At 63.2% G+C, this 55,274-nt stretch carries 52 protein-coding genes and 1 pseudogene (2 of these 53 only partly in view); 21 read left to right on the top strand and 32 right to left on the bottom strand.

Annotated features, from left to right (window positions below):
- Together ACZ9GA_RS21555 and ACZ9GA_RS21550 are read left to right on the top strand one after the other, a co-directional pair.
- Positions 1 to 46 carry the 3' end of an aspartate-semialdehyde dehydrogenase gene (locus ACZ9GA_RS21555; protein WP_457360835.1) on the top strand. 299 nt of this gene lie to the left of the window's left edge, so the window shows 46 of its 345 coding nt (coding positions 300-345); the start codon falls outside the window, past its left edge; its stop codon occupies positions 44 to 46.
- A 60-nt stretch (positions 47 to 106) separates the two neighbouring features.
- On the top strand, positions 107 to 268 hold the full coding sequence (locus ACZ9GA_RS21550; protein ID WP_416422904.1) for a hypothetical protein: 162 nt from the start codon (positions 107 to 109) through the stop codon (positions 266 to 268).
- A gap of 237 nt (positions 269 to 505) precedes the next feature.
- On the opposite strand, the gene ACZ9GA_RS21545 is transcribed toward ACZ9GA_RS21550, so the two are convergent.
- Both ACZ9GA_RS21545 and ACZ9GA_RS21540 read right to left on the bottom strand, forming a co-directional pair.
- Positions 506 to 976, bottom strand: a complete 471-nt coding sequence (locus ACZ9GA_RS21545; protein ID WP_457360836.1) for a MaoC family dehydratase — start codon at positions 974 to 976, stop codon at positions 506 to 508.
- A gap of 35 nt (positions 977 to 1,011) precedes the next feature.
- A complete protein-coding gene (locus ACZ9GA_RS21540; protein ID WP_457360837.1) occupies positions 1,012 to 1,956 on the bottom strand; it encodes an alpha/beta hydrolase in 945 nt (314 codons plus the stop codon).
- Positions 1,957 to 2,158: 202 nt separating this feature from the next.
- On the opposite strand from ACZ9GA_RS21540, the gene fadD2 reads away from it, so the two are divergent.
- Together fadD2 and fadD1 are read left to right on the top strand one after the other, a co-directional pair.
- On the top strand, positions 2,159 to 3,847 hold the full coding sequence (gene fadD2 / locus ACZ9GA_RS21535; RefSeq protein WP_457360838.1) for a long-chain-fatty-acid--CoA ligase FadD2: 1,689 nt from the start codon (positions 2,159 to 2,161) through the stop codon (positions 3,845 to 3,847).
- 345 nt (positions 3,848 to 4,192) lie between these two features.
- Entirely contained in the window at positions 4,193 to 5,890 is a 1,698-nt protein-coding gene (fadD1, locus tag ACZ9GA_RS21530) for a long-chain-fatty-acid--CoA ligase FadD1 (protein WP_457360839.1), read from the top strand.
- A gap of 107 nt (positions 5,891 to 5,997) precedes the next feature.
- Here the strand turns inward: fadD1 and ACZ9GA_RS21525 are convergent, their stop codons facing one another.
- Positions 5,998 to 7,281 (bottom strand): NAD(P)/FAD-dependent oxidoreductase, encoded by a 1,284-nt coding sequence (locus tag ACZ9GA_RS21525; RefSeq protein ID WP_457360840.1) that lies wholly within the window; start codon positions 7,279 to 7,281, stop codon positions 5,998 to 6,000.
- 135 nt (positions 7,282 to 7,416) lie between these two features.
- Positions 7,417 to 8,781 (bottom strand): glutamine synthetase family protein, encoded by a 1,365-nt coding sequence (locus ACZ9GA_RS21520; RefSeq protein WP_457360841.1) that lies wholly within the window; start codon positions 8,779 to 8,781, stop codon positions 7,417 to 7,419.
- Positions 8,782 to 9,263: 482 nt separating this feature from the next.
- Between ACZ9GA_RS21520 and hrpA the strand changes: the two genes are divergently transcribed.
- A complete protein-coding gene (gene hrpA / locus ACZ9GA_RS21515) occupies positions 9,264 to 13,175 on the top strand; it encodes an ATP-dependent RNA helicase HrpA (RefSeq protein ID WP_457360842.1) in 3,912 nt (1,303 codons plus the stop codon).
- 394 nt (positions 13,176 to 13,569) lie between these two features.
- A complete protein-coding gene (locus ACZ9GA_RS21510) occupies positions 13,570 to 14,691 on the top strand; it encodes a beta-ketoacyl-ACP synthase III (RefSeq protein ID WP_457360843.1) in 1,122 nt (373 codons plus the stop codon).
- Between the two features lie 140 nt (positions 14,692 to 14,831).
- On the opposite strand, the gene ACZ9GA_RS21505 is transcribed toward ACZ9GA_RS21510, so the two are convergent.
- Positions 14,832 to 15,059: a hypothetical protein gene (locus tag ACZ9GA_RS21505; protein WP_457360844.1), complete on the bottom strand. Its 228-nt coding sequence runs from the start codon at positions 15,057 to 15,059 to the stop codon at positions 14,832 to 14,834.
- Between ACZ9GA_RS21505 and ACZ9GA_RS21500 the strand changes: the two genes are divergently transcribed.
- The 3 genes from ACZ9GA_RS21500 (at position 15,059) to ACZ9GA_RS21490 (ending at position 19,128) form a co-directional block, all read left to right on the top strand.
- Positions 15,059 to 16,417 carry an OprD family porin gene (locus ACZ9GA_RS21500; protein WP_457360845.1) on the top strand — a complete coding sequence of 453 codons (1,359 nt, stop codon included), beginning with the start codon at positions 15,059 to 15,061 and terminating at the stop codon, positions 16,415 to 16,417. The genes ACZ9GA_RS21505 and ACZ9GA_RS21500 overlap by 1 nt on opposite strands.
- Positions 16,418 to 16,644: 227 nt before the next feature.
- Positions 16,645 to 17,934 (top strand): hypothetical protein, encoded by a 1,290-nt coding sequence (locus ACZ9GA_RS21495; protein WP_457360846.1) that lies wholly within the window; start codon positions 16,645 to 16,647, stop codon positions 17,932 to 17,934.
- Positions 17,935 to 17,994: 60 nt separating this feature from the next.
- On the top strand, positions 17,995 to 19,128 hold the full coding sequence (locus ACZ9GA_RS21490; RefSeq protein ID WP_457360847.1) for a GNAT family N-acetyltransferase: 1,134 nt from the start codon (positions 17,995 to 17,997) through the stop codon (positions 19,126 to 19,128).
- Between the two features lie 98 nt (positions 19,129 to 19,226).
- On the opposite strand, the gene ACZ9GA_RS21485 is transcribed toward ACZ9GA_RS21490, so the two are convergent.
- Genes ACZ9GA_RS21485 through ACZ9GA_RS21470 form a run of 4 tightly spaced genes read right to left on the bottom strand, consistent with a single transcriptional unit; the run spans position 19,227 to position 23,410 of the window.
- Positions 19,227 to 21,059: an ABC transporter ATP-binding protein gene (locus ACZ9GA_RS21485; RefSeq protein WP_457360848.1), complete on the bottom strand. Its 1,833-nt coding sequence runs from the start codon at positions 21,057 to 21,059 to the stop codon at positions 19,227 to 19,229.
- A 40-nt stretch (positions 21,060 to 21,099) separates the two neighbouring features.
- Positions 21,100 to 21,663, bottom strand: a complete 564-nt coding sequence (locus ACZ9GA_RS21480) for a peptidylprolyl isomerase (protein ID WP_457360849.1) — start codon at positions 21,661 to 21,663, stop codon at positions 21,100 to 21,102.
- Positions 21,657 to 22,472, bottom strand: a complete 816-nt coding sequence (locus ACZ9GA_RS21475; RefSeq protein WP_457360850.1) for an alpha/beta fold hydrolase — start codon at positions 22,470 to 22,472, stop codon at positions 21,657 to 21,659. The genes ACZ9GA_RS21480 and ACZ9GA_RS21475 overlap by 7 nt, the downstream gene beginning before the upstream one ends.
- A gap of 14 nt (positions 22,473 to 22,486) precedes the next feature.
- A complete protein-coding gene (locus tag ACZ9GA_RS21470; RefSeq protein ID WP_457360851.1) occupies positions 22,487 to 23,410 on the bottom strand; it encodes a LysR family transcriptional regulator in 924 nt (307 codons plus the stop codon).
- Positions 23,411 to 23,460: 50 nt separating this feature from the next.
- Between ACZ9GA_RS21470 and ACZ9GA_RS21465 the strand changes: the two genes are divergently transcribed.
- The 4 genes from ACZ9GA_RS21465 to ACZ9GA_RS21450 all read left to right on the top strand — a co-directional run bounded on the left by ACZ9GA_RS21465 (position 23,461) and on the right by ACZ9GA_RS21450 (position 26,124).
- Positions 23,461 to 23,775 carry a hypothetical protein gene (locus ACZ9GA_RS21465; protein WP_027977261.1) on the top strand — a complete coding sequence of 105 codons (315 nt, stop codon included), beginning with the start codon at positions 23,461 to 23,463 and terminating at the stop codon, positions 23,773 to 23,775.
- A 142-nt stretch (positions 23,776 to 23,917) separates the two neighbouring features.
- Entirely contained in the window at positions 23,918 to 24,517 is a 600-nt protein-coding gene (locus ACZ9GA_RS21460; RefSeq protein WP_457360852.1) for an FMN-dependent NADH-azoreductase, read from the top strand.
- 264 nt (positions 24,518 to 24,781) lie between these two features.
- The gene (locus ACZ9GA_RS21455) at positions 24,782 to 25,639 is read left to right on the top strand and encodes a carboxylate/amino acid/amine transporter (RefSeq protein ID WP_457360853.1); all 858 of its coding nucleotides are present in this window, start codon (positions 24,782 to 24,784) and stop codon (positions 25,637 to 25,639) included.
- Between the two features lie 68 nt (positions 25,640 to 25,707).
- Positions 25,708 to 26,124, top strand: coding sequence for an Lrp/AsnC family transcriptional regulator (locus ACZ9GA_RS21450; protein ID WP_457360854.1), 417 nt, complete (start codon positions 25,708 to 25,710; stop codon positions 26,122 to 26,124).
- Positions 26,125 to 26,127: 3 nt separating this feature from the next.
- Here ACZ9GA_RS21450 and ACZ9GA_RS21445 read toward each other — a convergent pair whose 3' ends face one another.
- From ACZ9GA_RS21445 to ACZ9GA_RS21420, 6 genes are all read right to left on the bottom strand, one after another.
- Positions 26,128 to 26,799, bottom strand: a complete 672-nt coding sequence (locus tag ACZ9GA_RS21445; RefSeq protein WP_457360855.1) for a phenylalanine--tRNA ligase beta subunit-related protein — start codon at positions 26,797 to 26,799, stop codon at positions 26,128 to 26,130.
- A 7-nt stretch (positions 26,800 to 26,806) separates the two neighbouring features.
- Positions 26,807 to 28,030 carry an ATP-grasp domain-containing protein gene (locus ACZ9GA_RS21440; RefSeq protein ID WP_457360856.1) on the bottom strand — a complete coding sequence of 408 codons (1,224 nt, stop codon included), beginning with the start codon at positions 28,028 to 28,030 and terminating at the stop codon, positions 26,807 to 26,809.
- 9 nt (positions 28,031 to 28,039) lie between these two features.
- Positions 28,040 to 29,224, bottom strand: a complete 1,185-nt coding sequence (locus tag ACZ9GA_RS21435) for an MFS transporter (protein WP_457360857.1) — start codon at positions 29,222 to 29,224, stop codon at positions 28,040 to 28,042.
- A complete protein-coding gene (locus ACZ9GA_RS21430) occupies positions 29,217 to 29,543 on the bottom strand; it encodes a Rieske 2Fe-2S domain-containing protein (RefSeq protein ID WP_457360858.1) in 327 nt (108 codons plus the stop codon). Before ACZ9GA_RS21430 ends, ACZ9GA_RS21435 begins: the two co-directional genes overlap by 8 nt.
- A gap of 11 nt (positions 29,544 to 29,554) precedes the next feature.
- Complete coding sequence (locus ACZ9GA_RS21425; protein WP_457360859.1) at positions 29,555 to 30,934, bottom strand: iron-containing redox enzyme family protein; 1,380 nt, start codon at positions 30,932 to 30,934, stop codon at positions 29,555 to 29,557.
- Between the two features lie 474 nt (positions 30,935 to 31,408).
- Positions 31,409 to 32,662 (bottom strand): mechanosensitive ion channel family protein, encoded by a 1,254-nt coding sequence (locus ACZ9GA_RS21420; RefSeq protein ID WP_457360860.1) that lies wholly within the window; start codon positions 32,660 to 32,662, stop codon positions 31,409 to 31,411.
- A gap of 163 nt (positions 32,663 to 32,825) precedes the next feature.
- On the opposite strand from ACZ9GA_RS21420, the gene ACZ9GA_RS21415 reads away from it, so the two are divergent.
- Positions 32,826 to 34,163, top strand: coding sequence for a DEAD/DEAH box helicase (locus ACZ9GA_RS21415; protein ID WP_457360861.1), 1,338 nt, complete (start codon positions 32,826 to 32,828; stop codon positions 34,161 to 34,163).
- A gap of 106 nt (positions 34,164 to 34,269) precedes the next feature.
- Here the strand turns inward: ACZ9GA_RS21415 and ACZ9GA_RS21410 are convergent, their stop codons facing one another.
- Positions 34,270 to 34,545, bottom strand: a complete 276-nt coding sequence (locus tag ACZ9GA_RS21410; protein ID WP_457360862.1) for a hypothetical protein — start codon at positions 34,543 to 34,545, stop codon at positions 34,270 to 34,272.
- 129 nt (positions 34,546 to 34,674) lie between these two features.
- Here ACZ9GA_RS21410 and ACZ9GA_RS21405 point away from each other — a divergent pair, with 129 nt between their 5' ends.
- A complete protein-coding gene (locus tag ACZ9GA_RS21405; protein WP_457360863.1) occupies positions 34,675 to 35,079 on the top strand; it encodes a transcriptional regulator in 405 nt (134 codons plus the stop codon).
- Between the two features lie 153 nt (positions 35,080 to 35,232).
- Complete coding sequence (locus ACZ9GA_RS21400) at positions 35,233 to 35,355, top strand: PA1414 family protein (RefSeq protein WP_455921346.1); 123 nt, start codon at positions 35,233 to 35,235, stop codon at positions 35,353 to 35,355.
- An 89-nt stretch (positions 35,356 to 35,444) separates the two neighbouring features.
- Here ACZ9GA_RS21400 and ACZ9GA_RS21395 read toward each other — a convergent pair whose 3' ends face one another.
- The 6 genes from ACZ9GA_RS21395 to speB all read right to left on the bottom strand — a co-directional run bounded on the left by ACZ9GA_RS21395 (position 35,445) and on the right by speB (position 40,463).
- Positions 35,445 to 35,690 (bottom strand): acyl carrier protein, encoded by a 246-nt coding sequence (locus ACZ9GA_RS21395; protein WP_457360864.1) that lies wholly within the window; start codon positions 35,688 to 35,690, stop codon positions 35,445 to 35,447.
- Between the two features lie 11 nt (positions 35,691 to 35,701).
- A complete protein-coding gene (locus ACZ9GA_RS21390; RefSeq protein WP_457360865.1) occupies positions 35,702 to 35,929 on the bottom strand; it encodes a hypothetical protein in 228 nt (75 codons plus the stop codon).
- A gap of 119 nt (positions 35,930 to 36,048) precedes the next feature.
- Positions 36,049 to 37,428 carry a sodium:solute symporter family protein gene (locus ACZ9GA_RS21385; protein WP_457360866.1) on the bottom strand — a complete coding sequence of 460 codons (1,380 nt, stop codon included), beginning with the start codon at positions 37,426 to 37,428 and terminating at the stop codon, positions 36,049 to 36,051.
- Positions 37,429 to 37,548: 120 nt separating this feature from the next.
- Positions 37,549 to 39,045 (bottom strand): purine-cytosine permease family protein, encoded by a 1,497-nt coding sequence (locus ACZ9GA_RS21380; protein WP_457360867.1) that lies wholly within the window; start codon positions 39,043 to 39,045, stop codon positions 37,549 to 37,551.
- Between the two features lie 49 nt (positions 39,046 to 39,094).
- Positions 39,095 to 39,502: a YybH family protein gene (locus ACZ9GA_RS21375; RefSeq protein WP_457360868.1), complete on the bottom strand. Its 408-nt coding sequence runs from the start codon at positions 39,500 to 39,502 to the stop codon at positions 39,095 to 39,097.
- Between the two features lie 10 nt (positions 39,503 to 39,512).
- Positions 39,513 to 40,463, bottom strand: coding sequence for an agmatinase (gene speB / locus ACZ9GA_RS21370; protein WP_457360869.1), 951 nt, complete (start codon positions 40,461 to 40,463; stop codon positions 39,513 to 39,515).
- A gap of 249 nt (positions 40,464 to 40,712) precedes the next feature.
- Between speB and ACZ9GA_RS21365 the strand changes: the two genes are divergently transcribed.
- The 4 genes and pseudogenes from ACZ9GA_RS21365 to ACZ9GA_RS21350 all read left to right on the top strand — a co-directional run bounded on the left by ACZ9GA_RS21365 (position 40,713) and on the right by ACZ9GA_RS21350 (position 44,088).
- Positions 40,713 to 41,606 (top strand): LysR family transcriptional regulator, encoded by an 894-nt coding sequence (locus ACZ9GA_RS21365; RefSeq protein ID WP_027977278.1) that lies wholly within the window; start codon positions 40,713 to 40,715, stop codon positions 41,604 to 41,606.
- A gap of 118 nt (positions 41,607 to 41,724) precedes the next feature.
- A pseudogene (locus tag ACZ9GA_RS21360) lies at positions 41,725 to 42,039 on the top strand (PAS domain-containing protein); the annotation flags it as partial.
- A gap of 411 nt (positions 42,040 to 42,450) precedes the next feature.
- Positions 42,451 to 43,323: a methyl-accepting chemotaxis protein gene (locus ACZ9GA_RS21355; protein ID WP_476227654.1), complete on the top strand. Its 873-nt coding sequence runs from the start codon at positions 42,451 to 42,453 to the stop codon at positions 43,321 to 43,323.
- A 177-nt stretch (positions 43,324 to 43,500) separates the two neighbouring features.
- Positions 43,501 to 44,088, top strand: coding sequence for a tRNA-uridine aminocarboxypropyltransferase (locus ACZ9GA_RS21350; protein ID WP_457360870.1), 588 nt, complete (start codon positions 43,501 to 43,503; stop codon positions 44,086 to 44,088).
- On the opposite strand, the gene ACZ9GA_RS21345 is transcribed toward ACZ9GA_RS21350, so the two are convergent.
- The 6 genes from ACZ9GA_RS21345 to ACZ9GA_RS21320 form a co-directional block, all read right to left on the bottom strand.
- Complete coding sequence (locus ACZ9GA_RS21345; RefSeq protein ID WP_457360871.1) at positions 44,073 to 44,726, bottom strand: HAD family hydrolase; 654 nt, start codon at positions 44,724 to 44,726, stop codon at positions 44,073 to 44,075. The two genes, ACZ9GA_RS21350 and ACZ9GA_RS21345, sit on opposite strands and share 16 nt — an antisense overlap.
- 875 nt (positions 44,727 to 45,601) lie before the next feature.
- A complete protein-coding gene (locus ACZ9GA_RS21340; RefSeq protein ID WP_027977281.1) occupies positions 45,602 to 46,591 on the bottom strand; it encodes an ABC transporter ATP-binding protein in 990 nt (329 codons plus the stop codon).
- 2 nt (positions 46,592 to 46,593) lie between these two features.
- Complete coding sequence (locus ACZ9GA_RS21335) at positions 46,594 to 47,391, bottom strand: ABC transporter permease (protein ID WP_027977282.1); 798 nt, start codon at positions 47,389 to 47,391, stop codon at positions 46,594 to 46,596.
- Positions 47,378 to 48,193 carry an ABC transporter permease gene (locus ACZ9GA_RS21330; protein ID WP_457363677.1) on the bottom strand — a complete coding sequence of 272 codons (816 nt, stop codon included), beginning with the start codon at positions 48,191 to 48,193 and terminating at the stop codon, positions 47,378 to 47,380. Before ACZ9GA_RS21330 ends, ACZ9GA_RS21335 begins: the two co-directional genes overlap by 14 nt.
- 23 nt (positions 48,194 to 48,216) lie before the next feature.
- Positions 48,217 to 49,023 carry an alkaline phosphatase family protein gene (locus tag ACZ9GA_RS21325; protein ID WP_457360872.1) on the bottom strand — a complete coding sequence of 269 codons (807 nt, stop codon included), beginning with the start codon at positions 49,021 to 49,023 and terminating at the stop codon, positions 48,217 to 48,219.
- 141 nt (positions 49,024 to 49,164) lie between these two features.
- Positions 49,165 to 50,229 carry an ABC transporter substrate-binding protein gene (locus tag ACZ9GA_RS21320; protein ID WP_457360873.1) on the bottom strand — a complete coding sequence of 355 codons (1,065 nt, stop codon included), beginning with the start codon at positions 50,227 to 50,229 and terminating at the stop codon, positions 49,165 to 49,167.
- A gap of 342 nt (positions 50,230 to 50,571) precedes the next feature.
- Here ACZ9GA_RS21320 and phnR point away from each other — a divergent pair, with 342 nt between their 5' ends.
- Positions 50,572 to 51,291, top strand: coding sequence for a phosphonate utilization transcriptional regulator PhnR (phnR, locus tag ACZ9GA_RS21315; protein WP_457360874.1), 720 nt, complete (start codon positions 50,572 to 50,574; stop codon positions 51,289 to 51,291).
- Here the strand turns inward: phnR and ACZ9GA_RS21310 are convergent.
- From ACZ9GA_RS21310 to ACZ9GA_RS21295, 4 genes are all read right to left on the bottom strand, one after another.
- Positions 51,257 to 51,748 carry an MEKHLA domain-containing protein gene (locus ACZ9GA_RS21310; protein WP_457360875.1) on the bottom strand — a complete coding sequence of 164 codons (492 nt, stop codon included), beginning with the start codon at positions 51,746 to 51,748 and terminating at the stop codon, positions 51,257 to 51,259. The genes phnR and ACZ9GA_RS21310 overlap by 35 nt on opposite strands.
- Positions 51,749 to 51,838: 90 nt before the next feature.
- Complete coding sequence (locus ACZ9GA_RS21305; protein WP_457363678.1) at positions 51,839 to 53,977, bottom strand: mechanosensitive ion channel family protein; 2,139 nt, start codon at positions 53,975 to 53,977, stop codon at positions 51,839 to 51,841.
- 107 nt (positions 53,978 to 54,084) lie between these two features.
- Positions 54,085 to 54,252 (bottom strand): hypothetical protein, encoded by a 168-nt coding sequence (locus ACZ9GA_RS21300; protein WP_457360876.1) that lies wholly within the window; start codon positions 54,250 to 54,252, stop codon positions 54,085 to 54,087.
- Positions 54,253 to 54,443: 191 nt separating this feature from the next.
- Positions 54,444 to 55,274, bottom strand: partial view of a M18 family aminopeptidase gene (locus ACZ9GA_RS21295; RefSeq protein ID WP_457360877.1) — the 3' portion only. The gene runs 459 nt beyond the window's last position; 831 of the gene's 1,290 nt are visible here — the last part of the coding sequence; its start codon lies beyond the right edge, outside the window — the gene reads right to left on this strand; its stop codon occupies positions 54,444 to 54,446.

The following is a 55,274-nucleotide window of genomic DNA, read 5'->3' as shown; positions in this document are numbered from 1 at the left end:
CGACAACGAGCCGCGCCAGGGCCTGTGGGTGGACATTGAGGTTTGATCCGCGACGCGTCTGCCGCCATTATGCAGGCTGCCCCTCGCCCCACCTGACGTAGTGACCATGAGCCAGGACGACAAGCTGATCGATTTTTCCGCCGAGCGCGCCAAGCGCGTGCACGACCTCAACGACAAGCGCCTGAACGACATGCGCCAGCAGTTCGAGCAGGCCATGCCGCTGGGTGCGGCGAAGAAAAAACCGAAGAAGAAGCCCAAGAAGCGTTGAAACCTTGACCTGCGTCAGTTTGCGCAGGGCGGGCCTTCGATAATCTTTGCTCCATCGAACGCAAGCACGGCTTGCGCTTCAACAGAGCACGCAAGGCATTTAGGGCGACTTCGGTCGCCCATTTTTTTTGCCCGCCATTCCTGTAGCCGCTGCCGCCAGGCTGCGCCGGCCCCTGCGTACACTGGGGATGTCCAGCGAGGCATGGGGCCAGCGCAGCCTACGGCAGCGGCTACATCGTCACCCGATGGTGATAGCCGGCGGCGCCACCAGGTTCACAGTCTGCTCTTTGCGTGGCGCCAGGATCTCGGCCTCGCCGTCCACCACCATCTCGTCACGCTGGTTGAACACCTGGGTGGCAATACGCACGCGGAATTTAGGCAGCTTCTCCAGGATTTCCAGACGCACGGTCAGGGTATCGCCAATTTTCACCGGCTTCTGGAAGCTCATTTTCTGCCCCAGGTAGATGGTGCCCGGCCCAGGCAGCTCGCAGGCCACCGCGGCGCTGATCAGCGCGCCGCTGAACATGCCGTGGGCGATACGCTCCTTGAACATGGTGGCGGCGGCGAACTCGGGGTCCAGGTGCACCGGGTTGTGGTCGCCCGACATGGCGGCGAACAGTTGGATGTCACGCTCTTCCACGGTCTTGCTGAAGGTGGCCTTCTGACCGACTTCGAGGGCTTCGTACGGGGTGTTGGTAACCTGGGTCATGGGTGACTGTTCCTTGTGGTCGTCAATGTAAGCGGTTATTCGCTGCGCGCCGGGCGCTGGATGGCCAGTGCCTGGTGCAGCCAGGCGAGCAGGTCGGCGGTGACCTGCTCGCGGTTGATCTCGTTGAGCACTTCGTGGCGGGCCTGGGGGTACAGCGTGAGCGTGATGCGCGGGTTGCCGTTGCGCCCCAGTGCCTGGCTCAGATCAGTGAGACGCTTGCCCTGGCTCACCGGATCACATGAACCGCCAATGATCAGCACCGGCAGGCTGCGATCGATCTGCGCCAGGTTGCCCGGCTGGCTGATCTGCGCCAGGCCTGCCAGCAGGTCCAGCCATAATTGATTGGTGCAACGGAAGCCACACAACGGGTCGTTGATATAGCTGTCCACCTCCCGCGGGTCGCGGCTCAGCCAGTCGAACGCGGTGCGGGTGGGCTTGAAGGCCTTGTTGTAGGAGCCGAACGACAGCCACTCGATCAGCGCGCTGCGGCCCTTGGGCCCCTGGCGCCTGCGCTCCAGGCGGGCCACCAGCCGCGCCGCGCGGTACAGCGCTGCGGGCTGGTAGTTGGAGCCGCTGAGGATCGCGCCCTGCAGGCTGGCGCTGTGGTGCAGCAAATAGCCCTGGGCCAGGTAGCTGCCCATGCTGTGGCCCAGCAAAAACAGCGGGCTGGCCGGGTGGGCCTGGCGAATATGCCGGCTCAGCAGGGCCAGGTCGTCCAGTACGCTGTTCCAGCCGTTGCGATCGGCATAGTGGCCCAGCACGCCACCTTCGGCGGTGCGGCCGTGGCCGCGCAGGTCCGGGGCATACAGCGCCACCCCGGCGTCGGCCAGGGCTTGGCCCAGGCGCCCGTAGCGGCCACCGTGCTCGGCCATGCCGTGGGCCAGCAGCACCACGGCCCGGGGCGGCTCGGCCGGCCGCCAGGCGTGCACGTAGAGCTGTGTGTGGTCACAGGCTTCAAGCCAGAACGCCTCGGCGGGCATGGCGATTCCTTGCGCGGTGAACGGGTGGTCCCATTGTATAGCCCATGGCGCGTATCGGGCGCGGCGCAGCATTTAGATTCATGATGTTAATGACGGCACTTGGCGTGTTTGCCAGCCGTTGCTTAACTGCTAACGTCGGCAAAGCACCGCCATCACTCATGGAACTGGCGGCCCGAACGGCTCAGGCAAGAGGATAATAATAATGCAGGCTGATTTCTGGAACGATAAACGCCCGGCCGGGGTGCCCACCCAGCTGGACCTGGGCGCCTACCGGTCAGTGGTCGAGGTGTTCGAGCGTTCGTGCAAAAAGTTCGCCGACCGCCCGGCGTTCAGCAACCTGGGCATCACCCTGACCTACGCCCAACTGGACCGCTACAGCGCCGACTTCGCCGCCTACCTGCAGAACGAGACCGACCTGCAACCCGGTGACCGCATCGCCGTGCAGCTGCCCAACGTGCTGCAATACCCCATCGTCGTGTTCGGCGCCCTGCGCGCCGGGCTGATCGTGGTCAACACCAACCCGCTGTACACCGCGCGCGAAATGCGTCACCAGTTCAAGGACTCCGGCGCCCGCGCCCTGGTGTACCTGAACATGTTCGGCAAACTGGTGCAGGAAGTGCTGCCCGACACCGAGATCGCCTATCTGATCGAAGCCAAGCTGGGTGACCTGATGCCGGCGGCCAAGGGCTGGCTGGTCAACACCCTGGTGGACAAGGTGAAGAAGAAGGTACCGGCCTTCGACCTGCCCCAGGCCATCCAGCTCAAGCGCGCCCTGGCGCTGGGCCGGGGCCATACGCCGACGCCGGTGCCACTGAGCCTGGACCATGTCGCGGTGCTGCAATACACCGGCGGCACCACAGGCGTGTCCAAGGGCGCGATGCTGACCCACGGCAACCTGGTGGCCAACATGCAGCAGGTGTTGTGCTGTTTCGAGCAGACCGACGAGCACGGCGTGAAAATCCTGCGCGAAGGGCAGGAGGTCATGATCGCGCCCCTGCCGCTGTACCACATCTATGCCTTCACGGCGAACTGCATGGGCATGATGGTCACCGGCAACCACAACGTGTTGATCAGCAACCCGCGCGACATTCCGGCCTTTATCAAGGAGCTCAAGCAGTGGCAGTTCAGCGCGCTGCTGGGCCTCAATACCCTGTTCGTGGCGCTGATGGAGCACCCCGAGTTCAAGAACCTGGATTTCTCTCACCTCAAGGTCACCAACTCCGGCGGCACGGCGCTGGTCAAGGCCACGGCGGACCGTTGGGAAAAGCTCACGGGCTGCCGCATCGTGGAAGGCTACGGCCTGACCGAGACCTCGCCGGTGGTCAGCACCAACCCCTACGGCGCCGCCGCGCGCCTGGGTACTGTGGGCCTGCCGGTGGTGGGCACGCAGTTGAAGATCATCGATGACCAGGGTAATGAACTGCCGGCTGGCGAGCGCGGAGAGCTGTGCGTGAAGGGCCCGCAGGTGATGAAAGGCTACTGGCAGCGCCCCGAGGCCACCGCCGAAGCATTGGATGCCGAGGGCTGGTTGCGTACGGGCGACATCGGCGTGATCGACCCGGACGGCTTCGTGCGCATTGTCGACCGCAAGAAAGACATGATCATCGTCTCGGGTTTCAACGTGTACCCCAACGAGATCGAAGACGTGGTCATGGCCCACCCCAAGGTGGCCAACTGCGCCTGCATCGGCATCCCCGACGAGCGTTCGGGCGAGGCGGTGAAGCTGTTCGTGGTGCCGCGAGAAACCGGGGTCAGCCTTGAAGAACTCAAGGCCTACTGCAAGGAAAACTTCACCGGCTACAAAGTGCCCAAGCACATCGTGCTGCGCGAGTCGTTGCCGATGACGGCGGTGGGCAAGATATTGCGGCGTGAATTGCGCGATATCGCCTGAGCCCAAGCCCCGCCACCCTTTGTAGCCGCTGCCGCCAGGCTGCGCTCGCCCTGTGCCTCGCTGAAGATCTTCAGTGTGTACAAGGGCCAGCGCCGCCTGGCGGCAGCGGCTACAGGGTTACTGTATTTCGATGGTTTAGTATTTTTACTCTAAAAATGACTGCAATAATTCATAGAGTCATTTCCGTGACCGCATGGCCCAATTCGGCCCCTATGCGACGTTTTCCAAAGCTGCTACTCTCGGCGCGCTTTCGATCGATCGGTGCTTCACGTACCGTGATCACCTATCAATAATAATCGCATATGAAGCGGTGATGAATTCGCTGTGCTGGAGGAGTGGGCTTCCATGATCGAAAATTTCTGGAAGGATAAGTACCCAGCGGGTATTGCTGCGGACATCAATCCTGACGAGTACCCGAACATACAGGCTGTATTGAAACAGTCCTGCCAGCGCTTCGCCGACAAGCCGGCGTTCAGCAACCTGGGCAAGACGCTCACCTACGGTCAACTGTACGAATTGTCGGGCGCCTTCGCGGCGTACCTGCAACAGCATACCGATTTGCAGCCTGGCGATCGAATCGCCGTGCAACTGCCCAACGTGTTGCAATACCCGGTGGTGGTATTCGGCGCTATCCGCGCCGGCCTGATCGTGGTCAATACCAACCCGCTGTATACCGCCCGGGAAATGGAGCACCAGTTCAACGACTCCGGCGCCAAGGCCCTGGTGTGCCTGGCCAACATGGCGCACCTGGCGCAGAACGTGGTGCCCAAGACCTCGGTCAAGCACGTGATCGTCACCCAGGTGGGCGACCTGCTGCCGCCGATCAAGCGCCTGCTGGTCAACAGCGTGATCAAGTACGTGAAGAAGATGGTGCCGGCCTATCACCTGCCCACCGCCGTCGCGTTCAACGATGTGCTCGCCAAAGGCCGCGGCCAGGCGGTGCGCGAAGCCAACCCTGGCGCCGAAGAAGTGGCCGTGCTGCAGTACACCGGCGGCACCACTGGCGTGGCCAAGGGCGCGATGCTCACCCACCGCAACCTGATCGCCAACATGATGCAGTGCAAGGCGCTGATGGCCTCCAACCTCAACGAAGGTTGCGAGATCCTGATCACGCCATTACCGCTGTACCACATCTATGCCTTCACCTTTCATTGCATGGCGATGATGCTGATCGGCAACCACAACATCCTGATCAGCAACCCGCGCGACCTGCCGGCCATGGTCAAGGAACTGTCGAAGTGGAAGTTCAGCGGCTTTGTCGGCCTGAACACCCTGTTCGTGGCCCTGTGCAATAACGCCGATTTCCGCGCCCTGGATTTCTCTGCGTTGAAGGTGACCCTGTCGGGCGGCATGGCCCTGCAACTGGCCGCCGCCGACCGCTGGAAAAGCGTGACCGGCTGCGCCATCTGCGAAGGCTACGGCATGACCGAAACCAGCCCGGTGGCCTCGGTCAACCCGATCCAGAACATCCAGGTGGGCACCATCGGCATCCCGGTGCCGTCAACCCGCTGCAAGGTCACCGATGACAGCGGCCGCGAGCTGGCCCTGGGCGAAGTGGGCGAGCTGTGCGTGAAGGGCCCGCAGGTGATGAAAGGCTACTGGCAGCGCCAGGACGCCACCGACGAGATCCTGGACGCCGACGGCTGGCTGAAGACCGGCGACATCGCGGTGATTCAGGACGACGGTTACATGCGCATCGTCGACCGCAAGAAGGACATGATCCTGGTGTCCGGCTTCAACGTGTACCCCAACGAACTGGAAGACGTGCTGGTAACCCTGCCAGGCGTGCTGCAGTGCGCCGCCATCGGCATTCCGGACGAGAAATCCGGGGAGTCGATCAAGGTGTTTATCGTTGCCAAGCCCGGGGTCACCTTGACCAAGGACCAGGTGATGGAGCACATGCGCGCCAACGTAACCGGCTACAAGGTGCCGCGCTCGGTGGAATTCCGCGAAGCATTGCCGACCACCAACGTGGGCAAGATCCTGCGCCGCGAACTGCGCGATGAAGAGCTGAAAAAGCTGGGCCTGAAAAAGATCGCCTAGACCTCTGTAGCCGCTGCCGCCAGGCTGCGCTGGCCCTTATGTACACTGGAGATGTCTGGTGAGGCATAGGGCCAGCGCAGCCTGGCGGCAGCGGCTACAGGTGTTTTTCAGCGCAGTTTTTCCAGCATCCCGTAGTACCACATCCCCACCGCCAGCAACGGATTGCCCAGCACATCGCCCATGGGCACCTTGATGTGCTGGCACCCGGCAAAGGTATCGAACTGCCCCAGGGTGCCGGTCATGGCGTTGGCCATGATCTCGCCCATGATGTGGCTGGTGGCGATGCCGTGTCCCGAATAGCCCTGGCAATACCACACGTTGTCCGACAGCTTGCCCAGTTGCGGGATGCGGTTGACCACGATGCCCATGGCGCAACTCCACTCAAACTCGATGTCCACGCCCTTGAGCCGCGGGAAGGTGCGCTCGATGCACGGTCGCAGCTCGGCGGCGATGTCTCGCGAGTCCTTGCCTGAGTAGTTGGCGCCACCGCCGAACAGCAGGCGGCCATCGGCGGTCATGCGGTAATAGTCCAGTACGAAGCGACAGTCATACACCGCCAGGTCCTGGGGGTTGAGCTGGCGTGCCAGCTCGCCCAGGGGCGCGGTGGTGACGATGCCGCCCATGGCCGGGAAGATCTTGCCCTTGAGTTTGCCCGGCTCCAGCTTGTGATAGACGTCGCCGGCCAGCAGCACCTGTTTGGCTTCGATGCGGCCCTGGGCGGTGACCACGGCCGGGCGCGGGCCATGGACAATCTCCAGCACCTCGCTGTGTTCGAACAACAGCGCGCCCAGTGACTGCGCCGCGCGGGCCTCGCCCAGGCACAGGTTGAGCGGGTGCAGGTGCAGGTTGCGGGTGTTCTTCAGGGCACCCAGGTACAGCGGGCTGTCCAGGTGCTGGCGCACGCCCGCCTGGTCCAGCAATGTCACCTCGTCGCCCATGCCGCGGGCCTGGGCCTCTTCCAGCGAGGCGCGCAGCTCGGTCAGGTGCGAGGGCTTCATGGCGGCGTGCAGGTGGCCGTGCTTGAGGTCGCAGGCGATGCCGTATTTCTCCACCCGTTGCTTGATAATCTGGTGGCCGCGCCAGCGCAGGTGCCAGATGAAATCGTCGACCTCGTCGCCCAGCGTGCGGCGCATCTGCTTGCGCATGGCTTCGTCGCCCGACAGGCTGCCGGTGACTTGGCCGCCATTGCGGCCGCTGGCGCCCCAACCGATCTTGTGGGTGTCGAGCAAGGCGACCTTCAGGCCTTTTTCGGCCAGTTCCACGGCGGTGGCGACACCGGTGAAACCGCCGCCGATGATGGCGATGTCGACGGTGTGGGTGCCCTGCAATACCGGGAAGTCGGTTTCCTGGGTGAGGGTGGCGGTGTAGTAGGAGTTGATGCGTTGGCTCATGGCTATTCCTGAAATCGGATGATGTAGCCGCTGCCGTAGGCTGCGCTGGCCCTGCGCCTCGCTGGGGATCTTCAGCGTAAACGAGGGCCAGCGCAGCCTGGCGGCAGCGGCTACGGATATTGGGGTGAAGCAGGGTCAGGCGTTGGTCAGGTACCACCGCCAATCCTGCTCACCCACCTGCGCCATGAACTGCCGATACTCGGCACGCTTCACCGCCAGATAAACCTTCAGGAAACCTTCCCCCAGCGCCTCCCGCGCCCACTGCGAGCGCTCCAGCGCCGTCAGCGACGTCAGCCAGTCGGTGGGCAAAAACGTCGTCGCCTGCGCATAGCCGTTCCCCTCCACCGGCGCCCCCGGGTCGCGCTGCTGACGAATCCCGTCATGAATCGCCGCCACTATCGCCGCCGCAGCCAGGTACGGATTGGCATCCGCGCCACAGATCCGATGCTCGATATGCCGGGTGTTGGCCGGCCCACCCGGTACCCGCAGGCTGACGGTGCGGTTGTCCACGCCCCAGGTCGGCGCCAGCGGCGCGTAGCTGTTGGCCTGGAAGCGCCGGTAGGAATTGGCGTTGGGGCAAAACAGCAACAGGCTGTCGAGCAGGTGCGCGAGCATGCCGCCCACCGACTGCCGCAACAGCGGCGTGCCGGCCTTGTCCTCGCTGGCGTACAGGTTGCGGCCCTGCGCGTCGGCCAGGCTGACGTGCATGTGCATGCCGGTGCCGGCCAGGTCATCGAAAGGCTTGGCCATGAAACACGCCTGCATGCCGTGGCGGTGGGCCACGCCCTTGACGATGCGTTTGTAGCGCACGGCCTGGTCCATGGCCAGCAAGGCGTCGCCGTGTTCCAGGGTGATCTCGACCTGGCCGGGGGCGTATTCGGAAATCGCCGTGCGCGCCGGAATGCCTTGCTGCTTGCACGCGGCGTAGAGGTCGGCGAGGAAGGGTTCGATCTGTTCCAGTTCACGCAGGCCGTACACCTGGGTGCTGCGCGGGCGGCCACCGTCGGCGTCCAGCGCGGGCTGCGGCCGGCCATGGGCGTCGCGCTTGGCGTCCAGCAAATAGAACTCCAGCTCGCAGGCCATCACCGGGTGGAAGCCGTCGGCCTTCAGCGCCTCGATCGCGCGGATCAGCACATGGCGCGGGTCGGCCACCGACGCGGGCGCGCCTTCGACAGGGTGCATGCTGACCTGCACGGCGGCGGTGGGGATCTGCCGCCAGGGCAGGGGCACCAGGCTGCCTTCCAGCGGGTAGGCGCGGCAGTCGATGTCGCCCACGTCCCACACCAGGCCCGAGTTTTCCACGTCGTCGCCGTTCAGGGTCAGGCCCAGGATGGTGCTGGGCAGCGGGCGGCCGCTTTGGTACACGGCCAGCAGTTCATCGCGGTGCAGCAGCTTGCCGCGCGGTACGCCGTTGGCGTCGAGAATGAACAGCTCGATCATGTCGATATGGGGGTGTTGGTCCAGGAAGGCCTGGGCCTGATGCAGGGGGGCAAAATGCATGGTGGCTCTCGCTTGCGCACGCGTGAAGGCCCGTCGGGGTGACGGGGATCAAGGTTGGGTCAGGCAGCGAGGGCGGTGTCCGGCGGGCGCGCGTGGCGGCAATGCCACAGGGCCCAGAAGGCCAGGATGACGTTGAACAGGGGATTTTCCCCGGGGCGCAGGCAGACCGCACGGCGCGGGGTGCGCGGTTCGGTGCTGGCGGGGGGAAGCGGGGCGCAGTTCATGATGCCTGGATGGTTGCATGGCACTCGGGGGTGGTTAAATCGGGATTGTCGTACCTTCAGTGCAGCTGGCGCTAAACAATGTAGCCGCTGCCGCAGGCTGCGCTGGCCCTGCGCCTCGCTGGATATCCCCAGTGTACAGAGGGGCCAGCGCAGCCTGGCGGCAGCGGCTACGGATTCGCGGGGGGAATTAGGAATGCGGGGGGCAAATCTGCGACAATCGCCCCCATTCTTATTGCCGCGTAGCCATTTGCGTACCTGATGACTGACCACAATCCCGTTATCGACACACTGTTCAAGAACCTCGACCAGGCCATGATCGGCGATCGCCATCGGCTGCGTCGGCAATTGCACGAGCTGCGCAAGAAGCCCGACGAGGTCAAGCTTGGGCAGTGGGTCGAGCGGGCGCAGGCGTCCATGGCCCAGGTCACCGCGCGCAAGCAGAGCGTGCCGACCATCCGCTACGACGACAGCCTGCCGATCGCGGCCAAGCGCGACGAGATCAAGAAGATCCTCGCCGAGCATCAGGTGCTGATCATCGCCGGCGAAACCGGCTCGGGCAAAACCACCCAGTTGCCCAAGATCTGCCTGGAGCTGGGCCGCGGCCAGCATGGCCTGATCGCCCACACCCAGCCACGCCGCATCGCCGCGCGCAGCGTCGCCACCCGCGTGGCGGAAGAGCTGGCCACGCCCCTGGGCGCGCTGGTCGGCTATCAAGTGCGGTTCGAGGACCAGAGCGACGCCAACACCCTGGTCAAGCTGATGACCGACGGCATCCTGCTGGCCGAAACCCAGCACGACCGCTTTCTGGAACGCTACGACACCATCATCGTCGACGAAGCCCACGAACGCAGCCTGAACATCGACTTTCTGCTGGGCTACCTCAAAACCCTGCTGCCGCGCCGCCCGGACCTGAAGGTGATCATCACCTCGGCCACCATCGATCTTGAGCGCTTCTCCAAGCATTTCGACGATGCGCCGATCATCGAAGCGTCCGGCCGCACCTACCCGGTGGACACCTGGTACCGGCCGCTGACCAGCGAGCAGGACGAGGAGGGCAACAGCGTCGAGGACGACCTGACGGTGGATCAGGCGATCATCGCCACCCTGGATGAAATCGCCGCGTTCGAGCGCAGCGAAGGCAAGCGCCCGGGCGATGTGCTGGTGTTCCTGCCCGGTGAGCGCGAGATTCGCGACGCCGCTGAGATGCTGCGCAAGGCCCAGCTCAAGCACACCGAGATTCTGCCGCTGTACGCGCGCCTGTCGCCGGCCGAGCAGCAGAAGATTTTCCAGAGCCACCCCGGCCGCCGCGTGGTGCTGGCCACCAACGTCGCCGAAACCTCGCTGACCGTGCCGGGCATCCGCTACGTGATCGACAGCGGCACCGCGCGCATCAGCCGCTACAGCTACCGCGCCAAGGTACAGCGCCTGCCCATCGAGGCGGTGTCCCAGGCCAGCGCCAACCAGCGCAAGGGCCGCTGCGGGCGGGTTGAGCCGGGCATCTGCATTCGCTTGTACAGCGAAGAGGATTTCATTGCCCGCCCGGAATTCACCGACCCCGAGATTCTGCGCACCAACCTGGCCGCAGTAATTCTGCAGATGCTGCACCTGCGCCTGGGCGAGATCGACCAGTTCCCGTTCATCGAGCCGCCGGATGGCAAGGCCATCACCGACGGTTTCAACCTGCTGCAGGAGCTGTCGGCGGTCAACCGCGAGAACCAGCTGACACCGATCGGCCGCCAGCTGGCGCGCCTGCCGGTGGACCCGCGCATGGGCCGCATGCTGCTGGAAGCGGCCAAGCAGGGTAGCCTGCAGGAAGTGCTGATCATCGCCAGTGCGCTGTCGGTGCAGGACGTGCGCGAGCGCCCGCCCGAGCGCCAGCAGGCTGCCGACCAGGCCCACGCGCAGTGGAAAGACGCCGATTCCGACTTTGCCGCCCTGGTCAATTTGTGGCGCGGTTTTGAAGAGCAGCGCCAGGCCCTGACCGCCAGCCCGCTGCGCAACTGGTGCCGCAAGAACTTCCTCAACTACCTGCGCCTGCGCGAATGGCGCGATGCGCACCGGCAGTTGAGCCTGATCTGCCGCGACCTGCAGTTGACCATCAACAAGGAGCCGGCCGACTACGCCAAATTCCACAAGGCGATTCTGTCCGGCCTGCTGAGCCAGATCGGCCAGAAAACCGAGGACGGTGACTATCTGGGCGCGCGTCAGCGGCGCTTCTGGATTCACCCCTCGTCGGGCATCGGCAAGAAGCGCCCGCAGTGGCTGATGACCGCCGAGCTGATGGAAACCACCAAGCTGTACGCGCGCATGGTGGCCAAGATCGACGCGGACTGGATCGAGCCGCTGGCTGGCCACCTGATCAAGAAAAACCACTTCGAGCCCCATTGGGAGAAGAAGCGTGGTCAGGTCGTGGCCTATGAGCAGATCACCCTGTTCGGCCTGATCGTGGTCGGCCGTCGTCCCGTGCACTACGGCCCGGTGGACCCGGTGGTATCGCGTGAACTGTTTATCCGCGAAGCCCTGGTGCGCGGCGAGATCCAGTCACGGGCCAAGTGCCTGACCGCCAACCGCGAGCTGCTGGAACAGCTGGACGCCCTGGAAGCCAAGGCCCGTCGCCGTGACATCCTCGCCGACGAGGAAACCCTGTACGCCTTCTACGACGCGCGCGTGCCGGCCGAGATCCACCAGACGGCGACGTTCGATCACTGGTACAAGACCGAAAGCCAGAAAAATCCGAAGCTGCTGATCATGCGCGAGGAAGACGTGCTGGCCCGTGAAGCCAGCGAGGTCACGGCTGGCCAGTACCCGGATACCCTGCGCCTGGGCGATCTGACCCTGGCCCTGAGTTACCACTTCGAGCCCAACCATGCCCGTGACGGCGTGACCGTCAGCGTGCCAGCGCCGCTGCTGCCGGCACTGCCCAACGAGCGTCTGGAATGGCTGGTGCCCGGCCTGCTGGAGGCCAAGTGCATTGCCCTGGTGCGCAACCTGCCCAAGGCCCTGCGCAAGAACTTCGTGCCGGTGCCGGACTTTGTCCGCGCGGCCATGGCGCGCATCACCTTTGGCGACGGCTCGCTGCCCCAGGCGCTGGGCCGCGAGCTGCTGCGCATGACCGGCGCGCGGGTCAGCGACGAGGCCTGGGCCGAGTCCGAGCAGCAGGTGGACAGCCACCTGCGCATGAACATCGAAGTGCTGGACGGCGAGGGCAAGTTCCTCGGCGAAGGCCGCGACCTGGCCGAGCTGACCGCACGCTTCGTGCAGGCCAGCCAGGCCGCCCTGGCGGCGCCGCAGTCGGCCAAAAGCCAGCAGCCGGTGGAGGCCAAGGCCTTTGCCGCCGTGGCCGAGACCACCCAGCAGAAGATTGCCGGGCTGTCGATGACGGTTTACCCGGCGCTGGTGGAAGACAACGGCACCGTCAAGGAAGGCCGCTTCTCCACCGCCGCCGAAGCCGAATTCCAGCACCGTCGCGCCCTGCAGCGGCTGCTGTTGCAGCAACTGGCGGAGCCTGCCAAGTTCCTGCGTGGCAAGCTGCCGGGGCAGACCGAACTGGGCCTGCTGTACCGCGACCTGGGGCGTGTCGAGGCGTTGGTGGAAGACATTCTGCTGGCCAGCCTGGACACCTGCATCCTTGAGGGCGAAGCCACCTTGCCGCGTGACGGCGCAGGGCTTGGCGCCCTGGCCGAGCGCAAGCGCGGTGCCTGGGCCGAGCACGCCGAGCGCCTAGCGCGCCAGACCCTGGACATTCTCAAGCTGTGGCACGGCCTGCAGAAGCGCTTCAAAGGCAAGATCGACTTGGCCCAGGCCGTGGCGCTCAACGACATCAAGGCGCAACTCAGCCAGTTGGTGTATACGGGCTTCGTGCGGCAGACGCCTTCGCAGTGGCTCAAAGAGCTGCCGCGCTACCTCAAGGCCATCGAACTGCGCCTGGAGAAGCTGGGCAGCCAGGTGCAGAAGGACCGCGTGTGGAGCATCGAGTTGGGCAACGTCTGGGCGCAGTACCAGGCGCGTCAGGCCAAGCATGCCCAGGAGGGCAAGCGCGATCCGGAACTTGAGCTGTACCGGTGGCTGATCGAGGAATACCGCGTGTCGCTGTTTGGTCAGCAACTGGGCACCAAGGTGCCGATTTCCGACAAGCGCCTGAGCAAGCAGTGGAGCCAGGTAGAGGGCTGATGAACCTGAGGGAGTTGGCTTGAAACCGCGTCGTCTGTATCGCGACCAAGGTCGGCTCCTACCACGAACCCCGTAGGAGCCGACCTTGGTCGCGATGCAGACGACGCGGTTCGTGGTAGGAGCCGGCCTTGGCCGCGATGCAGGCGACGCCGTCCTGTAGCAGTTCCCACTTCCTCTTGATGTCATGCGATCCCACGTTGCCCTTTATCGTGAAAAGGGCACTTGTTCGGCAAATCTGGCACAATTGGCCACCGTTTCACCCGTGAAGGCAAGGTCGCCAACCGCCTTCGCGCCGGTGACAGTGCTTATTGTAAATTGGCACGTTGGTGCCATATTGATTGCGACTCACTCTGCCGCTGCCCTGCACCGGCCACCTAATAATAGAGGAACGAGCGTGCATAACGTCGTCATCAGCGGCACCGGCCTGTACACCCCGGCCGACAGCATCTCCAACGAAGAACTGGTGCAGTCCTTCAATACCTGGGCCCAGCAGTTCAACGCCGACAATGCGGCGGCCATCGAGCGTGGCGAGTTGGCGGCGCAAACCGAATCCAGCGCCGCCTTCATCGAGAAGGCCTCGGGCATCAAGAGCCGCTTTGTGATGGACAAGGCCGGCATCCTCGACCCCCAGCGCATGAAGCCGCGCCTGCCCGAGCGTTCCAACGACGAGCAGTCCATCCTCTGCCAGATGTCCGTGGCCGCCGCCGAACAGGCGCTGCAACGGGCGGGCAAGACCGCCGCCGACATCGATGCGGTGATCGTCGCCTGCTCCAACCTGCAGCGGCCATATCCGGCCGTGGCCATCGAAGTGCAGCAGGCGTTGGGCGTGCAGGGCTTCGGCTTCGACATGAACGTGGCCTGCTCCTCGGCCACCTTCGGCATCCAGACCGCCTACAACAGTGTCGCCCTGGGCCAGGCCCGTGCGGTGCTGGTAGTCAGCCCGGAAATCTGCACCGGCCACCTGAACTTCCGTGACCGTGACAGCCACTTCATCTTTGGCGACGCGGCCACCGCCGTCGTCGTCGAGCGCGCCGACCTGGCCACCTCGGCGCATCAGTTCGAGATCGTCAGCACCAAGCTGCTGACCCAGTTCTCCAACAACATCCGCAACAACTTCGGCTTCCTCAACCGCGCAGGCGAGGAGGGTGTGGACGCCTCCGACAAGCTGTTCGTGCAGGAAGGCCGCAAGGTGTTCCGCGAGGTCTGCCCCATGGTGGCCGAGCTGATCGGCCAGCACTTGGGCGAGAACCGTATCGACGTCAACGACGTCCAGCGCTTCTGGCTGCACCAGGCCAACCTGAGCATGAACCACCTGATCGTCAAGAAGCTGCTGGGCCGCGATGCCTCGGTGGAAGAGGCGCCGGTGATTCTCGACACCTATGCCAACACCAGTTCGGCGGGGTCGGTGATTGCCTTCCACAAGCACCAGGACGACCTGGGCAAGGGCGCGCTGGCCGTGCTGAGTTCGTTCGGCGCTGGCTACTCGATCGGCAGCGTGATCCTGCGCAAGCTGTAACCCACCCCCAAGACACGCTGTGGGACCGGGCGAAGCTCGGGAAGCAAACGACACGGTCTAGCCCCTAAACCGCGTCGTCTGCTTCCCGAGCTTCGCCCGGTCCCACATCTGCCTTGTATAAATCCTTGATTAACAAAGTTTCATGCTGGTTGCAGGCTGCCTTCGAAAATCCCTTCGTCTTCACGTCGATGAATGACAAAACCTTCATTTCCAAAAGTTCCGCTGTCATCAAATCTTAATAAACGAGCCACCTCGCTGAAATATCCCCTGTTCAAGATGCCCTCCCATAAAGCTTGCCGGACTTGCTTCGCATACCAGGCGGCGCCGCTGAAAAAACTTAAAAAGCAGTACTCAAAGGAGTAAATCAATGAACAAGTCCACCGTGGCCCTGACCATGGCATTGGGTCTCATGGCGCAGCAGGCTATGGCCGAAGGCTTCCTTGAAGACAGCAAAGCGACCCTGAAGCTGCGCAACTTCTACATTAACAACGACAACCGCGATTCGGGCACCGCCAAGAACGCCAACTATCAGTCCGAGTGGGGCCAGGGCTTCCAGCTGGACTTCCAGTCCGGCTACACCGCCGGCACCGTCGGCTTTGGCCTGGACGCCATCGGCCTGCTGGGCATCAAACTGGACTCCGGCGCCGGTCGCCACGGCAACACCACTGGCTTGCTGGACGGCGGCAACGTGTTCCCAAGCGACGGCGACCATGCCGCCGACGATTTCGCCAGCCTGGGCCTGACCGCCAAGGCCAAGATCTCCAAGACCGAGCTGAAACTGGGCACCCTGATGCCCAAGCTGCCGGTCATCCAGTACAACGACAGCCGCCTGGTACCGCAAACCTTCCAGGGTGGCCAGATCACTTCCGGCGACATCAAGGACCTGACCCTGGTGGCCGGTCAGATCGAGAAGGTCAAGGACCGTAACTCCAGCAACAATGAAGACCTGTCCATCGGCGGCGCCAACGGCAGCGGCAACAGCAACATCGGCGCGCGCAGCAACAAGTTCATCTACGCCGGTGGCGACTACAAGATCACCAAGGACCTGCTGTTCCAGTACTACTACGGCAACCTGGATGACTTCTACAAACAGCACTTCCTGGGCCTGGTACACAACTGGTCGATCGGCCCGGGTGTGTTGAAGTCGGACTTCCGTTACTTCAACAGCCGCGACGACGGTAAAAACGCCGATGATTCGGCCTACTTCAGCTCGGGCAATTACCTGGGCCAGGCCAGCGGCAAGGGCAAGGTCGACAACAACCTGTACAGCGCGCTGTTCCTCTACACCGTGGCCGGTCACACCTTCGGCGGCGGCTACCAGGTCAGCAACGGCGACAGCGACTTCCCATGGCTGAACCAGGGCAACGGCTCGTCCAACTACACCATCACCGACGCCCAGATCCAGAAGTTCGGCCGTGCCGGCGAGCGTACCTGGCAGGCGCGCTACTCGTATGACTTCGCCGCCATCGGCTTCCCTGGCGCAACTGCCGGCGTGACCTACCTGCGTGGCGACAACATCGACACCGTGACCAGCGGCGGCGCCGTGGCCGGCTCCGGTCGTTCGGAATGGGAACGCGACATCACCCTGGCCTATGTGGTGCCGGAAGGTACCTTCAAAGGCCTGGGCTTCACCTGGAAGAATGGCATGTGGCGCAACGACATTCCGGGCCAGCGCGACCAGGACGAAAACCGCGTGATCCTGAGCTACTCGATCCCGCTGCTGTAATCAGTTGAATGCGTAACCGCTTTTTCCTCATCCGTTAAAGCTCTCTCTTGCCCCGCCCCGTGCGGGGCTTTTTTTGCTTTTCGATTGGCTCGCCAATTGAAAATAATTAATCAAAAGTTGCGCTGGTGAAAACTTGCCTCGACCTGTCAGTTCTTACAGTTGTTGCCACCTCCCGTGGTCTATCTAATGACGTTTCCGTCTTGGCCAACGTCATGAGGTTAATGTAGATGAACAGTGTTCAGATGCGCGGCGCTTTCGATTCCGGTTTTGCTGAAGCCGGTTTTTTACAGTTTCCGTCAACCGGGGGCAGTGATTGGGCATCGGCGGTGACGCATGCAGATGGCGTGCTGTACGTTGCTTATTTCTCAGGCTTTAACTATGCAGTCACTCGGCTTTTTGAGTCGGGAGAAACGGATGAATCCTTCGGGCGGAAAGGCGTGGTTACCGATACGTTTGAGCGTGGAAAAGAGCCACCTGTCAATTCCCGGTGCACGGTGTCTCAAATCATCCTTGTCGACGACAAGATCGTACTGGTAGGGGAGCTGTATTCCTATTTTTCCGATGGTCGCAGGTATACGTACCCTGCCATGGCCCGCTATGACTTGAAGGGCGAAATCGACCAGACTTTTGCTGATCAGGGTTTCAAGGTGTTTGAACAGGAGGTGCAACTTAGGTTTGCTTCCACAGGCCAGCTGCCAGCTGCCATCGATTCCGCGGTGACGGGCGTTGGAGGCTCATGCCAGGCAGGGAGTCGTCTGTATGCCATTCTCAATGGCAGTATTGAGTTTGGCTCCGAATTCTACGCTGCGTCAGGTATCCTGGCGTTCGATCTGGAGGGGGAAGTCGCAACGGATTTTGGCGATTCGGGCTTTACCTTGATAAAGCACACAGTCTTTGACAACAACGCTTTTTCAATCAGTGTTATCGATAATGAAATCTACCTGGGGGGGAGATTGTTTACCCGAGATTTCTCCTATGTGAGCGGGTTCATTGTAAAAGTTACTCCCGATGGAGCCTTGGCTAACTTTGGAACTGCTGGATTCAGGGTGCTCGAACATGAAGCATGGCCACTTGGCTTATTTGCGGGTTGTCAAGGCAACCTGATGGTGGTGGGTTACGGAGCCATTGATAAACTTTCGGTGGGTTTGCAGTTCAGTCTACAGCTGTCCAACGGGCAGCCGGACAGTCGATTCAATAATGGGCTGCCGCTGGTTAGCCAGTATGCAGGCAAACCCCTGTTCAACCGATCAGGTATCAGTAATGGCGATCGGTATTGGGTGACCGCGCGCTACAGTAAGAATACTGAGCAACAAGCGGTTGTCGCTTGTCATCTTGCTGACGGTCGGCGCGACAGCGCGTTTGGGGATGAGGGTTTAAGCTTCGCTTACATGGAGAGATTGACGGATTGTTCGGCAGGGGGAGCTACAATCGTATTGGATGACAAGCAGCGCTTGTTAATTGCAGGTTTTCTGTCCACCAACAACCCGATACCTGTGGTGGCGCGGTTGCTGGGCTAGGCCGTGGTTACTGCGCAGGCTCGCAATATGGCATGCTTTGCCCTTGAAAAGGGGAAAGCCATGCCATTGCAAGTCCTGCACAGCCTGAGCGCCATCGCGGCCAGCGACTGGGACGCCCTGTTGCCCATTGACCAGCCCTTCCTGCGCCACGCTTTCCTCAGCGCCCTGGAAGACAGCGGTAGCCTGGGGCAGCACTCCGGCTGGCGCCCCGAGCATTTGCTGCACATGGAAGACGGCAAGCTGATTGCCGCCATGCCCGCTTACCGCAAATGGCACTCGTACGGCGAATACGTGTTCGACCACGGCTGGGCTGACGCCTGTCGCCGGGCCGGGATCGATTACTACCCCAAGCTGTTGTGCGCGGTGCCGTTCAGCCCGGTGTCGGGGCCACGAGTGCTGGGTGATGGGCAAGCGTTGCTGCAGGCGGTGCCGGGGTATGTGGAAGTGGAAGGGCTATCCGGCGCGCACATCAACTTCACTGATCCCGCCCTTGACACGCTGATTGCCGACGAGCCCGGCTGGCTGGAGCGCCTGGGCTGTCAATACCACTGGCACAACCGCGGCTACCGCGACTTCCAGGACTTTCTCGACAGCCTGGCGTCGCGCAAGCGCAAGCAGATGCGCAAAGAGCGCGAGCAGGTGGCCGCCCAGGGCTTCGAGTTCGAGTGGCGTGAAGGGGGGGCATTGACCGAGGCAGAGTGGGATTTTGTCTACGCCTGCTACGCCAACACCTACGCCGTGCGCCGCCAGTCGCCCTACCTGACCCGCGAATTCTTCAGCCTGCTGGCCGAGCGCATGCCCGAGGCGATCCGCGTGGTGTTCGCGCGGCAGGCGGGACGGGCGGTGGCCATGGCGTTCAGTCTGGTGGGCGGGGACAGTTTCTACGGCCGCTACTGGGGCTGCCTGGCGGAGTTCGACCGGCTGCATTTCGAGACCTGTTTTTACCAAGGCATGGACTATGCCATTGCCCACGGCTTCAAGCGCTTCGATGCAGGGGCGCAGGGTGAGCACAAGCTGATTCGCGGGTTTGAGCCGGTGATTACCCGGTCGTGGCATTACCTGAGCCATTCGGGGTTGAAGAACGCCGTGGCCGAATTCCTTCACGAGGAGCGTGCCGGGGTGAGGGCTTACGCCGAAGAGGCGCGGGCGGCACTGCCCTATCGTCAGGCAGACGGCGCGAACCCCACCCCGTAGCCGCTGCCGCCAGGCTGCGCTGGCCCTCGCGTACACCCGCAATACTGACGTTGGAATATGGGCCAGCGCAGCCTGGCGGCAGCGGCTACAGGGCTGTCTCAGTCGATACCCACGAACCCACCCGTCTGGTGATGCCACAACCGCGCATACAACCCCTGATGCGCCAGCAACTCCTTGTGGCTGCCCAGCTCGACGATGCGCCCCTTCTCCAGCACCACCAGCCGGTCCATCTTGGCGATGGTGGACAAGCGGTGGGCGATGGCGATCACGGTCTTGCCCTGCATCAGGGTTTCCAGGCTTTCCTGGATCGCCGCCTCAACCTCCGAATCCAGCGCCGAGGTGGCTTCGTCCATGATCAGAATCGGCGCGTTCTTCAGTAGCACGCGGGCAATGGCAATGCGCTGGCGCTGGCCGCCGGACAGCTTCACCCCGCGCTCGCCCACGTGGGCGTCCAGGCCCATGCGGCCCTGGGCGTCGGACAGGTGCGGGATGAATTCGTCGGCGCGGGCCTTCACCACCGCGTCCCACAATTGCGCCTCGCTGGCGCCGGGGCGCCCGTACAGCAGGTTCTCGCGGATGGAGCGGTGCAGCAACGAGGTGTCCTGGGTGATCATGCCGATCTGTGCGCGCAGGCTTTCCTGGCTGACCTGGGCGATGTCCTGGCCATCGATCAGGATGCGCCCGCCGGGCAGGTCGTACAGGCGCAGCAGCAGGTTGACCAAGGTGGACTTGCCGGCGCCGGAGGGGCCGATCAGGCCGATTTTCTCGCCGGGGCGGATGTCCAGGGTCAGGCTTTCGATGATCTTGCTGCCCTTGCCGTAGTGGAAGTCGACGTTGTCAAAGCGCACGGCGCCGCGATCGACTTTCAGCGTGGGCGCACTTTTCACGTCAGTGACACTGACCGGCTGGGCGATGGTCTGCAGGCCGTCCTGGACCATGCCGATGTTTTCGAAGATGCCGTTGACCACCCACATGATCCAGCCGGACATGTTGACGATGCGGATCACCAGGCCCGTGGCCAGGGCGATGGCGCCCACCGAGATCAGCGACTGGGTCCACAGCCACAGGGCAAGGCCCGTGGTGCCGACAATCAGCAGACCGTTGAGGGTGGTGATGGCGATGTCCATGCTGGTGATGACGCGGCTGGCCAGCTGGGATTTTTCCGTCTGTTCGCTGATGGCCTCGCGGGCGTAGCGCTGCTCCATGTTGGTGTGGGCGAACAGCTTGAGGGTGGCGATGTTGGTGTAGCCATCCACGATGCGGCCCATCAGCTTGGAGCCGGCATCGGACGATATCACCGAGCGCTCCTTCACCCGCGGCACAAAGTAATACAGGGCGATGATGTAGGCGGCGATCCAGCTGATCAGCGGGATCATCAGCCGCCAGTCCGCTTCGGCGAACAGAATCAATGCACTGATGGCATAGATCAGCACGTGCCACAGCGCATCCACCGCCTGCACCGCCGAGTCGCGCAGGGCGTTGCCGGTTTGCATGATGCGCTGGGCGATGCGCCCGGCGAAGTCGTTCTGGAAGAAATTCAGGCTCTGCTTGAGCACGTAGTTGTGGTTTTGCCAGCGGATCATGCTGGTCATGCCCGGGCTGATGGTCTGGTGCACCAGCAGGTCGTGCAGGCCGACGAATATCGGTCGCAGCACCAGGGCCACCACCGCCATCCACGCCAGTTCCCAGCCGTGGTCGCTGAAGAAATGCACGTTGGGCGTGCCCTGGGCCAGGTCGATGATGCGGCTGAGGTAGTTGAACAGCGCCACCTCGATCAGCGCGCCCACCAGCCCCACCACCAGCAAGGCGGCGAAGCTGGGCCAGACCTGGCGCAGGTAATACACGTAGAAGGCCAGCACCCGGGTGGGCGGCGACTCGGTGGGCGCCTCACGGAAGATATCGATCCACTTTTCAAAACGACGGTAAAGCATGGGGGCGAAAACTCCTGTGTTGGGCCTGGCCTTCAGGTGGTCAGTCGACGCGCTTGGCCGACTTGATCATTACCGGGTCGGAAGGCACGTCCTGCATGCCGCCCTTGGTGGTGGTCGGGGAGTGGACGATCTGGTCGACCACGTCCATGCCACTGACCACTTTGCCGAACACGGCGTAGCCGAAGTCACGGTTGCCGTGGTCGAGGATTTCGTTGTCATTGACGTTGATGAAGAACTGGCTGGTGGCCGAGTTGACGTTGCTGGTGCGTGCCATCGACAGGGTGCCACGCACGTTTTTCAGGCCGTTGTCCGCTTCGTTCTTGATCGGGTCACGGGTCTGCTTTTCGTTCATCTGCGCGGTGAAACCACCACCTTGCACCATGAAGCCGGGGATTACGCGGTGGAAGATGGTGTTGTTGTAGAAGCCGCTGTCCACGTAGGCCAGGAAGTTCTTGCTGCTGATCGGCGCCTTGACCATGTCCAGTTCGATTTCCACCTTGCCGAAGCTGGTGTCCATCAACACGTGGGGGTGCTGGGCGTCGGCAGCCATCAGTTGGCTGGCGAACATCAGGGAGCAGGCGGCGAGGGCGATTTTTTTCAGCATGGGACTCGTTGATCCTTGTGGGTGGCGGACACGCTGGCGAGGAAGTCCTTGAGTGTCCGGTTGAAGAGTTGGGGTTGGTCCAGTGGCGTAGCGTGCCGCGAATTGGCGATGACTGCCAGTTTTGCGTTGGGGATCAGCTTGACGTACTGCTCCTTGAGCGCCACCGGGGTGTAGTCGCGGTCCGCGCTGATGATCAAGGTGGGACAGCGAATCTGCCCGATGCGTTTCTGCACGCCCCAGCCGACGATGGCATTGAAGCTGGCGATATAGGCGTGTTTGTCGTTGCGCGCCCAACGTTCGCTGATCTTGCGCCGCAGCTCGGCTTGCTCGGGCAGCGGGAACAGTTTGCCGCCCAGGCCCTTGCCGATGGCGCCCATGCTGACCACGTGCATGAGTGCCCAGCGCTTGAACCACTGCCAGTAGTCGTCGGGCTTGCGCAGTTTGACTTCGGGGGCGGCGTTGACGATGGTCAGGCTGCGCAGCAGGCCGGGGTAGTCCACGGCCATCTGGAAGCCGGTCATGCCGCCCATGGATAGGCCCACGTAGTGCACGGGGCCGGTGCCCAGGCGCTCCAGCAGCGCGGCAAGGTCGGCGGCGAACCCGGCAATACTGTAGCGCTCGCGGGGTTTGTCGGAGCGGCCATGGCCGCGCAGGTCCACCGCGATCACGCGGTAATGCGGGGCCAGGTCGGGTACCTGGTATTCCCAGTCCGGGGCGCTGGACCCCAGGCCGTGGACCAGCAGCAGGGGTTCACCCTGGCCGTACTCTTCGTAGTGCAACGCGCAACCGTCATGTTCGAAAAAGGCCATGGGCGACTGTCCTGTCAGGCTTGTTGAGGGGCGGCGAAGGGCGCATCCAGGGGCGCGGTGTCGAATTGGCGCAGCAGCTCCACCAGGATCTGCGTGGCCGGGCCCAAGGGTTTGTCCTTGTTGGAGTAAAGATAGAAGGTGGGGTGGCGGCTGCCGCCCTGTTCCAGTGATAAGGGTTTGAGCACGCCTTCGCGCAGCTCGCGTTCGATCAGGTGGCGGGGCAGCCAGGCGAAGCCCAGGCCGCTGGCCACGAAGGTGGCGGCGGTGGCCAGGCTGCCCACGGTCCAGCGCTGTTCGGCGCCCAGCCAGCCGACGTCCCTTGGCTGGTGTCGGCCGCTGTCGCGAATCACTACTTGCAGCTGGCTTTCCAGGTCCTGGAAGCTGAGGTCGCGGTTGAGGCGGTGAAGCGGATGATCGGGATGCGCCACGGCGACAAACTCCACCGCGCTCATCTCGGTCCCCAGGAAGCCGGGGATGCTGTAGCTGCAAATGGCCAGGTCGGCCACGCCTTCGGTCAGCACCTCGTCCACGCCCGACAGCACCTCTTCACGCAGGCGCACACGGCAACCGCGGCTTTGCGGCATGAAGGCGGTCAGGGCGCGTACCAGGCGGGCGCTGGGGTAGGCGGCGTCCACCACCAGGCGTACTTCGGCTTCCCAGCCCTGTTCCATATGGTGCGCCAGGTCTTCGAGCTGGCTGGCGTTTTTCACCAACTGCCGGGAGCGGCGCAGCAGCACGCCGCCGGCCTCGGTGAGAACGGCCTTGCGGCCGTCGATGCGCAGCAGCGGTACGCCCAGCTGGTCTTGCATGCGCGCCACGGTGTAACTGACCGACGACTGGGAACGGTGCAGGGCTTCGGCGGCCTGGGCGAAACCGCCATGGTCGACCACTGCCTGCAAGGTTCGCCACTGATCCAGGGTAACGCGGGGCGCTTTCATCAACAGCTCCTGATGTCCTAAGCTGGCAATTCCTATCTGGAGACTGCCGAATGAAAAGTTTCTGTGCGCTCTTGCTGACGCTGTTGCCTTTGACCGCCTTCGCCTACCCGATAGAGGTAGAAAAACACCTGGCGGGCACTGACATTTCCTACACCACCTATGACACCGCCGGTGACATGGGTTCGATCGATCTGCGCAACGACGGGCCGCAGGCCGCCGAGTGCAAGGTGGTGTTCCGCAACGGCCCCGAGGCCCCGCGCACGCGCAAGGTGCGGGTCGAACCGGGCAAGACGGCGAGTGTCCTGCAACGCTTCAACCGCGACATCCTCAAGCTGCGCCTGACCGTAACCTGCACGTCGGCATAAGCACACAGTGTCAGCGTAGAGGATTTGCTTGCTAAATCAACTTATTTGATAGATTGAAGCGGTTTTTTGCGCTTTTTTATCAAGTATTCGCCGCCTAACATAGCCTCCATCAACTCAACGCAGCCTGATGGAGGCCATGAACATGTCCCGCGTCCAGATCATCGAAAGCAGTGCCCGCAAAGACGGCTCCATCTCGCGTCAGCTGACCGAGCAATTCATCGCCCAATGGCAGGCGGCCCACCCGGCTGACATCGTCAGCGTGCGTGACCTGGCACTCAACCCCGTGCCCCACCTGGATGCCGACCTGCTGGGTGGCTGGATGAAGCCTGAAGCCGAGCGCAGCGCCGAGGAAGTCCAGGCCCTGACCCGCTCCAACGAGCTGACCGAGGAAGTGCTGGCCGCTGACGTGCTGGTACTGGCCGCGCCGATGTACAACTTCGCTATCCCCAGCACCCTCAAGGCCTGGCTCGACCATGTGCTGCGTGCCGGCGTGACCTTCAAGTACACCGCCACCGGCCCCCAAGGCCTGCTGACCGGCAAGCGCGCCATCGTGCTGACCGCGCGCGGCGGCATCTACGCCGGCAGCAGCGCGGACCATCAGGAACCCTACCTGCGTCAGGTACTGGCCTTCATCGGCATCCATGACGTGCAATTTATCCATGCCGAGGGCATGAACCTGGGTGGCGACTTCAGCGAGAAGGGCCTGAACCAGGCCAAGGCTCAGCTGGCCCAGGTGGCTTGATTCATCGATTTATCCGCTGCTTTTTCTGCACTTCCTGCTCCTTGGTGCTTCAACCCGGCCGCGCCCCCACGCGTGCCGGGTTTTTTTATGCCTCCCGCCAAACCTGTAGCCGCTGCCGCCAGGCTGCGCTGGCCTGCGTGAACCCTGAAAATCTTCAGCGAGACACAGGGCCAGCGCAGCCTGCGGCAGCGGCTACAACGGGCGCCGCGGGTTGCCGGGGGGCTGGCAATTGATTAAGGTCGCCGCCTTACGCAAGGGGCACCCATGGGCTATTTACTTCTCGTCACACTGATTCAGGCATTTTCCTTCAACCTTATCGGCGTCTACCTGGCCGGCCACGTGGACAGTTATTTCGCCGTGGTGGCGCGGGTGGTCATTGCCGGGCTGGTGTTCATTCCGTTGACTCACTGGCGCCGCGTGGAGCCAGGGTTCATCCGCTCGATGCTGCTGATCGGTGCGTTGCAGTTCGGCGTCACCTACGTGTGCCTGTACCTGAGCTTCCGCGTGCTGACCGTGCCGGAGGTGCTGCTGTTCACTATCCTCACGCCACTGCACGTGACCCTGATCGAGGATGCCCTCAACCGGCGCTTCAACGCCTGGGCGCTGCTGGCAGCGCTGGTGGCCGTAGCGGGGGCGGCGATCATCCGCTTCGACCGCATCGCCCCGGACTTCTTCATCGGCTTCCTGCTGCTGCAACTGGCCAACTTCACCTACGCCGCAGGCCAGGTGCTGTACAAGCGCCTGATGGTCCGCTACCCCAGTGACCAGCCCCAGTACCGCCGCTTTGGCTACTTCTTCGTCGGCGCCTTGCTGGTGGCATTGCCGGCGTTCCTGGCTTTCGGTAACCCGCAGCATCTGCCGCAAACCACTACGCAGTGGGGCGTGCTGGTGTTCCTCGGGCTGGTGGCCACGGCGCTGGGCATGTACGCCTGGAACAAGGGTGCCAGCCAGGTCAGCGCCGCGACCCTGGCGGTGATGAACAACCTGCACATTCCCACCGGGCTGTTGCTGAACCTGCTGATCTGGAACCAGAGCGAGCCGCTGGGCCGCCTGGCGCTGGGGGGCACGGTGATCCTGGCGTCGCTGTGGATCAGCCGCCGCGGCGCGGTCACTGCTCGCTAGTTGTGGCAGAATCGCCGGGTCGGGCAATCAAGCCCCGGATCGTGGGGTGTGTCTGCGGGGGCGTGAGAATGGATAAAGTCGACAAGCAGATCATCGCAGCATTGAAAGAAGACGCCAGGGTCAGCCTGGCGCAGCTGTCACGCCAGGTGCACAAGTCACGCACGGCGGTGGAGGCGCGGGTACAGAAACTGGTCGACAGCGGCGTGATCCTCGGTTTCACCATCAACGTGGCCGAGCAGGATCGCGGCGACCAGACGGCGTTCCTGATGCTGCAACTGGTGGGCAACAGTTGCCACCTGGTGTTTCCGCAAATCCAGGCGCACGCCGAAATCATCCACGCCTATTCGCTGTTCGGCGATACCGACATGTTGCTGCAGGTCAGCTACCACACCTTCGAAGAACTGATGGCGCTCAAGGACCGTATCCTGGCCCTTGAGCAAGTCAGCGACGTGGTGATCAACCCCGTACTGACCGCCTGGCGCTGACCGTCAGGCGGCCGTGCGTTGCAGGAAATGATGGCGAAGGCCTGGCATGGCTTCGCGCAGCGCACCCACCAATTCCTCCAGCACCTGCTGATTGAAATCTGCCGAGGTATCGCGGTGGCCCAACACCACTGCCACCACCCGCCGGGAAGACTCGGTCAGGCGGTAGTCGTGGGCATCGGCGTCGGTCTTGCCGATGCACGCCAGCAGGTCATCGGCACAGGTGTACACCAGATCGCCCACCGGCACCGCCGCGTCCTTCTTGGCGAACAGCGGGCGAAATTTCATCGGCGCCTGGGCGCGAAACACGTGGATGTCCTCGGCCTGCTCATAGGTGTGCACACCAATGCTCACGCCATGGCGAATGGCGATAGCGTTGTAGGCATCCACCACGTTGTTGATGGAGCGCACGCCCTTGGCGATGAAGGAGCGCAGCAGCTTTTCGTTGGCGGCGGTGGTGGTGGGGTAACCCATCTCTTGCATCTGGCGGGCGAAGCCCTGGTAGACAGGGTTCGCGGCCAGATCGCCCAGGCGTGAGGCGACTTCGTTGAGGTTGTGGGTCAGCAGCGGCACGAAGCAGCTGTCGCGGTTGATTTCGATGTCTTCGATCACCACGGCGCAGGCGTTGCCTGCACCGACGGCGGCGGCACATGGGTTGATGACGAGGCGAGCGGTCATGGGATTCTCACTGGTTCCAGAGCAGGGCACGGATCTGTTCGGCGTGGCGCGCCAGTTGACCGGGGTCGTCGTGGCTTAGCCAGAACAGCCCCGGGCAGGTGGCAAAGTCGATGGTGGCGGGCACATCGTCGCCCGGGCTGATGAAATAGCGATGGCCGCCGTAGCCGGGCACTCTGCCGGCCGCCACCATGCGCTCGTAGCCGGGGCCTTCGAAGGTGGCGTGGTGGTCGGCCCAGAAAAAGCCGATCTTGCCGTGGTGGGTTTGACGTGAATGGCCTGCACCTGCAAGCGCGGGCCGCCCCAGGTAGCTGTCGACGGCCAGCGACAACAGGTCCGGCTGGTACACCTGCTGGAACAGGCGGGGCGCGATGCCGCCATGCAGGCGCGCGCCAGCTTCGATCATCACCGGTCCATCGGCCGACCAGATGATTTCCATGTGCACCGGGCCGACGCTGACCCCCAGGGCGGCGGCGGCCTGGCGGGCGTAATCGATCAGGGGCGCCAGCGCCGCGTCGGCGGGGTCCAGGGTGTCCAGGCTGTCGTACACAAAGGGGCTGCCGTTGCGCTGGATCTTGGTGTATTTGCACACCGAGGCGATGTGGTAGCTGCCGTTGAACGCCACCATGTCCACCACGTATTCCGGGCCGGCGATGAAAGGCTGCAGGACAAAGCCCAGGTTGATCTCGCCCAGGTCGTTTCGCTGATGCCAGCCGGCACTGTCCAGGGCCTGCGCCACGGCTTGGCGGCCGGTGGCGAACACCACGCCCTGAGTGGCGGCGGAATTGATCGGCTTGATCACGTACTGGCGTGTGTCGTCCACCGCCTCCAGCACCGTTGCGATCTGCTCAGGCGCAGTCACCAGGCGGGTGTCGATATGGGCCAGGCCGCGCACAGTGAGGGCCTGCTGCATGGTGAACTTGTTGCGCCGTGCATCACTGCTGGCGGGGTTGTTGCCCTTCAGGCCCAGGTGCTCGGTGAGACGGTCAGCCAGGTGGATAGCCGTTTCGCAACCGGCGATCACCGCCAGCACACCCAGCGCGTCGAGGGTCTGGGCCACTTCGGGGCTCCAGTCCAGCACCTGGGTGAAGTGTTCGGGCACCAGGTCGTGAGTGAAGTGCGGCGGCAGGTCGGGCCGGGAAATCACGGCAATGCAGTTCAGGCCCCGGGCATTGAACAGGGGGGCGTACAGGCTGCCGGTGGAGAACGGGTCGACGATAACGATATGGTTCATTGCAGGTTCCTACTTCGCCGCGATGGCGGTGCGCTGTGCAGGCCAGAGCGTGCGCAGCAAAACGGCGCTGCCGAGCAGAAGGGCGGAGGCGACCATCAGGGCGCGCGCACCTTCGAAGCCCAGCAGGGCCTGGGTGGTGAACAGGGTCAGCAGCATGGGCGCGGCGCCGCTCACCAGCAGGTAGAACAGCGAGCTTTTGGCGGCGATGACATCGGCGGTGCGCGCGTCCGGCGCCGCGTCGATCAGTTGGCGGCGCAACTGGATGCGCAAGCTGTTGATGCAGAAACCCAGCACGAAGGCCGCGCCCATCATCACCCACTCATTGGCGAAGTAGACGATGGCCACGTCGGCGGCAACGATCAGCGCCACGGCGGCATGGCTGCTCAGCCGCACGCGCGGCAACACCGCCGCGCAGAATGCACCCAGCCCGGCCAGGCCGCTGGCGGTGCCGAACAGCGTGGCATTCCAGCCGTTGAGCTTCTGGAAGACGATAGGCACCAGGCTGTTGAAGGCGCCGATGTGGAAACCGATCATGCTCAGTACCACGATCAGCAGGTACAGCTGGCTGCCGAGGCTGACGGTGCCTGCCTGTGACGCCGTTGGCTGGGGGGCTTCCTGGGCGTCGGCCGGGGTGGCGGCCAGCAGCGCGATCGCGCCCAGCGACACGATGGCGGCAACGCTGATGATTTGCAGCGTCTGGTTGACCGGGAACACGTCGACGATCATGCCGCCCAGCAGTGCGCCGCCAAAAGCGCCGATCTGGATGGCGGTCTGCATCAGCCGTGCGGACGTGTCGCTGGTGGTGTGCCCGGCGAGTACCAACTTGGTGTTCTTCGATTCCAGGGTGCTGATGGTGAAGTAGTCCGTGACCCCCACCAGGAACGCGATGCCCAGGAAGCCGATCGGCATCAGCGCCGCCTGGGTGAACGACAGCGCCAGGATGGCGGTGAACACCGTGAGACGGATGCACAGCAGCCGTTTCATGCTCATCTCCACCACAAAATGGCGGCTCAGGTATTGCTCCATGGCATAGGGCACCACCGTGGCGATGCACAGCGTGGCGCCCACCAGGAAGGTGGAACCTGTGGTCTCCAGGCCGAACCACACCATGGCGATGACGATGGCCATGTCCAGGCCGGTGAACAGGGTAACCAGGGTGTAGAACGCCGGTAGCGTGACTTTCTTGTTATTCATGGGTATCACCGTGACGAAGGATGCGCAGCAAGGGCGTGCAGTGTTCTGCCGTCGGAATGACGGTACTCAGGCGTTTGCCCACGCGAACCGTGGGCAGGGCTTTTTTCTCCAGGTTGCACAGGGGGTAGGCGTTGTCGTGCCAGGGGCATATCACCCGCTGGCCGTTTTCCGAGGCATGCCCCAAGTGCAGCGGGCCACCCCGGTGCGGGCATTGGGTCGGCAGCAGGTAGGTGGACTGCGGCTGACGGTTGAGGAAATAGGTCTTGCCACCTACCGCCAGGTACGGCGTGTGGTCGGCATCCAGGGTGATGGATTTCACGGGCTGGCCTCTCAAATCGCGGTGACGGAGTAGGTGCAGGACGCACTGGTGACCTGCGTGCCATGCAGCATGCCCTTGGGAATGATCACGCCTTCCCCGGCACTCAGCTTCAGCGACAACTGCGGGGTAACGACGAACTCCAGCTCGCCGCTTTCCACCCAGAACAGCTCGTTGTTGGCGTGGCTGTGCAGCACCGACACCTCACCCTGGGGCTCGGTGAAATGCGCGTCAGCCGGTTTGCTGCCGTGCAGCATGGCGGCGCGGGCGCGGCAGGCGTCCAGTTCGTCGTGCCACTTGATGTGGGCGTAGAGCTCCTCGTCGGCCTGGTCCTGCAGCAGCCGGAACTCCTCGAAGCCGCGGATCAGGTCGGGAATCACTTGCTTGCCGTACTGGCGGATCATCGGAATGATCAGGCGCTCAAGGGCCATGCGCCCGTGGTGCACATCGATGTGCTGGTGCTCGTCGAAATACTCGGTGGAAACCGCATCGCCGAAGATGTCACGCAGGGCCCGCGACTGGTGCCCGGTGGTCAGCGCCAGGGACGCCTCGGTGTAATACATGGCGCCGATGTAGCGGAAGAATTCGCCGTGGTTGGCCGACACGTAGTGAAAATAGTTGGTCAGCGACAGCGAGCTGGCGGTGTAGAACTGCCAGTAATGGTGCACCTGGCTGTTCAGCCCGGCCTGGTCAAGCAGGGCCTCGAACAGGCTGCTGTGCTTCTTCTTGTCGATGCCGTAGCCGTATTCATCGATGAGGATCTTGAACAGCTCGCTGGTGTGCGCGCCGGCGTTGCCCAGCACGTTGCGGGCCATGGCCGAGGCCTCACTGAGGAAATCGCCGGCGCACTGGATCAGGAAGAAGCGGGCGGCGCGCTGCGGGTCGCGGCTGCCGGTCAGCACTTCGTGCAGCCGGGACGGCGAATGGCCGATGTCCTCGAGCACCTTGTCGGTGTGGGCAATGAAGGACTCTTCGCACCAGGAACCGTTGATGTGCACGTCATCCTTCAGCCAGCCGTAGGTGTGTTCTTCCAGCAACGGCCGCACTTGCTTGCCCAGCGCCATGTTGGCCGGGTCGTAAAAGCCCTTGAATGCCTTCATGTCGAGGCGGTTGGGTGGCTTGGGCAAGAACACCAGGTCCTGCTCGTAGATGTTCAACAGCAGGCGCTGGGCCAGCAGATGTTCCGGGGTGGCCAGGCTATCGCTGGTCATCGGCACGTCCAGCAGCGCCGGGGTGACGTCCTGCGGCCGCAGGGGGCGCTGGTACGGGTGGCTGGTGTAGAACGAGCGCGGCTGGGCGAAGGCCGGGGCGCCGCTGAACTGCAGCAGGGCGTTGATATCCTCGTCGCGCGGGGTGTCGACGGTCTCGCTGGTAAGTGGGGTTGTCCCTAACATCATTGACGCCTTAAGTCCGAAGAACGATGGGCGTGAATGCTATGCGTCGGGGCGGAGGCTGGGCAGTTTGAAAAAAAACCTTTGGCTAGTGAAATTTACTAAAGCGTGGGGGAAGGGATGTAGCCGCTGCCGCCAGGCTGCGTATTGGGAAATGCCCCGGCACGGCATTAACGTCGGTGTCGTCTGCATCGCGACAAAAGTCGGCTCCTACGCCGTCCGTGGTAGGAGCCGGCCTTGGCCGCGATGCAGGCGCCGCAGACAACGAGGTGCACACTTTCCTGCAGCAGCAACTGTCTTGTGGAGGTGCACACTGTGCTAGCCGATGTTTTTTTAGCGTCCTTGAGATCGAGCGCCGCCCGCGCGGCGCTTCGGGGGCAGAGCCCCCTCCCACATTTGTTGCAACGTGCCATGGCCTGGTAGATTGGGGTTGCCAGCCTTGTTGGCCTGGCATTGGATCTGCGGTGCCGATAGCCGCTACTCCCGCGCCAACCCCACCCGCATATCCGCCCCACTAGGCTGCTGAAACACCCCCAACCCAAACTCCGGCATCACCGCCAGCAGATAATCAAACACATCCCCCTGAATCCGCTCGTACTCCGCCCACACGGTGGTACGGGTAAAACAGTAGATCTCCAGCGGCACGCCTTCGCCGCTGGTCTCCATCTGGCGGACCATGCAGGTCATGTTCGGCTGGATGTCGGGGTGGCTTTTCAGGTAGGCCAGGGCGAAGGCGCGGAAGGTGCCCAGGTTGGTCAGGCGGCGGCGGTTGGCCGGCAGGTCGGCGACTTCGCCCTGGGCCTGGTTCCAGCTGCTGACTTCGGCCTGCTTGCGGCCCACGTAGTCGGTCAGCAGGTGGACGCGGGCCAGGTGCTGTTGTTCGTCGTCGGTGAGGAAGCGCACGCCACTGGCATCGATGTGCAGGCTGCGCTTGATGCGGCGGCCGCCGGCCTGTTGCATTCCGCGCCAGTTTTTGAACGACTCGGACATCAGGCGCCAGGTGGGGATGCTGACGATGGTTTTATCGAAGTTCTGCACTTTGACGGTGTGCAGGGTGATGTCCACCACGTCGCCGTCGGCGCCCACCTGGGGCATTTCGATCCAGTCGCCCACGCGCAGCATGTCGTTGCTGGTCAGTTGCACGCTGGCGACGAACGACAGCAGGGTGTCCTTGTACACCAGCAGGATAACCGCCGACATGGCGCCCAGGCCCGACAGCAGCAACAGCGGCGAGCGGTCGATCAGGGTGGCGACGATGATGATGGCGGCGAAGATGTACAGGATCATCTTCGCCAGTTGCACGTAACCTTTGATGGAGCGGGTGCGGGCGTGCTCGGTGCGTGCGTAGATGTCCAGCAGGGCGTTGAGCAGGGCGCCCAGGGCCAGCACCATGAACAGGATGGTCACGGCCAGGGCCAGGTTGCCGATGAAATGCTGGGTCTTGTCGCTGAGCACCGGCACCAGGTTGAGGCCGAACTGGATGACCAGCGACGGCACGGCCTGGGCCAGGCGGTGGAAGACCTTGTTGTGCAGCAGGTCGTTGAGCCAGTGCAGTGCCGGCTGTCGGCCCAGCAGCTTCATGGCGTGCAGCACCAGGAAGCGCGCCAGCCGCCCCAGCACCAGGGCGATGACCAGCAGCAGGGTCAGGCTGATGCCGGCGTCCAGCAGTGGATGTTGGTCGAGAGCGCCCCACAAGGCCTGCGCCTGGAGCCAGAGGTGTTGAATATCCATGGGTTGCAGCCGGTGTCCAGTGTCGAATCGGCCGACCATTAAAGCCCATCGCCAAAAAAAAATGACGATAAGTACGTTACAGGACGTAAAGAAATTCGGCTTATTGCGCCACAAACCGTTACGCTATGCAGTTGAATTTATGCACTTCGCCGAGGTAACACCCGTGTTTTCCCAATTCCCCTTGCATGAACGCCTGCTCAAAGCCGTGGCCGAGCTGAATTTCGTCGAGCCTACACCGGTGCAGGTAGCGGCCATCCCGCTGGCAGTGCAAGGGCGTGACCTGCGGGTGACGGCGCAGACCGGCAGCGGCAAGACCGCCGCTTTCGTACTGCCCATCCTCAATCGGCTGATCGGCCCGGCCAAGGTGCGCGTGGAAATTCGCGCGGTGATCCTGCTGCCGACCCGCGAACTGGCCCAGCAGACCCTGAAGGAAGTGGAGCGTTTCTCGCAGTTCACCTTCATCAAGTCCGGCCTGATCACTGGCGGCGAAGACTTCAAGGTGCAGGCTGCCATGCTGCGCAAGGTGCCGGACATCCTGATCGGTACCCCGGGCCGCCTGCTGGAGCACCTGAACGCCGGCAACCTGGACCTGAAAAAGGTTGAAGTGCTGGTGCTGGACGAAGCCGACCGCATGCTGGACATGGGCTTCTCCGAAGACGTGACGCGCCTGAGCGAGGAGTGCAAGGACCGCGCCCAGACCCTGCTGTTCTCCGCCACCACCGGCGGCGCCGGCCTGCGTGACATGATGAGCAAAGTGCTGAAAGACCCTGAGCACCTGCTGATCAACAACGTCAGCCAACTGGCCGAAGGCACCCGTCAGCAGATCGTCACCGCTGACCACAACGTGCACAAGGAACAGATTCTCAACTGGCTGCTGGCCAACGAGACCTACCAGAAGGCCATTATCTTCACCAACACCCGTGCCATGGCCGACCGTATCTACGGTCGCCTGGTGGCCCAGGAATACAAGGCGTTCGTGCTGCACGGCGACAAGGACCAGAAGGACCGCAAGCTGGCCATCGACCGCCTCAAGCAGGGCGGCGTCAAGATTCTGGTCGCCACCGACGTTGCCGCCCGCGGCCTGGACGTTGACGGCCTGGACCTGGTGATCAACTTCGACATGCCGCGCAGTGGCGATGACTACGTGCACCGTATCGGCCGTACTGGCCGTGCGGGCGCCGAAGGCCTGGCCATCTCGCTGATCTGCCACGGTGACTGGAACCTGATGTCCAGCATCGAGCGCTATCTGAAGCAGAAATTCGAGCGCCGGGTGATCAAGGAAGTGAAGGGCACCTACGCAGGTCCCAAGAAGGTCAAGGCCTCGGGCAAGGCCGTGGGCGTGAAGAAGAAAAAGACCGACGGCAAGAAAGGCGACAAGAAAACCGCCGCCAAGGGCCCGACCAAGCGCAAGACGGTCAACAAGCCCAAGTCTGATCAGTTGGTCAGCGCCGACGGCATGGCGCCGCTGAAACGCCGCAAGCCAGCCCCAGACGCTGAGTAACCTGTAGCCGCTGCCGCCAGGCTGCGCTGGCCTTCAACCTCGCTGGAAATCTCCAGTGTGGACGAGGGCCAGCGCAGCCTGGCGGCAGCGGCTACGGCGTTTGGCTTCAGGAGTCAGCTTTTTTGCTGGCCTGACCCAGCTCCTGCAGCCGCTTGTCGATCAACTGGCACTTGTCCGGCAAGTCCTTGCTGGCGGTGTCCAATTTCATCCCTTGCAACTCATCATTAATTTCCTTGGCTTTCTGCGGATTCTGCTGCGTCAGCCTGGCCACTTCCTGTGCCAGTTGCTCACGCTTGGCCGTGGCCTCCTCCGGAGTACAGGCCAGGCAGTTCAAGCTCATCAGCAGCATGAACAGCCCGGCAACGCTCGATACCGTCTTCATCTTCACATCTCCTGCCGCAATATCCGGTGGAGCCTGGCGGCTGGGCTAAAGTTCAGCGTGAACGGCTGCGCGGCGCACAGGTCACAACCTGTGTAAGCCCTTTCACTCTGGTGTCGGAGGTTGCTAAGGATGACAACGTATAACTGGGATTTGATCGAACGCCTGCTTCACGAGGTGCAGAACGGTGCAGGCCGCATTTTCACGCCGCGCCCCTACGCCGAACAGCATGCTGCCCAACTGGCCGCCGAGGGTGAAGCACCGGGTAATCTTGATCACCTCAAGGCGCTGGCGGGCGAGTACGAGAAACTGTTGCTGGGGCGTGGCTACATTGAGCCCCGGCCGCCAGAGGAGGGCGGCAATGGCGAGAACTATGTGCTGACACCGCGCGGCTCCAGCCTGCTGAGCCTGATCGACAGCAGCATCCCTGGCCATGATCACCCACGCCAAGTGCTTGACGAGCAGGAGGACGCCCTGCTGCCGGATATCTTCGATGAGGTGGCCGGCAAAGCGCAGATTGCCGGCGGTTCGGTGTAATGACGCCATTTATCGGACACCGACTAAATTTGCCGGTACTTGAGACGTTTTGACGCACATTGCCCGATGCGCATGATGGCAATCCGGACTATGATCTGAACTAGGCGGGGAAAGATTTGACCCGTCGCTCAGGTTTACCCTAAGGGGGGCTCTATGAACCGCACTCTGTATAACTGGCTCCACGACCTTGGCGTTGCCCTGGGCCTGATTCCGCCGCCGTTGCAGCCAATTCCCATCCCGACCGAAGACAAAAACCGCCGCCAGCCGCGCCGCTAGCCTGTAGCCGCTGCCGCCAGGCTGCGCTGGCCCTGAAGTTCACCGAGTACCCCAGTGAACCAGAAGGCCAGCGCAGCCTGCGCCATGGGCTACGGAGTAAGGCTTTCCAGAAACTTCCTTAGATCGTTGGCCGTGACTGCCTGGGCCAGCAGTCTGTCTTCATCGGCCGTAAAAGCAGTCAGCCCGAACTCATCCTCCAGCTTTGCAATCAGATCCATGATCTCCCGCTTGTCCAAGCCCAGGGACTCAAGGCTCGCATCCTCGGAAAAATCACGATTGCCCAATGCTTCTTGAGCAAAATGGCGCACGGCTTTGCGAATTCCACGAATTGGCATGGTGGCTTCCCCTACGCTTGCGCGCGGTCATGGGGATTCATCCGATGAATCACACGGCTGAGATCATTGATGGTACTGACGTGAGGCAGGACCCGCTCCGGGTCCAGGGGGATGCCGAACACCGATTCCAGGCGGCGGAACAGTTCGGTCAGGTCCAGCCGCGGTGTGTCGCAATGCTGTGCGGCCAGTTGTTGTTCGATGGTGCTGTGGATGTAAAGCTGGATATCGGTGTGGTTCATGGCAGACCTTGAATGCGTTCACGCGTCGTTCAGCAATTCATTTGCGGTACTGTCAGAACAACAGCGGCCCTTCCTTTGAAATAGCCGCATCTGCATGGGATGCGGCGTTTTTCAGTAGCTTAGGCCAGTTTCGCCGCCAGTGCAGGCCAACGTGACAAAAGGCTGACAACCACGAAGCTCACCAATCCGACTGCCAGACTGTAGTAGATGGGCGTGTTGGCATCCAGGCCATCCTTGAACATGAACACCAGCGCCGTGATGAAGCCCAGCGTCATGCTGCAGAGGGCGCCGGAGGTGGTCGCGCGCTTCCAGAAGATCGCGCCGATCAGCGGGATCAGCATGCCGCCCACCAGCAGGTTGTAGGCCAGGGTCAGGGCGCTGATCACGTCGCTCACCACCAGGGCGATGCCCAGCACCGCGATGCCGGTCAGCAGGGTGAACAGGCGGTTGATGCCCAGGCTCGACTGCTTGCCGCCGCGCAGCTTGGGCAGCAGGTCTTCGGTCAGCACCGTGGAGGCGGCCAGCAGGCCTGCGCTGGCGGTGGACATCATCGCCGCCAGGGCGGCGGCAATCACCAGGCCGCGGATGCCGTCAGGCAGGCTGGCCTTGACGATGGCGGCGAAGGCGTTGTTGACGTTGTCCAGGTCAGGCAGCAGCACGTGGGCGGCCATGCCGATCAGGGCGCAGGCCAGGCCGTAGACAATGCAGTACAAGCCGGCGGTGGTGCCGGCGTACACGGCCACTTTCTCGTTCTTGGCGGTGAACACCCGTTGCCAGATGTCCTGGCCGATCAGAATGCCGAAGAAGTAGATCATGAAGTAGGTGATGATGGTGTCCCAGCCGATGCTGGTGAAGCTGAAGCTGGACGCCGGCAGCTTGGCCACCAATTCGTCCCAGCCGCCTACCCGGTACAGGCAGATGGGCAGCAGGATGAACATCAGTCCGACGGTCTTGATCACGAACTGGACGATGTCGGTCAGGGTCAGCGACCACATGCCGCCGATGGTCGAATACACCACCACCACACCGCCCCCGGCCAGCACCGACAGCCAGAAGGGCAGGCCGAACAGCACTTGCAGCACCGTGCCGATGGCCAGGATCGAGGTGACGCCGATCATCAGCGCGTAGGCCAGCATGATCACTGCGCTGGCCTGGCGGGCCATGGGGTTGTAGCGCTTTTCCAGCACCTGGGTGACGGTGAAGATCTTTAGCTTGAGCAGCGGCTTGGCCAGGAACAGGTTCAGGGCAACGATGCCCAGGCCCAGCGCGGCGCACAGCCAGAAGCCGGAAATGCCGTGCACATAGCCCAACCGCACAGTGCCGACCGTGGACGCGCCGCCCAGTACGGTGGCGGCCATGGTGCCCATGTACAGCGACGGGCCCAGGTTGCGGCCGGCCACCAGGTAGTCTTCATGGGTTTTTGCCTTGCGCATGCCGTACCAGCCGAGCAGCAGCATGCCTGCCGCGTAGATCGCGACGACGAAAATATCCAGAGCCATGGGGAGTTTCTCCGATCTTATTGTGTGCGTAGCCGCTGCCGCAGGCTGCGCTGGCCCCTGAGTTCACTGAAATTCTCCAGTGCATGTCAGGGCCAGCGCAGCCTGGCGGCAGCGGCTACATCAGGCGACTGCGCCTTTGGGGATTGCGTTGTTACCGCGTGCAGCGTTTGGGCCGTACACCTCGGCCGCTTCCGGCACCAGCTTGAGCAGCACCAGGTACACCACTGCTGCCAGGCCCAACGTCACTGGCAAGCTGATGTCGATGCCACCGGCCAGGTTGCCCAGCGGGCCGACAAACTGCCCCGGCAGGTTGACGAAGCACAGGCCTACCAGCGCGCTGGGGATCCAGGCGCCCAGGCCGCGCCAGTTCCAGCCATGGTGGAACCAGTAGCGCCCGCCCTGTTCACCGCGGGTGAACACTTGCAGGTCATCGGGGCAATACCAGCCGCGACGCACCAGCAGGCCGATCAGCATGATCACCATCCACGGCGTGGTACAGGTGATGATCAGCACCACGAAGGTCGACACGCTCTGCACCAGGTTGAAGGCAAAACGGCCGATGAAGATGAAGGCAATCGACATCAGGCCGATCAGCAGGGTGGCCTGTACCCGCGACAGCAGTCGTGGGAACACGCTGGACATGTCCAGGCCCGTGCCGTAAAGCGAGGTGGTACCGGTGGACATGCCGCCGATCACGGCCAACAGGCATACCGGCAGGAAGAACCAGCCCGGCGAGACCGCCAGCAGGCCGCCGACGTAGTTGTTGTTGGCGATGTAGTCCGGTGCCTGGGTGGCGACGATGGTCGCCGTGGCCAGGCCGAACATCAGCGGCAGCAGGGTGGCCAGCTGGGCGAAGATCACCGCGCCCATGATGCGGGCCCGCGAGGTGCTGCGCGGGATGTAGCGCGACCAGTCGCCCAGGAAGGCGCCGAACGAGATCGGGTTGCTCATGGCCACCAGCGAGGCGCCGATGAACGCTGCCCAAAAGCCGGCCTGGCCGTGGGCGACGGTGCCGGCATAGTTCACGTCGAAGGCGCCGAAAAACGCGGCGATGCCCGACAGGAACAGGATGCTGGCGGTCCACACGGCGATCTTGTTCACCCACAGCATGAAACGGAAGCCGTAGATGCACACCGCCAGTACCAATACCGCGAACAGCCCGTAGGTCAGGCCCAGGGTGAGGTCGGTTTCCGGCAGGCCGATCAGGCGCTTGGCCCCGCCTACCAGCGCGTCGCCCGAGCTCCACACCGACAGCGAGAAGAACGCGATGGCGGTCAGCAGCGACAGGAACGAGCCGACGATACGGCCGTGCACGCCGAAGTGGGCGCCGGATGATACCGCGTTGTTGGTGCCGTTGATGGCACCGAACAGGCCCATGGGCGCCAGGATCAGCGCGCCCACCAGGGTGCCCAGCAGCACGGCCACCAGGCCCGCCTGGAACGACAGCCCGAACAATACCGGGAAGCTGCCCAGTACGGCGGTGGAAAAGGTGTTGGCGCCGCCGAAAATCAGGCGGAACAGGTCAAGGGGTTTGGCGTTCCTTTCGTGGTCCGGGATCTGTTCGACCCCGAAAGTTTCTATCTGACTAATGCTGGTCGTGCTGTTGTTATTGTTCATGATCTGCTCCGATCATTGCGGGCGCCCGTCTACGCGGGCGGCGCGGCGTTCAAGGGGAGGGCAGTGTCGAGGGTGCAGCGGATAAATGTTCGTGGCAGGCCAGCCAGCGGCCTTCTTGTTGTTGGCGAAACACAATGGTTTCGCGCTCCTGGCTAAAGCACATCTCCCCTTGCAGGCGCAGCTGGGTGGCCACGTCATGCATGAATATCGCCACGTCACCTTGCAGGCTGACCACGGCGTTGCTCGAAGTGCATTCGATCACTTCAAAGCCATCCTCGCGCCGCCAGCCGTCCCACACCTCACGATAGGCATCGCGGGACAGCAACGGTTGCGCAAGGGTGTAGAACATAAACGTGGCATCGGCCGTGAAGGCGCCGAAGTAGGCCTCACGGTCGTTGCTGGCAAAGGCGGTGACCAGGTCGCGGGCGGCTTGCAGTACTTGTTCTTGTTCGCTCATGACCCTCTCCTCAGCGGTGCACCACGCCCGGCAGTACGCAGAGCATTTCGTACAGCAGGTTGGCGCCCAGCAGCGAGGTGTTGCCGGTGGTGTCGTAAGGCGGCGAGACTTCTACCAGATCGCAGCCGACCAGGTCCAGGCCCTGGCAGCCGCGCACGATCTCGATGGCCTGGATGGTGGTCAGGCCACCGATTTCCGGGGTGCCGGTGCCGGGTGCCCAGGCCGGGTCGATGCCGTCGATGTCGAAGCTCAGGTACACCGGGCCGTCGCCGACCTTGGCGCGCACTTCTTCCATCAGCGGCGCCAGCGACTTGTGCCAGCACTCTTCGGCCTGCACCACGCGGAAGCCCTGGTTGCGGCTCCAGTTGAAGTCCTCGGCGGTGTAGCCCTGGGCGCGCAGGCCGATTTGCACCACGCGATCGCAGTCCAGCAGGCCTTCATCCACGGCGCGGCGGAAGGTGGTGCCGTGGGCGATTTTCTCGCCGAACATGTGGTCGTTGACGTCGGCGTGGGCGTCGATGTGCACCAGGCCGACCTTGCCGTGCTTCTTGTGGATGGCGCGCAGGATCGGCAGGGTCACGGTGTGGTCGCCGCCCAGGGTCAGCGGGATCACGTTGTGTTCCAGGATCTCGTCGTAGGCTTCTTCGATGATGCGCACGGCGTCCAGCAGGTTGAAGGTGTTGATCGCCACGTCGCCGATGTCGGCCACCGACAGCGAGTCAAAGGGGGCGGCGCCGGTGGCCATGTTGTAGGGGCGGATCATCACCGATTCGGCGCGGATCTCGCGAGGGCCGAAGCGGGTACCGGAGCGCAGGGAGGTGCCGATGTCCAGCGGAATACCGACGAAGGCTGCGTCCAGGCCGGCTGCGGTTTGCAGGTGCGGCAGGCGCATCATGGTGGCGATGCCGCCGAAACGCGGCATTTCGTTACCGCCCAGTGGTTGGTGAAGAATCTTGTCCACGGGTTACCTCATCGTTTGTCTTTTTTCTTGGGCGCGGGGCTGGCCCGGCACTGTTGAGGTGGAGTCTGCATAAAGGTAGTGAGCTGAAAGAATCGCTACAGAGAAATACTTAGTTCAGATTTTTCTGAAGTAATGGCGGTACACTAGTTCCATGCCCCCTGTAGCAGCTGCCGAAGGCTGCGTCGCTTCTGCATACGCCGACGCAGCCTTCGGCAGCTGCTACAGGCCTTTACCTTCTTATGTGATGCCATGGCCAACGCACTCCCCGACCTGAAACTGCTGCGCATCTTCGTCAGCGTCGTCCGCCACCAGGGCTTCGCCAACGCCCAGCAGGAACTCAACCTGTCCACCTCGGCTATCAGCACCTACATGAGCCAGCTGGAAGCCGCGCTGGGCATCGTGCTGTGCCATCGTGGCCGCGGCGGCTTCAGCCTGACCAGCAAAGGCGAGCTGTTCCATCAGGAAACCCTGCGGCTGATGGCCGAGATGGAAGGCTTCGAGCAGTACGCCGCGGCGCTGAAGGGCGAGCTGCGCGGTACGCTCAACCTGGGGGTGATCGACTCCACGGTGAGCGACCGCGCGCTGCCGTTCGCCGAAGCCATCGGCGCCTACTGCCAGGAGCACCCGGCGGTGCACTTGCACCTGTCGGTCTCCAGCCCCTATGAGCTGCAACTGGGCGTGCAGGAAAACCGCCTGGACTTGGCCATCGGCGCCTTTTCCACGCGCATGAGCGGCCTGGTGTATCAGCCGCTGTACCGCGAGCAGCACTGGCTGTACTGCAGCAACCGCCACCCGCTGTACGCCGAGCGGCGCATTCCCGAACAGGTGATCACCCAGCAGCGCATGGTCGGCCGTGGCTACTGGAGCCAGGCCGAGCTGGCCCGGCACGGCTTCAAGCACAGCGCCGCCACCGTGGAAAGTATGGAGGCGCAGCTGATTCTGGTGTTGTCCGGCGCCTACATCGGCTACCTGCCCGAACATTACGCCCAGCCCTGGGCTGACAAGGGCGACCTGCGCGTGCTGTCGCCCGCGACATTCGGCTACCAGGCACCGTTTTCCATGATCACCCGCCGCGGCCGCAGCCGTGAACCCTTGATCCAGACCTTCCGCGATCTGCTGAAAGCGCAGCTGCTGCCCGCCTGACATGGCTTGCGGCGTTTGGTCGCGGCGGCCTAACGCCAGTATTTGTGCGTTTTTTGAAACTTCGTTCGTCTAACGGCCCTACAACCCTGGAAGGCTCTGCTACACCTTTCAGGGCTTGATGACATTTTTCATCTACAGCAGGGATCGCCCGATGCGCATGAATTTGCCCGTTACCGAACGCGAACGCACGTTTTCAAGCGAACAGCGGCTTATCTCCACCACTGACCTGAACAGCCACATCACCTATTGCAATGAGGCGTTTGTCAGTATCAGCGGCTTTACCTACGACGAGTTGATCGGCCAGCCGCACAACCTGGTACGCCACCCGGACATGCCGCCGGGGGTGTTCGCTCATATGTGGGAGACCATCAAGCAGGGCAAGCCGTGGATGGGCGTGGTGAAGAACCGCGCCAAGAACGGCGACTATTACTGGGTCAGCGCCTACGTCACCGCCATCTACGAGAACGGCCGTATCAGCGGCTTCGAGTCGGTGCGCTCGGTGCCCACCCCCGAGCAGATTCGCCGGGCCACTGATTTATACGCGCGGCTGCGCGGTGGCAAATCGCCGGTGTCGCCACTGGCGCGCCTGGGCAAGTCCTTCCAGCGCGGCTGGCCGATCCTGGCGGCGGCGGTGGTATCAGTGCTCAGCCACTTCCTGCTCGACGGCTACCCGGCGCTGCTGGTGGTACTGGCCAGCCTGGTCGGTGCCTGGGCCTTGACCGAGCGCCGTCAGGTGCGCGACATCGAGCGCACCCTGGGCGAACACCCCAAGTCATTCACCAGCCCGCTGGTGGCCTTGACCTACAGCGACACCCCGGGTGCCCAAGGGCAACTGGACCTGGCCATGTTCAGCGAGGAAGCGCGCCTGCAGACGGCGCTGACCCGCCTGGTGGACGCCGGCGTCAGTGTGCGTGAGCGCGCCTCGCAATCGTCCGGCCTCAGCGGTGCCCAAGCCGAGTTGCTGGACCGCCAGCGCAGCGAAACCGATCAATCGGCCACCGCGATCGCCGAAATGGCAGCCACCATTCAGGAAGTTGCGCACAACGTGCAGAACACCGCCGTGGCCGCGGCCGACGCTGACCAGTTGGCCCAGCAAGGCAGTGCCCTGGCGCAGCAAAGCCTGCAAGCCATGGGCTCGATGAGCAGCGCAGTCAGTGAAATCGGCCAGGCCGTCAACGATCTGGCCCAGCAGACTCAGTCCATTGGCAGCGTCGCCGACGTGATCACCGCCATCGCCGAGCAGACCAACCTGCTGGCCCTCAATGCCGCCATCGAAGCGGCGCGGGCGGGGGAGCAGGGGCGCGGGTTCGCGGTGGTGGCCGATGAGGTGCGGTCGTTGGCCATGCGTACGCGGACCTCCACCGAGCAGATTCATCAGATCATCGCTTCGCTGCAGTCGGGCGCTGATCGTGCGGTGCACACCGCCAGCCGCGGTGAAGAGATTTCGCGCGACAGCGTGCAGAGCGTCGAGGCGGTGCAGACGGCGTTGGTGGGGATTACCCAGGCGGTCAGCCGCATCACCGGTATGAGCCAGCAGATGGCGACGGCGTCCGAACAGCAGAGCCATGTGGCCGAGGACATCAATCAGCAGATTACCCGCATTGCGCAGTTGTGCGATCGCAGTGCGACCCAGGCGCGTGAAGGCGCGCAGATCAGCCAGGATCTGGAGCGCATGGCTGAGTACCTGCATAGCCTGGCCGAGCGTTTCAGCCGCTGATCTACCCCTAACCCCTAACCCCTGACCCGTAGCCGCTGCCGCCAGGCTGCGCTGGCCCTAAGCCTCGCTGGAGATTTCCAGTGTATGGAAGGGCCAGCGCAGCCTGGCGGCAGCGGCTACGGTCCGGGTCCGGGTCCGGGTTTGGGTAGTGGGCTTGGGTCTGTGGCAAAATGGCGAATGCCCAGAATCCTATGCCCCCGCTGCAACCGCCCCGAACCCCGCTGCCTGTGCGCGCTGATCCCCAGCCTGCCCAGCCGCACCCGCGTGCTGATCCTGCAACACCCCAGTGAGGTCAACCACGCCCTCAACACCGCGCGCCTGGCCGCCCTGGGTTTGCTCAACGCCGAATTGGTGGTGGGTGAGACCTTCGATGAGGCTCTGCTGAGCCCTCCAGGCTACCGTGCCTGCCTGCTGTTTCCCGGTGATGATGCCCAACCGGTGGGGCCTTGCACTGCGGACTTGCCCATGCTGCTGGTCGTCCCCGACGGCACTTGGCGCAAGGCCCGCAAGCTGTTGCACCTCAACCCCGCCCTGGCCGCGTTGCCCCGCGTCACCCTCGACGGCGCACCGCCCTCGCGTTATCGCCTGCGCAAGGCGCCCGGCCCCGGCGCGCTGTCGACCATCGAGGCCATCACCCACGCCCTGGAAATCCTCGAAGCCCCAGCCTCATTCCAGCCGCTGCTCAAGCCCTTCGACGCTTTGATCGAAGGGCAGATCGCGGCCATGGGCGATGAGGTCTACCGGCGCAATCACGTCCAGGAGTGAATCGGCCAGCCCGCTTTTTCTGCGTGTTCGCGCAGCACCGGGTCAGGGTTGACCACGTGGGGGTGGTCGACCTTGAGTAGCAGCGGCAGGTCGTTGCGTGAGTCGGAGTAGAAGGTTGCGCCTTCCAGGTTTTCTTCTTCCTGGTCCAGCCATTCCAGCAGGCGGGTGATCTTGCCTTCGCGGTAGGTGAGGGTGCCCACGGTGGCGCCGCTGTATACGCCGTGTTGTACGTCGAGGTTGATGGCGAGGATTTCGTCCACGCCGAGGCGCTCGGCGATCGGCCCGACCAGGTGCGTGCCCGAGGCGGAGATGATCAGGATACGGTCGCCGGCCTGGCGGTGGGCGGCGATGGTTTTGGTGGCTTCGCTGAAGATGATGGGTTCGATGAAGTCTTCGACCCAGGGGCCTACCAGGTGGTCGACTTCTTCGGGGGTGCGGCCGATCAGGGGTTCGAGGCTGAAGGCCATGTAGTCTTCCATGGCGAGTTGGCCTTGGCTGTAGGCGTCCATGAGTTGGTTGTTGCGGTGCATGAATGATTCGGGGTCGACCCAGCCCAGGCGGGCCATTTGTTCGCTCCAGAGGGTTGCGCAGTCGCCGTGGATGAGGGTTTCGTCCAGGTCGAAGATTGCCAGTGCCATACCAATATTCCCTCAAAATAATCCGTAAAAAAGCCAATACACCGCTTTTGCTTTTGCTTTTGCTTTTGCTTTTGCTTTTGCTTTTGCTTTTGCTTTTGCTTTTGCTTTTGCTTTTGCTTTTGCTTTGGCTTCGGCTTTTGATCTTGCTTTTGATCTTGGGCCCCGTTAAAGCCCAGGGCCGACCGGAGGCGGCGATCAAGGGGGAGCCCGAAGGGCCGAGGCCGCAGGCCGAAGTGACGGCAGCCCGCCCGCTTCTATAGCGGGTGCCGTCCCCCTTGATCGGCGCCGGAGGGAGGGGACCCGTAGCGCAGCGGAGGGCCCGGGCTGGGGCCGAGACCTTTTGGTTACTTTTGGGGCGTTTGCCAAAAGTGACCCGCCGTAAGGGCGGAACCGTCGGTGGTCGCACCCTCCATAATGGATATGCTCACGATTGCTAAAAGCGCGCTTCGAGGACCTTGAGCATATCCATTTCCGAGGGGGCGGCTACCGACGGTTTCGCCCTTACGGCGAGTCACTTTTTGGCAGTCGCCCCAAAAAGTAACCAAAAAGGGCTCGCCCCTGCTTGGGCCCTCCGCTTCGCTACGGGTCCCCTCCCTCCGGCGTCGCCCACGCGGCTAAACGGCACCCGCTATAGAAGCGGGCGGGCTGCCGTTTCCTTCGGCTGCGCCGAAGGGCCCTTCGGGCAGCCGCGTGGGCAACGCCTCCAGTCGGCCCTGGCGCTTAACGGGGCCTAAGATCAAAAGCAAGATCAAGATCAAGATCAAGATCAAGATCAAGATCAAGATCAAGATCAAGATCAAGATCAAGATCAAGATCAAGATCAAGATCAAGATCAAAAGCAAAAGCAAAAGCAAAAGCAAAAGCGCGCTTGTTGGTCAGGCTACCTCACAAAGCGCCTGTGCATCGATAGCCAATGACACCCTTTGCCCATTGGGCAGCAAATCACTCGCTGAGCGGTTAAGCACATCCACCACCAACTCCACACCACGGGCATGCACGCGATAACGAATTACGTTGCCCAGCAGACTATGACTGCGGATTTCACCTTCCAGCTCGCCGCTCAGGCTCAAACTGATCGCCTCCGGCCGAATGGCCAGCCGAGTGCTGACCGGTCGCTGCAGCAGCTTGCCAGCCTGCTCCGCATCCAACAGGTTGTAGTTACCGATAAAGCCAGCAGCAAACGCATCAGTAGGCGCGGTGTACAGACTCTGAGCATCACCACTCTGCACAATCCGCCCCTTGTTCATCAGGAAAATCCGGTCACTCATGGTCAGCGCCTCTTCCTGATCATGGGTAACGAAAATCGTAGTCAACCCCAGCTCCTGCTGGATGGCGCGGATCTGCTCGCGCAGGTGCTTGCGAATGCGCGCATCCAGCGCCGAGAGCGGTTCGTCCAACAACAGTAAACGCGGACGGGTAACCAGCGAGCGGGCCAAGGCCACGCGCTGACACTGGCCGCCGGACAGCTGGTGCGGGTAGCGGCTGGCCAGGTCAGTCAGTTCGACCATGCGCAGCACATCGTCCACGCGCTGCTGCACCTGGTCCTTGGCTATTTTCTGCATCCGCAGGCCGAAGGCCACGTTCTGTTGCACGGTCATGTTGGGGAACAGCGCGTAGCTCTGGAACACCATGCCAATGTCGCGTTTCTGCGGGCTCAGCGGTACCAGGTCCTGGCCGTCCAGCAGGATGCGGCCGCTGTTGACCGGGGTCAGGCCGGCGATGCACCGCAGCAGGGTCGACTTGCCGCAGCCCGAGGGCCCCAGCAGGGTGACGAACTCGCCGCGGGCAATGGTGAAGTTGATGTCGCTGAACACCGGAGTGTCGCCGTAGTGCTTCTGCAGTTGTTCGACGCTGACGAAGCTCATCTTTAGTCTTTGTCCTTGTTCAAACGGTTGGCGGCCCAGGTCAGCACCAGCACAAACAGGAAGTAGGAAATCACCAGCGCGCTGTTGAAGTGGCCGCTGCTGTTGCGCATGTTGTTGAGGTACACCTGCAGCGTTTCGTAGCGGGTACCCACCAGCAGGTTGGCGAACACGAATTCGCCGAACAGGAATGAGAACGACAGCAGCAACGCTACCAATAAGCCCTTGCGCAGGTTGGGCAGCACCACCAGCAGGGCGGCGGTGAAGGTGCTGGCCCCCAGCAGGTGGGCGGCGTCCATCAGGTCGCGCAGGTTGATGGCCTGCAGGTTGTTGGTGATGGCGCGGTACATGAAGGGCAGCGCCACGGTGAAGTAGCAGCCGATCAGAATCCACGGCGTGCCGACCATGGCCATGGGGCCGGAGCCATACAGTTGCAGCAGGCCCACCGATGACACCACCGGCGGCACCGCGAAGGGCAGCAGGATGAGGATGTTCATCAGCGCGTCCAGGCGCGGGAAGTGGTAATGCACCACGAACAGCAGCGGCAGCACCAGCACCACCGACAGCGCCAGTGAGCCCACGCAGACGATCAGCGATTGGCCGAAGGCGTGCAGAAAGCGGGCGTCGCTCCACAGGTCTAGGTACCAGTGGAACGTCAGGCCGCTGGGCAGGATGGTCGCCGACCAGCTGGTGGCCAGGGAGTACAGCAGGGTTCCGGCCAGGGGCAGCAGCAGGATCAGGAACAGCAGCCATACCACGACTCGGTGATACAGCGCGGCAGGGCCGTGTTCAGCGCGCGACATGGTAGCTCCTCTTCAGCAGCCACTGATGCACCAGGGTGACCAGGGTCATCATGCCCACCAGGATCATCGCCAGCGCGGCGGCCAGGTTGGGGTTGAGGCTGATGTCCCCGGCCACCATGGCGGCGATGCGGATGGGCAATACGTTGAAGTTGCCAGTGGTCAGCGCGTACACCGTGGCATAGGCGCCCAGGGCATTGGCCAGCAGGATCACGAAGGTGCCCAGCAGGGCCGGGGTCAGCACCGGCAGGCCGATGTGCCGCCAGTACTGCCAGGGGCTGGCGCCCAACAGTGCGGAGGATTCGCGCCAGTCTTCGCGCAGGGCGTCAAACGCCGGGTACAGCAGCAATACTCCCAGCGGAATCTGGAAGTAGGTGTAGAGGATGATCAGCCCGGTTTTCGAGTACAGGTTGAAGTCTTCGATGATGCCGGCCTGCTTGAGGATCATGGTCAGGCAGCCGTTGAAGCCCAGCAGGATGATGAACGCGAAGGCCAGTGGCACCCCGGCGAAGTTGCTGGTCATGTTGGCGAAGGCGCTGACGAAGTCGCGCAGCTTCGAATCCACGCGCCGCAGGGAATAGCTGCCCAGCACGGCGATGATCAGGCCAAATACGCTCGACCAGAAGCTGATTTCCAGGCTGAACTGCATGGCCTGGCGGTAGAAGCGCGAGCTGAAGGCGCTGATGAAGTTGTCCAGGCTCCAGCCGCTGTCGGTCTGCAGGCTGTGGATGGCTACCCACAACAGCGGGGCAATCTGGAACACGAAAAATACGACGGCGAAGGGCACCAGGCACAGTATCGCCATGCCCTTGCCTCTGCTTGGCTGGCTCACTTGAGCAACTCCCGGCACAGCGGTTTGTCGTGGGGTACGCCCAGCAGTTCGCACAGGGTGCCGCACAGCTCGGTCTGCCGCGGACGCGCCGCAGGGTCGAGGCTGAAGGCATCGCCCAGCACGAACAGCGGTACTTGCCGTTCTTCGGGCAGCAGGCCGTTGTGGGAGCGGTCGTTGTTCATGCCGTGGTCGGCGGTCACCATCACCTGGTAGCCGGCTTGCAGCCAGCCTTGCAGGTAGTCGGCCAGAATCACGTCGGCGCCGCGGGCGCTGTTGCGGTACTGGGCACTGTCCAGGCCATGCTTGTGGCCGGCGTCGTCGATGTTCATGGGGTGGATCAGCAGAAAGTCCGGTTCGTGCTTGAGGCGCAGGTCTTCGCCGTCGGCGAACAGGTGGGAATCGGGGTAGTGGTCCGACCAGTAGAAATGCCCGTATTGGATGGGCTGGTGCGGGGCCACGGTGTGGCGGTCGCGGGCGGCGTTGAAGGGGGAGCGGTTGTACAACTCGCTGACCCAGTGGTAGGCCGCGGCGGCCGTGACCTTGCCGGCCTCGCTGGCGTAGTGAAAGACGCTGCGCTGGTTGGACAAGCGGGTGACGTTGTTGTGCACGATGCCGCTGTCGATGGGCGCGACACCGGTGAGGATGCATTCGTACAGCGGTCGCGACAGCGCCGGCAGCTCACATTCAAGCTGGTACAGCGCGGCCTTGCCGGCACCGACGTAGGCCTGCAGATGGCCCATGGCATGCTCGGCGACCTGGTAGCTGAGGCCGTCGAGCAGGACCAGGAGGGTTTTGTGGGGCATGGGATAGCCTCTGAATTCTTTATTGCCAGGGCTGAGCGCTGTAGCCGCTGCCGCAGGCTGCGCTGGCCCCCACATACTCAGGAAGTTTCCCGGGTGTACTCAGGGGCCAGCGCAGCCTGGCGGCAGCGGCTACAGTGCTTGTCAATTCATCTCGATGATGACCTGCTCGTTCCACTTCTGCGGCAGCTCCTTGGAGCTCTTCTCCCACGCATCCGGGTTCTTGATCGGCTTGACGTTCTTGTACTGCTCGTTGGGCAGCAGTTTGTCGGCCACGTCCTCAGGCAGCTTCAGGTGCTCGGCACGGATCGGCCGGGCGTGGCCGCGGGCCAGGTTGAACTGGCCTTCGTCGCTGAAGATGTACTCACGCGCCAGCTTGGCCGCATTCGGGTGCTTGGCGTATTTGTTGATGATGGTGGTGTAGCCGGAAATCACCGAACCATCGGACGGGATCAGCACGGTAAAGCGCTTGGGGTCGATCTTGTCGCGGTAGCTCAGGCCGTTGAAGTCCCAGACCACGCCCACTTCCACTTCACCCTTTTCCAGGGTCTGGATGGTGGGGTTGGCCAGCGACAGGCGCTTCTGCTGGGCCAGCTTGGTAAACAGCTCCAGGCCCGGCTGCAGGTTGCTTTCGTCACCACCACGGGCGATGGCGGCGGCCAGCACGCCGTTGGCGGCTTGGGCGGCGGTGCTCACGTCACCGATGGCGACCTTGTACTTGCCTTTTTCCAGGTCGGCCCAGCTCTTGGGTGCGTCTTCATCCTTGACCAGCTGCTTGTTGATGATGAACGCGATGCTGCCGGTGTAGGCCAGGGCCCAGTGGCCGTCCTTGTCCTTGGCCCAGTCAGGCACCTGGTCCCAGGTGGTGGGTTTGTACGGCTGGGTCACGCCCTGCTTCACGGCGATGGGGCCGAAGGCGGCGCCCACGTCGCCGATGTCGGCGCTGGCGTTGTCTTTTTCGGCGGCGAACTTGGCTACTTCCTGGGCCGAGCTCATGTCGGTGTCCATGTGGGTCAGGCCGTACTTGGCCAGCAGCCCCGCCCAGGTGCCTTTCCAGTTGGCCCAGTCATCGGGCATGCCGACGCTGTTGACCGCGCCTTCGGCCTTGGCGGCCGCTTCCAGGGTGTTCAAGTCGACGTCGGCAGCCATGGCATTGAAGCTCATGGCGATGCCCATGCTTACCAGTGATGCCAGGAAAAGCTTTTTCATCCGAAGCTCCTTGGGCGCGTTCAGCGAACGCTGGTTTTTGTCTGGTCGGTGTGGCGGGTGTGGTCTAGATCAGCAAGACCTGAGCCAATCTAGGATGGCCTGATGACAATTTGATGTAGGCGCTGTGGCGCGCGCCTTGCAGCGGCACTGCCGAGGGCCGTGGGAAACAAGCGTAGTTCAGATTTAACTGACTGATCTGCAACGGCTTGGGACGCAGTGCGTAGGGCATTTCCCAAAGGCGTGTCATCCCATGGTCATCAATCTTGCCTAGGCTGCAGGCTGGGCCACCGCAGGCGGTGGTGCCCCTTTTTGGAACTGGACTAGACCAGACAGGTTGAAATGATGCGTAACAGTGCGCCCCGAGCCGTGACGGCGATTTGCCAGGCCCTGCAGGAACAGATCCAGCATGGCCTGCTGGCGCCCGGCTGCAAGCTGCCGGCCGAGCGCAAGCTCAGCGAGGTGTTCGACACCACGCGCATCACCCTGCGCGAGGCGCTGGTGCAGTTGGAAGCGAGGGGGCTGATCTACCGCGAAGAACGCCGTGGCTGGTTCATTTCGCCACCACGCCTGACCTACGACCTGATGAAGCGTAGCCATTTTCACGCCATGGTCCGCGAGCAGGGGCGCGAGCCGTCCACGCAATTGCTGTCGGGGCGGCTGGTGCCGGCCTCGGCGTCCATCTGCGCCAGCCTGCAGTTGCCGCCGCTGTCCAGCGTCATCCAGCTGTGCCGCACCCGGCGCATCGATCAGCGCCTGGTGCTGTACGTGGAGCACTACCTCAACCCCCAGTATTTTCCGGGGATACTGGAGCTGGACCTGAACCAGCCGCTGACCGAGATCTACGCCCGCCACTACGGCATCGAATACGGACGTGTGCGTTTCGAGATGGCCCCTACGGCCCTGCGCGCGGAGGCTGCCAGTGCGCTGAAGGTGTCACTGGGCAGCCCGGGGCTGCGCATCACCCGGGTCAACCATGACCAGCAGGGACGGCTGATCGACTGCGACCTGGAATACTGGCGGCACGACGCTATCCGCCTGAGTGCCGATATTTCGCCGCCTTGATTTCCACCTCGGTCAGCCAGAATAGCGAGGCCTGGCCCGCACGTGCCGGTGCACCCGGCGGCGACAGTTCCCAGATCTCGCCATCGTAGATCTGGAAAGTCTGGCCACTGCGTGAGTAGCGCTCGCCCTGATAGTTGAAGCTGTAGCCGGCCCTGCGCACGCGATCCAGGTAATACTGGCGCGACGCGCGCTGCTCGGGGGGCGAGCTGAGCTCGGAGACCATGCCGATGAAGTCTTCCAGCGGGTAGTCGAAGCAGCGCTGGGCCTGACGGTTGGCGTAGACGAAACGCGGCATGTCGCTGCCGTCATGGGCCAGCAGGCCATAGGGTGCTTCTTCGTGTACCCACAGCAGATCCAGTGGCGCGCCGGGGATCGCCATGGGCAGGTGCTTGCCGGTGTGCCTGAAATAGGCCTCGTCTATCTCCAGCAGCCGGCTCGCTAAGTCGGGGCCAAGCATTGCTCTGTTCCTCTACTGCGCTGTCATCCGTGGAAACCGCACGCTAACCCCTGGGGCGCCTGCGGTCTATGGTCAGATTGGACACACACCTCAGGTTGCCGTGACGCTGGCCTCGCCGCCTACCGTACCGCCGGCGCTGGTCACCACCTGCACGCTCAGGCGCGGCGTAGCCAGGTCCAGGCCCGATTCGTCGAGCTGGCGCTTGAGCGCCAGGTTGAACGCCCGTGACACTTCCCACTGCTTGATGGGCGCGGTCTTGAAGCGCGCCCGCAGGATGGCGGTGCCCGCCTCGAAGCTCTCCACGCCCTGGATTTCCAGTGGCGACCAGATATTGCGCCGTTGCAGCGGGTCGGTGCGCATCTTCTGGCCCACGTCGCGCATCAGCTTGATGGCGGTGTCGATGTCCATGGTGTGCGGTACGTTGACCCGGAAAATGGCATAGCCGAACTCACGAGAGTAGTTCTTGATGCTCTTGATTTCACTGAACGGAATGGTGTGCACGATGCCATCAATGTCGCGCAGGCGCACGGTACGGATGGTCAGGCCCTCCACCGTGCCCAGGTGGCCGCCCACGTCCACGTAATCGTCGATGGCCAGCGAGTCTTCGATGATGATGAACAGGCCGGTGATCAGGTCGGCCACCAGCGACTGGGCGCCGAAACCGATGGCCAGGCCGATCACACCGGCACCGGCCAGCAGCGGCGTGACGTTCATGCCCATGTTGGCCAGGGCGACGATGGCGGCGATGATGAAGATGGCGATGAACAGCACGTTGCGGATCAGCGGCATCATGGTTTGTGCGCGGGCATTGGCCAGGCCCTTGCGCGAGTGCGTCAGGGCGTGGTGCACCGCAGTATCGGCCAGGATCCACACCAGCCACGCCAGGATCAGCGTGCCGGCCAGGCTGAACAGTTTGACGCTGATGTCGTGGCCGTCGCCTTCGGTGAAGCGGATCAGCGACATGCCCCACACCCGCAGGCCCAGCTCGATGAAGCACAGCCAGATGATCAGGTGCACCAGGGTGTAGCCGAAGTTGCGCAGGCGCTCGAAGTACACTGCGTGGCGCTTGACGCGCTTGGGCGGGCGCACTGCATGGCGGCGTACCAGGCCGTTGCAGACCATGCACAGCACCAGCAGCACGGTGCACACCAGCGACTGGCGCAGCACGGTGCTGGTGTCGCCGGCGTCGATGAAGGTGGCGATCAGCGAGATGCCTACCAGCACCAGTGCGGGCAGGTACCAGAAGCTGCCGAGGATATCGATGGTGTCGCTCAGGGCGCGGCGGGTGAGGCGGCGCGCCAGCGGTTGGTTGCGGATGAGGTGCGCCACCGGGCGGCGGAAGCGCAGCACGAACATGCCGGTGCACAGGGCCGCCAGCATGTTGGCCAGGGTGGCGGCCATGTGTGCCAGGTGCGAGCCCAGGCTGGCGATCAGGCGCGGGTCGTTCAGCGCCTCGCCGAAGGCGGCGAAACTGCCAATCAGCCACAGCGGCCGGAAGGCCTGGTGACGCAGGATATACAGGGCACGATGGCGATGGGGGCCGTCCAGCAGCGAGAACGCCACCACGCAGATGGCCGAGAAGCAGGTGCCCACCACCAGCGCATAGGCCAGCACCATGGCCAGGTCCTTGCCCAGCGACGAGGGCAGGGCGTAGCCCACCCACACGGTGATGATCAACGCCACCAGCCACGGCCCCAGCTTGCGCAGGGCGAAGCGCAGCAGGTCGAGGGTGCGCGGGTGCTGAGGCAGTTCCTCGCTAAGCCCGAAGCGCATGCGGATGTGATGGCTGATCCAGTTCAGCGCGTAGGCCAGCAGGCTCCACACCAGGATGATCAGCACGAAACCGAAGATGATCGGCGGCCACTGGGCCACGGGCAGCATCAGGTCGGACAGTTCCTGCCCGGCCTGGTCGAATTCGTCGCCCCAGCGGTTGAGCGGGCTGTCTTCGCCGGCGAATTTTTTCTCGAACTGCCCCAGGGTGCTGCCGATCAGCCCCAGCACGCCTTCGTCGGCGGCCGGTTGGGCTTTTTTGGTGGTGTCGCGCAGGCGTTTGAGGTCGGCCAGCAGCTTGGTGCGCTGCTGGTCGTTTTCCAGCGAATTGATGACCTGGTCCAGCGATTGCCCCAGCGGCTCGGTGGATTCGGGCTGGGCCTTCTGGGAGCCGGCCAGCAGGCTCGGCAAGCCGGCCGCCTGCGCCGGTGGCAGCACGGCCAGCAGGCAAATCAGCATCAGGGTGAAAAAGGCAGGCAGACGAAAAATGACAGGCACGCGACGATAAACCCAGGGTAATTCTTGATCGAGGGAGTGTACGAGGCGTTTGGGGGCAAGGCGAGCGGTTATGCGCCGATTCGCACCAGGATTTTATACAGCACAATACCGAGCAGGCAGAGCATGCCGAGCCAGAGCATCAGGATGCCGATGTTGCGTTCGCGCAGGCTGAAACCGAAGGTGAGCAGGCCCAGGCTGGCGGTGACCTGGAACAGCAGGGAGGTGAATTCGTCCATGATCGTTGTCCTTGAGCGTGGGGGCCTGTTTTAAGTTTAGGCCCGCTGGCGCGGACGGATTGACCGGTATCGCGAAACATTGACGTCGCGAACGTGGGAGCGGGCTCTGCCCGCGAAAAGACCGCCGCGATCCGTAAGGCGTTCCGCGGCGTGCCCTTCGCGGGCAGAGCCCGCTCCCACATCGGCCGTTGTTACGGCAGTTCGCGGCTGCGGTAGAAGGCTTCCAGCACCTTGACCAGATGGGCCAGGTCCTGGCTGCCGCACAGCTCGCGGATCGAGTGCATGGCGAACGTCGGCAGGCCGATGTCCACGGTGCGCACGCCCAGGTGGCTGGCGGTGATCGGGCCGATGGTGGAGCCGCAACCCATGTCGCTGCGCACCACGAAACTTTGCACCGGTACTTCTTCGGCCATGCACAGGTGGCGGAAGAAACCGGCGGTTTCGCTGTTGGTGGCGTAGCGCTGGTTGCTGTTAACCTTGATCACGGGGCCGGCGTTGAGTTTCGGGCCGTGGTTGGCGTCGTGCTTGTCGGCGTAGTTGGGGTGCACGCCGTGGGCGTTGTCGGCCGATACCAGCAGCGAGCGCTGGATGGTGCGCACGAAGTCGTCACCGTCGGGCAGCAGGCGGCGCAGGGTCTGCTCCAGCATCGGGCCGTCGGCGCCACAGGCCGAGCACGAACCGATCTCTTCGTGGTCGTTGGCCACGAACACGCAGGTTTCCTCGCTGTCGGCGTGCAGCAGCGCCTGCAGGGCGGCGTAGCACGACAGCAGGTTGTCCAGGCGTGCGCCGGCGATGAACTCACCGTGCAGGCCCAGTACTGCGGCGCTTTGGGTGTCGTAGAAGCTCAGTTCGTAGTCCAGCACCACATCGGCATTCAGGCCGTGCTCGCGGGCCAGTTGCTCGGTCAGCAGGGCGCGGAAGTCCGGGCGCTCGTCACCGGCCACCTGGGCAAGGATCGGTGGCAGTTCAGTCTGCGGGTTGATCGCCCAGCCCTGGTTGGCCTCACGGTTCAGGTGGATGGC

The organism is Pseudomonas sp. TE3644, assembly GCF_056278815.1.
The sequence above is the reverse complement of the archived record's forward strand: the minus strand, read 5'-3'. Positions and strand labels throughout refer to the sequence as shown.

Excerpts from the sequence above, each read along its gene's own strand:
- ACZ9GA_RS21550 (WP_416422904.1), top strand. The coding sequence starts at position 107 with ATGAGCCAGGACGACAAGCTGATCGATTTTTCCGCCGAGCGCGCCAAG.
- ACZ9GA_RS21545 (WP_457360836.1), bottom strand. The coding sequence starts at position 976 with ATGACCCAGGTTACCAACACCCCGTACGAAGCCCTCGAAGTCGGTCAG.
- ACZ9GA_RS21540 (WP_457360837.1), bottom strand. The coding sequence starts at position 1,956 with ATGCCCGCCGAGGCGTTCTGGCTTGAAGCCTGTGACCACACACAGCTC.
- fadD2 (WP_457360838.1), top strand. The coding sequence starts at position 2,159 with ATGCAGGCTGATTTCTGGAACGATAAACGCCCGGCCGGGGTGCCCACC.
- fadD1 (WP_457360839.1), top strand. The coding sequence starts at position 4,193 with ATGATCGAAAATTTCTGGAAGGATAAGTACCCAGCGGGTATTGCTGCG.
- ACZ9GA_RS21525 (WP_457360840.1), bottom strand. The coding sequence starts at position 7,281 with ATGAGCCAACGCATCAACTCCTACTACACCGCCACCCTCACCCAGGAA.
- ACZ9GA_RS21520 (WP_457360841.1), bottom strand. The coding sequence starts at position 8,781 with ATGCATTTTGCCCCCCTGCATCAGGCCCAGGCCTTCCTGGACCAACAC.
- hrpA (WP_457360842.1), top strand. The coding sequence starts at position 9,264 with ATGACTGACCACAATCCCGTTATCGACACACTGTTCAAGAACCTCGAC.
- ACZ9GA_RS21500 (WP_457360845.1), top strand. The coding sequence starts at position 15,059 with ATGAACAAGTCCACCGTGGCCCTGACCATGGCATTGGGTCTCATGGCG.
- ACZ9GA_RS21495 (WP_457360846.1), top strand. The coding sequence starts at position 16,645 with ATGAACAGTGTTCAGATGCGCGGCGCTTTCGATTCCGGTTTTGCTGAA.
- ACZ9GA_RS21490 (WP_457360847.1), top strand. The coding sequence starts at position 17,995 with ATGCCATTGCAAGTCCTGCACAGCCTGAGCGCCATCGCGGCCAGCGAC.
- ACZ9GA_RS21485 (WP_457360848.1), bottom strand. The coding sequence starts at position 21,059 with ATGCTTTACCGTCGTTTTGAAAAGTGGATCGATATCTTCCGTGAGGCG.
- ACZ9GA_RS21480 (WP_457360849.1), bottom strand. The coding sequence starts at position 21,663 with ATGCTGAAAAAAATCGCCCTCGCCGCCTGCTCCCTGATGTTCGCCAGC.
- ACZ9GA_RS21475 (WP_457360850.1), bottom strand. The coding sequence starts at position 22,472 with ATGGCCTTTTTCGAACATGACGGTTGCGCGTTGCACTACGAAGAGTAC.
- ACZ9GA_RS21470 (WP_457360851.1), bottom strand. The coding sequence starts at position 23,410 with ATGAAAGCGCCCCGCGTTACCCTGGATCAGTGGCGAACCTTGCAGGCA.
- ACZ9GA_RS21465 (WP_027977261.1), top strand. The coding sequence starts at position 23,461 with ATGAAAAGTTTCTGTGCGCTCTTGCTGACGCTGTTGCCTTTGACCGCC.
- ACZ9GA_RS21460 (WP_457360852.1), top strand. The coding sequence starts at position 23,918 with ATGTCCCGCGTCCAGATCATCGAAAGCAGTGCCCGCAAAGACGGCTCC.
- ACZ9GA_RS21455 (WP_457360853.1), top strand. The coding sequence starts at position 24,782 with ATGGGCTATTTACTTCTCGTCACACTGATTCAGGCATTTTCCTTCAAC.
- ACZ9GA_RS21450 (WP_457360854.1), top strand. The coding sequence starts at position 25,708 with ATGGATAAAGTCGACAAGCAGATCATCGCAGCATTGAAAGAAGACGCC.
- ACZ9GA_RS21445 (WP_457360855.1), bottom strand. The coding sequence starts at position 26,799 with ATGACCGCTCGCCTCGTCATCAACCCATGTGCCGCCGCCGTCGGTGCA.
- ACZ9GA_RS21440 (WP_457360856.1), bottom strand. The coding sequence starts at position 28,030 with ATGAACCATATCGTTATCGTCGACCCGTTCTCCACCGGCAGCCTGTAC.
- ACZ9GA_RS21435 (WP_457360857.1), bottom strand. The coding sequence starts at position 29,224 with ATGAATAACAAGAAAGTCACGCTACCGGCGTTCTACACCCTGGTTACC.
- ACZ9GA_RS21425 (WP_457360859.1), bottom strand. The coding sequence starts at position 30,934 with ATGTTAGGGACAACCCCACTTACCAGCGAGACCGTCGACACCCCGCGC.
- ACZ9GA_RS21420 (WP_457360860.1), bottom strand. The coding sequence starts at position 32,662 with ATGGATATTCAACACCTCTGGCTCCAGGCGCAGGCCTTGTGGGGCGCT.
- ACZ9GA_RS21410 (WP_457360862.1), bottom strand. The coding sequence starts at position 34,545 with ATGAAGACGGTATCGAGCGTTGCCGGGCTGTTCATGCTGCTGATGAGC.
- ACZ9GA_RS21405 (WP_457360863.1), top strand. The coding sequence starts at position 34,675 with ATGACAACGTATAACTGGGATTTGATCGAACGCCTGCTTCACGAGGTG.
- ACZ9GA_RS21400 (WP_455921346.1), top strand. The coding sequence starts at position 35,233 with ATGAACCGCACTCTGTATAACTGGCTCCACGACCTTGGCGTTGCCCTG.
- ACZ9GA_RS21395 (WP_457360864.1), bottom strand. The coding sequence starts at position 35,690 with ATGCCAATTCGTGGAATTCGCAAAGCCGTGCGCCATTTTGCTCAAGAA.
- ACZ9GA_RS21390 (WP_457360865.1), bottom strand. The coding sequence starts at position 35,929 with ATGAACCACACCGATATCCAGCTTTACATCCACAGCACCATCGAACAA.
- ACZ9GA_RS21385 (WP_457360866.1), bottom strand. The coding sequence starts at position 37,428 with ATGGCTCTGGATATTTTCGTCGTCGCGATCTACGCGGCAGGCATGCTG.
- ACZ9GA_RS21380 (WP_457360867.1), bottom strand. The coding sequence starts at position 39,045 with ATGAACAATAACAACAGCACGACCAGCATTAGTCAGATAGAAACTTTC.
- ACZ9GA_RS21375 (WP_457360868.1), bottom strand. The coding sequence starts at position 39,502 with ATGAGCGAACAAGAACAAGTACTGCAAGCCGCCCGCGACCTGGTCACC.
- ACZ9GA_RS21365 (WP_027977278.1), top strand. The coding sequence starts at position 40,713 with ATGGCCAACGCACTCCCCGACCTGAAACTGCTGCGCATCTTCGTCAGC.
- ACZ9GA_RS21355 (WP_476227654.1), top strand. The coding sequence starts at position 42,451 with ATGTTCAGCGAGGAAGCGCGCCTGCAGACGGCGCTGACCCGCCTGGTG.
- ACZ9GA_RS21350 (WP_457360870.1), top strand. The coding sequence starts at position 43,501 with ATGCCCAGAATCCTATGCCCCCGCTGCAACCGCCCCGAACCCCGCTGC.
- ACZ9GA_RS21345 (WP_457360871.1), bottom strand. The coding sequence starts at position 44,726 with ATGGCACTGGCAATCTTCGACCTGGACGAAACCCTCATCCACGGCGAC.
- ACZ9GA_RS21340 (WP_027977281.1), bottom strand. The coding sequence starts at position 46,591 with ATGAGCTTCGTCAGCGTCGAACAACTGCAGAAGCACTACGGCGACACT.
- ACZ9GA_RS21335 (WP_027977282.1), bottom strand. The coding sequence starts at position 47,391 with ATGTCGCGCGCTGAACACGGCCCTGCCGCGCTGTATCACCGAGTCGTG.
- ACZ9GA_RS21330 (WP_457363677.1), bottom strand. The coding sequence starts at position 48,193 with ATGGCGATACTGTGCCTGGTGCCCTTCGCCGTCGTATTTTTCGTGTTC.
- ACZ9GA_RS21325 (WP_457360872.1), bottom strand. The coding sequence starts at position 49,023 with ATGCCCCACAAAACCCTCCTGGTCCTGCTCGACGGCCTCAGCTACCAG.
- ACZ9GA_RS21320 (WP_457360873.1), bottom strand. The coding sequence starts at position 50,229 with ATGAAAAAGCTTTTCCTGGCATCACTGGTAAGCATGGGCATCGCCATG.
- phnR (WP_457360874.1), top strand. The coding sequence starts at position 50,572 with ATGCGTAACAGTGCGCCCCGAGCCGTGACGGCGATTTGCCAGGCCCTG.
- ACZ9GA_RS21310 (WP_457360875.1), bottom strand. The coding sequence starts at position 51,748 with ATGCTTGGCCCCGACTTAGCGAGCCGGCTGCTGGAGATAGACGAGGCC.
- ACZ9GA_RS21305 (WP_457363678.1), bottom strand. The coding sequence starts at position 53,977 with ATGCTGATTTGCCTGCTGGCCGTGCTGCCACCGGCGCAGGCGGCCGGC.
- ACZ9GA_RS21300 (WP_457360876.1), bottom strand. The coding sequence starts at position 54,252 with ATGGACGAATTCACCTCCCTGCTGTTCCAGGTCACCGCCAGCCTGGGC.